Source organism: Streptomyces sp. NPDC006879 (assembly GCF_042869595.1).
Classification (GTDB): Bacteria; Actinomycetota; Actinomycetes; order Streptomycetales; family Streptomycetaceae; genus Streptomyces.
On the sequence record NZ_JBIAGC010000046.1, the window covers coordinates 1 to 44294 of the forward strand.

General features: G+C 69.6%; 43 protein-coding genes. 22 read left to right on the top strand and 21 right to left on the bottom strand.

All coding sequences use genetic code 11. The features are described from left to right. Nucleotides 1–622: 622 nt before the first annotated feature. The 9 genes from ACFYMC_RS25055 to ACFYMC_RS25095 form a co-directional block, all read right to left on the bottom strand. Nucleotides 623–1126 (bottom strand): Fur family transcriptional regulator, encoded by a 504-nt coding sequence (locus ACFYMC_RS25055; protein ID WP_388529092.1) that lies wholly within the window; start codon nucleotides 1124–1126, stop codon nucleotides 623–625. Nucleotides 1127–1233: 107 nt separating this feature from the next. After that, entirely contained in the window at nucleotides 1234–1806 is a 573-nt protein-coding gene (locus tag ACFYMC_RS25060) for an FABP family protein (RefSeq protein WP_388529094.1), read from the bottom strand. Between the two features lie 330 nt (nucleotides 1807–2136). Next, a complete protein-coding gene (locus tag ACFYMC_RS25065; RefSeq protein ID WP_388529096.1) occupies nucleotides 2137–2415 on the bottom strand; it encodes a DUF3099 domain-containing protein in 279 nt (92 codons plus the stop codon). A gap of 119 nt (nucleotides 2416–2534) precedes the next feature. Further along, on the bottom strand, nucleotides 2535–2828 hold the full coding sequence (locus ACFYMC_RS25070; protein WP_388529098.1) for a DUF1416 domain-containing protein: 294 nt from the start codon (nucleotides 2826–2828) through the stop codon (nucleotides 2535–2537). Between the two features lie 46 nt (nucleotides 2829–2874). Then, entirely contained in the window at nucleotides 2875–3717 is an 843-nt protein-coding gene (locus ACFYMC_RS25075; protein WP_388529100.1) for a sulfurtransferase, read from the bottom strand. A gap of 188 nt (nucleotides 3718–3905) precedes the next feature. After that, nucleotides 3906–3992 (bottom strand): putative leader peptide, encoded by an 87-nt coding sequence (locus ACFYMC_RS25080; RefSeq protein WP_388529157.1) that lies wholly within the window; start codon nucleotides 3990–3992, stop codon nucleotides 3906–3908. 197 nt (nucleotides 3993–4189) lie between these two features. Further along, on the bottom strand, nucleotides 4190–4885 hold the full coding sequence (locus tag ACFYMC_RS25085; protein ID WP_388529101.1) for a DUF2993 domain-containing protein: 696 nt from the start codon (nucleotides 4883–4885) through the stop codon (nucleotides 4190–4192). An 80-nt stretch (nucleotides 4886–4965) separates the two neighbouring features. Then, nucleotides 4966–6156: a hypothetical protein gene (locus tag ACFYMC_RS25090; protein ID WP_388529103.1), complete on the bottom strand. Its 1191-nt coding sequence runs from the start codon at nucleotides 6154–6156 to the stop codon at nucleotides 4966–4968. An 8-nt stretch (nucleotides 6157–6164) separates the two neighbouring features. Continuing rightward, the gene (locus ACFYMC_RS25095) at nucleotides 6165–6419 is read right to left on the bottom strand and encodes a MoaD/ThiS family protein (RefSeq protein ID WP_388529104.1); all 255 of its coding nucleotides are present in this window, start codon (nucleotides 6417–6419) and stop codon (nucleotides 6165–6167) included. A gap of 384 nt (nucleotides 6420–6803) precedes the next feature. Between ACFYMC_RS25095 and ACFYMC_RS25100 the strand changes: the two genes are divergently transcribed. The 5 genes from ACFYMC_RS25100 to ACFYMC_RS25120 all read left to right on the top strand — a co-directional run bounded on the left by ACFYMC_RS25100 (nucleotide 6804) and on the right by ACFYMC_RS25120 (nucleotide 12339). Then, nucleotides 6804–7595, top strand: a complete 792-nt coding sequence (locus ACFYMC_RS25100; RefSeq protein ID WP_388529106.1) for a winged-helix domain-containing protein — start codon at nucleotides 6804–6806, stop codon at nucleotides 7593–7595. A gap of 24 nt (nucleotides 7596–7619) precedes the next feature. After that, nucleotides 7620–8696, top strand: coding sequence for a LacI family DNA-binding transcriptional regulator (locus ACFYMC_RS25105; protein ID WP_388529107.1), 1077 nt, complete (start codon nucleotides 7620–7622; stop codon nucleotides 8694–8696). 134 nt (nucleotides 8697–8830) lie between these two features. After that, nucleotides 8831–10066 (top strand): S1C family serine protease, encoded by a 1236-nt coding sequence (locus ACFYMC_RS25110; protein WP_388529109.1) that lies wholly within the window; start codon nucleotides 8831–8833, stop codon nucleotides 10064–10066. Nucleotides 10067–10159: 93 nt separating this feature from the next. Further along, nucleotides 10160–10906 (top strand): response regulator transcription factor, encoded by a 747-nt coding sequence (locus tag ACFYMC_RS25115; protein ID WP_388529111.1) that lies wholly within the window; start codon nucleotides 10160–10162, stop codon nucleotides 10904–10906. Further along, entirely contained in the window at nucleotides 10903–12339 is a 1437-nt protein-coding gene (locus ACFYMC_RS25120) for a sensor histidine kinase (protein ID WP_388529113.1), read from the top strand. The genes ACFYMC_RS25115 and ACFYMC_RS25120 overlap by 4 nt, the downstream gene beginning before the upstream one ends. 52 nt (nucleotides 12340–12391) lie before the next feature. Here ACFYMC_RS25120 and ACFYMC_RS25125 read toward each other — a convergent pair whose 3' ends face one another. After that, nucleotides 12392–13261 (bottom strand): phosphatidylinositol-specific phospholipase C, encoded by an 870-nt coding sequence (locus ACFYMC_RS25125; RefSeq protein ID WP_388529115.1) that lies wholly within the window; start codon nucleotides 13259–13261, stop codon nucleotides 12392–12394. 183 nt (nucleotides 13262–13444) lie between these two features. Here ACFYMC_RS25125 and ACFYMC_RS25130 point away from each other — a divergent pair, with 183 nt between their 5' ends. Further along, nucleotides 13445–14251, top strand: coding sequence for an alpha/beta fold hydrolase (locus ACFYMC_RS25130; RefSeq protein WP_388529117.1), 807 nt, complete (start codon nucleotides 13445–13447; stop codon nucleotides 14249–14251). A gap of 60 nt (nucleotides 14252–14311) precedes the next feature. Here ACFYMC_RS25130 and ACFYMC_RS25135 read toward each other — a convergent pair whose 3' ends face one another. Beyond that, a complete protein-coding gene (locus ACFYMC_RS25135; RefSeq protein WP_388529119.1) occupies nucleotides 14312–16162 on the bottom strand; it encodes a bifunctional metallophosphatase/5'-nucleotidase in 1851 nt (616 codons plus the stop codon). 355 nt (nucleotides 16163–16517) lie between these two features. Here ACFYMC_RS25135 and mshD point away from each other — a divergent pair, with 355 nt between their 5' ends. From mshD to ACFYMC_RS25175, 8 genes are all read left to right on the top strand, one after another. Next, nucleotides 16518–17444, top strand: coding sequence for a mycothiol synthase (mshD, locus tag ACFYMC_RS25140; protein ID WP_388529121.1), 927 nt, complete (start codon nucleotides 16518–16520; stop codon nucleotides 17442–17444). A 248-nt stretch (nucleotides 17445–17692) separates the two neighbouring features. Beyond that, the gene (locus ACFYMC_RS25145; RefSeq protein WP_388529123.1) at nucleotides 17693–19936 is read left to right on the top strand and encodes an RNA degradosome polyphosphate kinase; all 2244 of its coding nucleotides are present in this window, start codon (nucleotides 17693–17695) and stop codon (nucleotides 19934–19936) included. Continuing rightward, on the top strand, nucleotides 19917–20864 hold the full coding sequence (locus ACFYMC_RS25150; RefSeq protein ID WP_388529124.1) for a CHAD domain-containing protein: 948 nt from the start codon (nucleotides 19917–19919) through the stop codon (nucleotides 20862–20864). The genes ACFYMC_RS25145 and ACFYMC_RS25150 overlap by 20 nt, the downstream gene beginning before the upstream one ends. A 341-nt stretch (nucleotides 20865–21205) precedes the next feature. Next, entirely contained in the window at nucleotides 21206–22342 is a 1137-nt protein-coding gene (gene pstS / locus ACFYMC_RS25155) for a phosphate ABC transporter substrate-binding protein PstS (RefSeq protein ID WP_388529125.1), read from the top strand. A 105-nt stretch (nucleotides 22343–22447) separates the two neighbouring features. After that, a complete protein-coding gene (gene pstC / locus ACFYMC_RS25160; protein WP_388529126.1) occupies nucleotides 22448–23437 on the top strand; it encodes a phosphate ABC transporter permease subunit PstC in 990 nt (329 codons plus the stop codon). Further along, entirely contained in the window at nucleotides 23437–24513 is a 1077-nt protein-coding gene (pstA, locus tag ACFYMC_RS25165; RefSeq protein ID WP_388529128.1) for a phosphate ABC transporter permease PstA, read from the top strand. The genes pstC and pstA overlap by 1 nt, the downstream gene beginning before the upstream one ends. Before the next feature lie 55 nt (nucleotides 24514–24568). After that, complete coding sequence (gene pstB / locus ACFYMC_RS25170) at nucleotides 24569–25345, top strand: phosphate ABC transporter ATP-binding protein PstB (protein WP_388529130.1); 777 nt, start codon at nucleotides 24569–24571, stop codon at nucleotides 25343–25345. 487 nt (nucleotides 25346–25832) lie between these two features. After that, nucleotides 25833–27269 (top strand): FG-GAP-like repeat-containing protein, encoded by a 1437-nt coding sequence (locus ACFYMC_RS25175; RefSeq protein ID WP_388529132.1) that lies wholly within the window; start codon nucleotides 25833–25835, stop codon nucleotides 27267–27269. A gap of 68 nt (nucleotides 27270–27337) precedes the next feature. On the opposite strand, the gene ACFYMC_RS25180 is transcribed toward ACFYMC_RS25175, so the two are convergent. Continuing rightward, nucleotides 27338–28336: an anion permease gene (locus ACFYMC_RS25180; protein ID WP_388529134.1), complete on the bottom strand. Its 999-nt coding sequence runs from the start codon at nucleotides 28334–28336 to the stop codon at nucleotides 27338–27340. Nucleotides 28337–28341: 5 nt separating this feature from the next. Beyond that, the gene (locus tag ACFYMC_RS25185) at nucleotides 28342–28962 is read right to left on the bottom strand and encodes a DUF47 domain-containing protein (RefSeq protein WP_388529136.1); all 621 of its coding nucleotides are present in this window, start codon (nucleotides 28960–28962) and stop codon (nucleotides 28342–28344) included. 194 nt (nucleotides 28963–29156) lie between these two features. On the opposite strand from ACFYMC_RS25185, the gene ACFYMC_RS25190 reads away from it, so the two are divergent. Then, nucleotides 29157–29564 (top strand): metal-sensitive transcriptional regulator, encoded by a 408-nt coding sequence (locus ACFYMC_RS25190; RefSeq protein WP_388529138.1) that lies wholly within the window; start codon nucleotides 29157–29159, stop codon nucleotides 29562–29564. 8 nt (nucleotides 29565–29572) lie between these two features. Here ACFYMC_RS25190 and ACFYMC_RS25195 read toward each other — a convergent pair whose 3' ends face one another. Beyond that, nucleotides 29573–29782 (bottom strand): hypothetical protein, encoded by a 210-nt coding sequence (locus ACFYMC_RS25195; protein WP_388529158.1) that lies wholly within the window; start codon nucleotides 29780–29782, stop codon nucleotides 29573–29575. Between the two features lie 139 nt (nucleotides 29783–29921). Continuing rightward, the gene (locus ACFYMC_RS25200; RefSeq protein ID WP_388529140.1) at nucleotides 29922–30728 is read right to left on the bottom strand and encodes a hypothetical protein; all 807 of its coding nucleotides are present in this window, start codon (nucleotides 30726–30728) and stop codon (nucleotides 29922–29924) included. Nucleotides 30729–30848: 120 nt separating this feature from the next. Between ACFYMC_RS25200 and ACFYMC_RS25205 the strand changes: the two genes are divergently transcribed. Continuing rightward, a complete protein-coding gene (locus ACFYMC_RS25205) occupies nucleotides 30849–31058 on the top strand; it encodes a hypothetical protein (protein ID WP_388529141.1) in 210 nt (69 codons plus the stop codon). A 145-nt stretch (nucleotides 31059–31203) separates the two neighbouring features. On the opposite strand, the gene ACFYMC_RS25210 is transcribed toward ACFYMC_RS25205, so the two are convergent. The 5 genes from ACFYMC_RS25210 to ACFYMC_RS25230 form a co-directional block, all read right to left on the bottom strand. After that, on the bottom strand, nucleotides 31204–31911 hold the full coding sequence (locus ACFYMC_RS25210) for a phosphatase PAP2 family protein (protein WP_388529160.1): 708 nt from the start codon (nucleotides 31909–31911) through the stop codon (nucleotides 31204–31206). 198 nt (nucleotides 31912–32109) lie between these two features. After that, nucleotides 32110–33123, bottom strand: coding sequence for an NlpC/P60 family protein (locus tag ACFYMC_RS25215; RefSeq protein WP_388529161.1), 1014 nt, complete (start codon nucleotides 33121–33123; stop codon nucleotides 32110–32112). A gap of 121 nt (nucleotides 33124–33244) precedes the next feature. Then, nucleotides 33245–34039, bottom strand: coding sequence for a thioesterase family protein (locus ACFYMC_RS25220; protein ID WP_388529143.1), 795 nt, complete (start codon nucleotides 34037–34039; stop codon nucleotides 33245–33247). A gap of 82 nt (nucleotides 34040–34121) precedes the next feature. Further along, nucleotides 34122–34565, bottom strand: a complete 444-nt coding sequence (locus ACFYMC_RS25225; RefSeq protein WP_388529163.1) for a VOC family protein — start codon at nucleotides 34563–34565, stop codon at nucleotides 34122–34124. Nucleotides 34566–34667: 102 nt separating this feature from the next. Further along, complete coding sequence (locus ACFYMC_RS25230) at nucleotides 34668–35831, bottom strand: alpha/beta fold hydrolase (RefSeq protein ID WP_388529144.1); 1164 nt, start codon at nucleotides 35829–35831, stop codon at nucleotides 34668–34670. Nucleotides 35832–36387: 556 nt separating this feature from the next. Between ACFYMC_RS25230 and ACFYMC_RS25235 the strand changes: the two genes are divergently transcribed. The 6 genes from ACFYMC_RS25235 to ACFYMC_RS25260 all read left to right on the top strand — a co-directional run bounded on the left by ACFYMC_RS25235 (nucleotide 36388) and on the right by ACFYMC_RS25260 (nucleotide 43554). Then, complete coding sequence (locus ACFYMC_RS25235; RefSeq protein WP_254373822.1) at nucleotides 36388–36696, top strand: hypothetical protein; 309 nt, start codon at nucleotides 36388–36390, stop codon at nucleotides 36694–36696. Nucleotides 36697–36858: 162 nt separating this feature from the next. Continuing rightward, nucleotides 36859–37689: a hypothetical protein gene (locus ACFYMC_RS25240; protein ID WP_388529146.1), complete on the top strand. Its 831-nt coding sequence runs from the start codon at nucleotides 36859–36861 to the stop codon at nucleotides 37687–37689. Then, nucleotides 37679–39010, top strand: coding sequence for a hypothetical protein (locus tag ACFYMC_RS25245; protein WP_388529148.1), 1332 nt, complete (start codon nucleotides 37679–37681; stop codon nucleotides 39008–39010). Before ACFYMC_RS25240 ends, ACFYMC_RS25245 begins: the two co-directional genes overlap by 11 nt. Then, nucleotides 39007–40569: an SCO6880 family protein gene (locus ACFYMC_RS25250; protein WP_388529150.1), complete on the top strand. Its 1563-nt coding sequence runs from the start codon at nucleotides 39007–39009 to the stop codon at nucleotides 40567–40569. Before ACFYMC_RS25245 ends, ACFYMC_RS25250 begins: the two co-directional genes overlap by 4 nt. 17 nt (nucleotides 40570–40586) lie before the next feature. Next, nucleotides 40587–42017 (top strand): ATP-binding protein, encoded by a 1431-nt coding sequence (locus ACFYMC_RS25255; RefSeq protein WP_388529152.1) that lies wholly within the window; start codon nucleotides 40587–40589, stop codon nucleotides 42015–42017. A 1-nt stretch (nucleotide 42018) separates the two neighbouring features. Next, the gene (locus tag ACFYMC_RS25260; RefSeq protein ID WP_388529154.1) at nucleotides 42019–43554 is read left to right on the top strand and encodes a type VI secretion protein; all 1536 of its coding nucleotides are present in this window, start codon (nucleotides 42019–42021) and stop codon (nucleotides 43552–43554) included. A 41-nt stretch (nucleotides 43555–43595) separates the two neighbouring features. Here the strand turns inward: ACFYMC_RS25260 and ACFYMC_RS25265 are convergent, their stop codons facing one another. Beyond that, nucleotides 43596–44159: a GNAT family N-acetyltransferase gene (locus ACFYMC_RS25265; protein ID WP_388529155.1), complete on the bottom strand. Its 564-nt coding sequence runs from the start codon at nucleotides 44157–44159 to the stop codon at nucleotides 43596–43598. Between the last annotated feature and the right edge of the window lie 135 nt (nucleotides 44160–44294).

A 44294-nucleotide genomic window follows, 5' to 3' on the forward strand; every position in this document is an offset into this window, starting at 1 on the left:
CCGAAAGACGTCGAACTCGCCGCATAACCCCAGCAACCCCGAACCACCCCAAACCCCACACAGGCGCCTTGACGAAAGACATAGAGGCACCCCCCCCCGGGCCTCCAGGACCCACGGGACCCCCGGGACCCACAGGACCGACTGGCCCCACAGGATCTCCAGGACCCACAGGGCCGACTGGCCCCACAGGATCTCCAGGACCCACAGGACCCACAGGACCCACAGGACCGGCTGGCCCCACGGGACCCGCAGGACCCACGAACACTCGATACGTAACCGGACAGTCGGTCACGGTTGAGCCGGATGATTTGGGAATCGCGCAAGCCAGTTGCGGAGCAGACGCCGTGACCGGTGGCGGGTACACCCTCATTGGCCCATGGCCTGGAAGTCTCACCGCCCGCGCGGAAGGAACTGCACCTCACGTCTGGAATGTCACTGTCGTGAACACGACCGACGAGAATGTCCGTGTCGTCGCCCACGCGGTGTGTGCTGATTCCTCGGCATGACTCGATCCGACCCAGCCCGGGTGCGGGTGCTCCTCGACGAGCACCCGCACCCGGGGGGCGAGTCCGTGTCTGGCACCTGATTGGGCTCGCCGGCAGACGGAGGAGCCCCCGGCGCCTCAGGGCTCCACGCCTCCGCCGGCCGCCTCACCGCTCTCCGGCGCCCCCGTGGCCGTGGAGCCGCTCGCCTTCGCCTCGGCCTTGGCCCCCCGCGCGCAGTTCCCGCACTGCCCGAAGATCGCGAAATGCTTCATGTCGGTGCCGAAGTCGAAGGTGTCGCGCAGCTTCGCCGTGAAGTCGGCCGCGATCTCCACATCGGCCTCAATGACTTCCGTGCAGTCCCGACAGACCAGGTGGAGGTGGTGGTGCCGGTCCGCCAGGTGGTAGGTCGGCGCTCCGTGCCCCAGGTGGGCGTGGGACACCAGCCCCAGCTCCTCCAGCAGCTCCAGCGTCCGGTAGACGGTGGAGATGTTGACCCCGGAGGCGGTCTTGCGCACCTCGGAGAGGATCTCGTCCGGGGTGGCGTGCTCAAGGGTGTCGACGGCTTCGAGCACGAGCTGCCGTTGCGGGGTCAGCCGGTAACCGCGCTGCCGCAGGTCGCTCTTCCAGTCGGTGCTCACCACGGGGCCAGTGTAAGCGCGAGTAGGGGACCACGGGGTGTGTCCGTGATCCCCTTCGTCCGGCCGTCCCCGATCCGCCCGCCAGTCGGCCGCGCGGTCCGGGAGGGGGCTCAGCGGAAGAACGCGATGCCGTCGTCCGGGAGCTCCGGGAGATTGCGGGCCATGTTGGCCACGTCCTCCGGGGTGACGACCTTCTTGAGCTGGGCGGACATGTACGGACGCAGCTCGACCTGAGGAGTGGCCTTCTCCCCGACCCACATCAGATCGCTCTTGACGTAGCCGTAGAGCCGCTTGCCACCGCTGTACGGGCCGGAAGCGGCGGTACGCGCCACGGCGTCCGTCGCCAGGTCGATCTGCGGCTTCTGGTCGGCGAGCTCGCCGTACCAGACCTCGACCACGCCCTGGTCGCGGGTCATGACGACCTCGACCTTCCGGTCCTGGTCGATCCGCCAGAAGCCGGTCTCGGTCTCCAGCGGGCGCAGCTTGTTGCCCTCGGCGTCGAGGACCCAGGAGTGCGAGGCGTACTCCAGGAAGTCCCGGCCGTCGTGGCTGAAGACGACCTCCTGGCCGAAGTTGCACTTCTCCTCGCCCGGGAAGTCGAAGACGCCCGCGCCTTCCCAGGTGCCGAGGAGGAAGGCGAGGGGCACCAGGCCCGGATTCAGGTCGGACGGGATCTCGATCATGGGTTGCTCAGGCGATCTGTAGTGACGAGCTGGGGAAGTGATCCACGCTTCGGCGGGCGGCCGGTCAGCGCTGGCCCTGGTAGAGCTTCATCACGGCGAGACCGGTGAAGGCGAGAACGCCGACGCAGACCAGGACCAGCAGGGAGGTGAAGAGTGCCTCAAGCACGGGGTGCTCCTCGGACGATTCGGTATCGGTCGGCTCCGGGAAGGGCCGGGCCCCCAGCCTATCGGCCCGCGGCCGGACGCTCTCAGCGAGGTGTACGGCACTCGGCCGAGCGGGGCGTCACGGCGGCTGCCCGACGGGGCCGAGCGGCGGCGAAGGAGCGGGGATCACCACTCGTTGTCGCTGTCGTCGCGGCGACGCTTGCCGTCGAGCTCCTCCCACCACTCGTCGGACTTCGGATCTCCCGAGGGATCGTCCCACCAACGGTCCTCCGGGCCGCGCCGGTTGGCGATCACCGCGGCAACGGGCGGGATCACCATCGCGACGAAGCACATGGCGACGGCCGCGGGCACCGACCACAGGCGCACGAAGGACCAGGCGGAGACGAAAAGGACGATGCACCCGCCCATCATCAGGAGATAGTTGCGCCGGCGCCGGGCGTACATATCTCCAGGGTAGGTGCGAACGGCGCGGAGGGCCGCACCCCGTCCAGTGGCGTCCAACCCCTGGGGTGCGGCCCTCCGGCCGGTCTATCGGCGGTGTACCGCTCGGCTGGTCCAGCCGGTCAGACCGCGATCGCCACGTCCGTGACGCCTCCGGTCTCGGCGACGACCACGGTGCGGTCCGCCTTACGGCCGCCGGGCACCAGCGCCCGCAGGGTCCACTGGCCCTCGGCCGCGTAGAAGCGGAACTGGCCGGTCGCCGAGGTGGGCACCTCCGCGGTGAATTCGCCGGTCGAGTCCAGCAGGCGCACGTAACCACTGACGGGCGTGCCGTCCGCGGTCACCTGGCCCTGGATGGTGGTCTCACCGGGCTTGATCGTCGAGGCGTCGGGGCCGCCGACCTGTGCTCCACACATGTCTGTCCGTCCTGTCCTTGGAGTCGTGGTGCCGTCGTCGCGGCGGTTACTTGTTGGCGCCGAGCTCGATCGGCACGCCGACCAGCGAGCCGTACTCGGTCCACGAGCCGTCGTAGTTCTTGACGTTCTCGACGCCGAGCAGCTCGTGCAGCACGAACCAGGTCAGCGCGGAGCGCTCACCGATGCGGCAGTAAGCGATGGTGTCCTTCGCCAGGTCGACCTGCTCGTCGGCGTAGAGCTGCTTGAGCTCGTCGTCCGACTTGAAGGTGCCGTCGTCGTTGGCGTTCTTCGACCACGGGATGTTGCGGGCGCTCGGCACGTGGCCGGGGCGCTGGGACTGCTCCTGCGGCAGGTGCGCCGGGGCGAGCAGCTTGCCGCTGAACTCGTCGGGGGAGCGCACGTCGACCAGGTTCTGCGCACCGATCGCGGCCACGACGTCGTCACGGAACGCGCGGATGGAGGTGTTCTGCGGCTGCGCCCGGTAGGCGGTGGCGGCGCGTTCGGGTACCTCGGCGACCAGGTCGCGGGAGTCCAGCTCCCACTTCTTGCGGCCACCGTCGAGGAGGCGGACGTCCTGGTGGCCGTAGAGCTTGAAGTACCAGTAGGCGTAGGAGGCGAACCAGTTGTTGTTGCCGCCGTAGAGGACGACCGTGTCCTCGTTGCCGATGCCCTTGGCCGACAGGAGCTTCTCGAAGCCCTCCTGGTCGACGAAGTCGCGGCGGATCGGGTCCTGGAGGTCGCTCTTCCAGTCGATCCGGACGGCATTGCGGATGTGGTTCTTGTCGTAGGCGGACGTGTCCTCGTCCACCTCTACGACGACGACCTTGGGGTCGTCGAGGTGGGCCTCGACCCAGTCGGCGTCTACGAGGACGTCGCTGCGGCGGCTCATGGTGTTCTCCTCCGGGGCAGTGTGCGGCGGGGCGGTGCGGATGCTGCGGGGTTGCGTGCGCGGTGGGCGTCGGGTGCGCTCGGGAGCCTTCGCCGGACGGCGGCAGGTGCGGGGAGTGCAAGAGGCTGGTGCGGTCACGCGGGAGAGGCCGTTCGGCCTGCGGACGGGGCTGCGCGGCTGCGCGCGGCTCACATCGGGCGACAGAGCATGGCGGCGACGCGGCACAGGTCTACTGCCCGCCGCTTCGTGAGGTCCGCCTGTCGCTTCATAGCCATGGATCGTAGGGACGATCCGGGCCCGCTGTCACCGGCGTATCGGATTTTGAGACAGGATCATCCACATTACGAGATAGTGGATCTCCCCACCCCTTACGGGAGTGACCCCGGTCACCGTCGGAACGGAGGACCATCTGCCGTACGGACGGACGTGTCTCACGATGTGGGTACCGGTGAGCCGCCTCCGCCCTCCCCGGTCAGGTGCCCAGGGGGACGTCCGTACCGGCCAGCGCGGCCCGGATACCGGACGCGTCGGTGGTGAGACCCGTCAGCTTCACGCCCTCGGGCAGCCCGTGCACCGGACGGTCGAAGTCGGTGCGGGTGCGGATCAACTCCTCCAGTCCCGGTAGCCCCATCCCGGGCAGCTCCTCGGCCCGCACCCGGAAGGTGTCCGCACCGACGAGGGAGACGTCGGAGACGATGTCCTGAGAGAACTCCCGCCCCAGCAGATCGGCCGTGACCGTCAGCCGGAGCTTGCCCGGCGCACCGCCGTACCCGACGCGAACACCCTCGGGAGCCGCCTCGGTGAGGTCCTGGTAGGAGATGAGCGCGCTGCCCTCCACCTGCGCCACCTCGGCGGCCGACCAGTCCCCGCGCAACCTCACCTGGTGCCCGGTCGCCTTCAGTTCGGTGATCCGCAGGCTCCTCCCCTCAGAGGTGGTCACCGGGACCCCGCGCAGCGACAGGTCCACGGCATCCAGTCGCTTGCCGGGCAGTTGGGTCACGAAGGGGAAACCATGGATGGCCACCTCGGTGGAATCCGGCGAGCCGGTACCGAACTCGACCTGCTCGGCGGCCCGGTTCTCCGCCACCACCACCGCGAGCCGGTCCGCACCCACCAGCAGCGCGGCAAGAGCCGCCACGGCGATCAGCGGTTTGCGTACTCCGCGCATGGCTGGCCTTCCCCGACCCGTGCGGGTCTTCCTCCGGTGGTGTCCACCCCGACCCTACTGCCCGGTAGATACGAATCGGATCAGGCGACGACCCGGCCGATCAGGTACACCGCGGGCGCGGCGGCAGCCAACGGCAGCGCCACCCCGGCCGTCATGTGGACGAAGCGCGACGGGTAGTCGTACGCCGCCACGCGAAGCCCGACCAGGGCGCACACCCCGCACACCAGGCCCAGCAGCGCCCCGCCGGACCCCAGCCCCGCCAGTCCTGCGACGGCGATGCCCGCCCCGACCGCGCCGAGCAGCGAGACCACCACCGAGGCGGCCTGCGGGAGCGGCAGCGCGCGCACCACCACGGCCACGGCCACGGCGGCAGCGCCCACGGTCGCGGCCTGCGGATCGGCCGCCAGATAGCCGGTGCACAGCACCGCCAGGGCGGCCGAGGCCACCGATGCCATCAGGCCGTACACCCGCTCGTCCGGGGAGGCGTGGCTGCGCAGCTGGAGTACGAGCGTCAACAGCACCCACACGCCAAGCGTCCCCAGGATCGCGGCGGGGGCGTGCACCTGCGCGACGGCCAGCAGGGCCGCGTCCGCTACGAGCGCCCCGGCGAAAGCCAGCGCGATGCCCTGGCGGGCGGGCCACATGCCGTTGAGACGGAACCAACCCGCCGCGGTCAGCGCCTGCAGGAGCACCACCGGCACCAGCAGGGCGAACTGCCCCAGGGCAGCGGCCGAGGCCAGTAGCACGCCCAGCACGGCCGTGAGCAGGGCAGGCTGCATTCCGGGGTCGATGATCGGCGACCGACCTTCGGCCCGTGCCCGCTGGGCGTCGGTGATCCGGGTGTTGCCGAGGGTGGTGGGCGCCGAGTAGGCGGGCCCGCTCCCGCCACCCGCCGCAGGTCCGGTCCCCGGCTCGGAGTCGACGAGGTGCCGGGGCGCTTGCGCAGGCGCGTACGGCAGCGGCTGCTGGGGCAGGTGGGCCGCATCGTCGGCGGCCGGCCACGGGGCCTGCTGCTCATGACCGTTCTGCGGCTGCTGCGGGTGCTGTTGGTCGGGCCACTGGCCGTACGGTCCGGGCTGCCCCGCCACGCGCGGATCCTGGTAGACGGGCTGGTACGTGGTGTCCCAGGTCTCCGCCTGCCAGGTCTGCGTGGCGTACGGGTCCTGCGGTACGGGCCCGGGCTCCGGGGCCGAGGGGTGAGATCGCTGTGCGAACGGGTCGTACGAGGGGTCCAGCGGATCGAAACCCGGCTGCTGCGGCTCGTTGCTCATCCGGCTGCTCATCCTCCCGCGAACGGCGGCAAGACCTCGACCGTGCCGCCCTCGCTCAACCGCACGCTGTCGTGACTGCGGGTGCCCACCGGTGTCTCGTCCACCAGGAAGGAGCAGCGCATCAGCACCCGGGTCAGCTCCCCGGGGTGCCGCTCACGTACCGCGTCCAGCGCCTGCGCCAAGGTGGCGGCCCGGTACGGCTCCTCCCCGGTGCCGGCCGCGGCTTTGGCCGCGGCCCAGTAGCGGATGGTTCCCGCTGCCACAGCAGCTCCTTTCGTCGGCGCCCGTCGTTACGGATACCGTCTCCCATCATGGCGGAGGCACCCGGCCGGGCGGTGATCGTGGTGGGAACCACAGGCCGAGTCCTGCGACGACCCTCGGCGGAAGGGGCCCGGTGGGCTATTCTGCTGGGCATGAGGATCCGGGCAACGTGGCCCCCGGGTCCTTTTGTGCTTTCTGAGCGTTGAACACACTGGAAACAGTGGTGCGGAGCGGGCTCCAGGGCGCGGGGCCCGCTACGGACCACCCAGCACCGCAACTCCCCCGGGCCACGGTCCGGGGGTGCCCCCGGGACGGGACCGAGGAGGAACCGACGTGATGGGCCAGCGAACCGAGCACCACCATACGACCCCGGCAGGGGGGCGGCGATGAGCTCACTCCTGCTGCTGACCAACGCCCTGCAGCCCTCGACGGAGGTGCTCCCCGCCCTGGGCCTGCTGCTGCACAGCGTGCGGGTCGCCCCTGCCGAGGGGCCCGCCCTCGTGGACACCCCGGGGGCCGACGTCATCCTCATCGACGGCCGGCGCGACCTACCGCAGGTGCGCTCCCTGTGCCAGCTGCTGCGCTCCACCGGACCCGGCTGCCCGCTGGTCCTGGTCGTGACGGAGGGCGGCCTCGCGGCCGTCACCGCGGACTGGGGCATTGACGACGTCCTCCTGGACACCGCGGGTCCCGCCGAGGTCGAGGCCCGTCTGCGACTGGCGATGGGCCGCCAGCAGATCGGCTCCGACGACTCCCCGATGGAGATCCGCAACGGCGACCTCTCGGTGGACGAGGCGACCTACAGCGCCAAGCTCAAGGGCCGGGTGCTGGACCTCACCTTCAAGGAGTTCGAGCTCCTGAAGTACCTGGCGCAGCACCCGGGCCGGGTGTTCACCCGCGCCCAGCTGCTCCAGGAGGTCTGGGGCTACGACTACTTCGGCGGTACGCGTACGGTGGACGTGCACGTACGGCGCCTGCGCGCGAAGCTCGGCCCGGAGCACGAGTCGCTGATCGGGACGGTCCGCAACGTGGGCTACCGCTTCGTGACGCCGGAGAAGGTCGAGCGGGCCGCCGAGGAGGCGCGCTCCAAGGCCACGACGAGCGCCAAGGCGGACGTCCCCCGTTCGGAGGAAGCCCCGCGGGACGCCCAGCCTGCGGGACGCCCTGCCCAGAGGTAGCTCTCCCCGCGTAGACTGCCGGGCGTGGCCAAGGTGACGCGGGACGATGTGGCGCGACTGGCGGGTACTTCGACCGCGGTCGTGAGCTACGTCATTAACAACGGACCCCGGCCGGTCGCCCCGGCCACGCGCGAGCGTGTCCTCGCAGCGATCAAGCAGCTGGGTTACCGGCCGGACCGGGTCGCCCAGGCGATGGCGTCCCGCCGGACCGACCTCATAGGCATGATCGTCCCGGATGCGCGGCAGCCCTTCTTCGCGGAGATGGCCCATGCGGTCGAGCAGGCTGCCGCCGAGCGCGGGAAGATGGTGCTCGTCGGCAACTCCGACTACCGGGACGAACGTGAGGTGCACTACCTGCGGGCGTTCCTAGGGATGAGGGTGTCCGGGCTGATCCTGGTCAGCCAGGGCCCCAGCGAGCGGGCCGCGGCCGAGATCGAAGCCTGGGACGCCCGGGTGGTGCTGCTGCACGAGCGGCCCGAGGCGATCGATGACGTCGCGGTCGTGACGGACGACATCGGTGGTGCGCAGCTGGCCACCCGGCATCTGCTGGAGCACGGGCACGCGTACGTGGCCTGCCTCGGCGGAGTGGAGAGCACTCCGGTGGTCGGCGACCCGGTGGCCGACCACGTCGAAGGCTGGCGCCGGGCGATGCGGGAATCCGGGCGTTCGACCGAAGGGCGGCTGTTCAAGGCTCCCTACAACCGCTACGACGCCTACCAGGTCGCGCTGGAGGTACTGTCCGGCCCCGAGCGACCGCCGGCCATCTTCTGCGCCACCGACGACCAGGCGATCGGCGTGCTGCGCGCGGCCCGCGAGCTACGGATCGACGTGCCCTCACAGCTCGCGGTCGCCGGCTTCGACGACGTGAAGGAAGCCGCGCTCACCGATCCGCCGCTGACCACGGTGGCCTCCGACCGGCCGGCGATGGCGCGCGCCGCGGTGGATCTGGTGTTGGACGACGCCCTGCGGGTGACCGGGTCCCGTCGGGAGCGCCTGAAGCAGTTCCCCTCGGCGCTGGTGATCCGTCGGTCCTGTGGCTGCGAACCCCGCAACGGGGCCCTGACCGCCAGCGGTTCGCTGTCCGCGATCGCCGCTCTCTGACCGCTTCCGCCCGGGGGCGGGCCGCCTCTCGCCCCACCCCCAAGCCGTGCCTTTACATGGGGCATACAGGGTTCTGTCGGGCTTCTCAGCGAGCACTCAGGAAGCTCTCAGAATCGGTCGCGAGAGTTCGATCCATGACCGACAGCCACCGCCGCGAGGGCGGGTACCAGCAGCCGTACCAGCAGCCGTACCAGCAGCCTCAGCCGCCCTACTCGGGCGAGGGCTGGCAGCAGGCCCCGTATCCCGGCGGACCCGGCGAAGCGGGCAACTCCGGCGTCCCGGAAGGCACATATCCTCCGTCGCCGCACTATCCCCCGGCCTATCCGGAGGCGTATGCTCCGGCTACGGCCGAGGGCGAAGCAGCCCCCGGTGACGCATACGCGGGCTTCGGTTCCGCTCCCCCGAACGGCGGGCGCGGGGGCGCCAGCGGCGCCGGATGGGGCGCGAGTGAACTCGCGCCCGCCGGCGGCCCGGCCCCCGCTGCCCGCGCCAAACGCCCCGTCGCCCTGATCGCCGCCGTGGCCATCGTCGCGGCGATGATAGGCGGCGGCACCGCGACCGCCGTCCAGCAGCTCCTCGGCAACGGCAGCACGGGCACCGGAGCGAACGGCGTCACCGGGGCGAACATCTCACGGAGCAACATCGGTACCGTGGCAGGTGTCGCCCAGCAGGTGGCCCCCTCCATCGTGGAGATCAACGCCGCCACCGGCAACGGCCAGGCCACCGGCTCCGGAGTGATCATCACCAGCGGCGGCGAGATCGTCACCAACAACCACGTGGTGGCGGGGGCCTCCGAGATCCAGGTACGCACCTCGGACGGCAAGACCTACCGGGCCCAGATCGTCGGAACGGACCCCGACAAGGACCTCGCCCTGATCAAAGTGGCCGGCGCCAGCGGCTTGAAGGCCGCCGCGCTGGGCGACTCCGACAGCGTCCGGGTCGGCGAGGAAGTCGTCGCCATCGGCTCCCCCGAGGGCCTGACCGGCACCGTCACCAGCGGCATCGTCTCCGCCCTGAACCGAGACGTCACCGTCGCCAAGTCCCAGGGCCGCCAGGACGACCCCCGGCTGCAACAGTGGCAACAGGGTGGCGGCTGGCCCTTCGAGTTCGGCGGCCAGCAGTTCAACGGCGACACCGGCTCCTCGAAGACCACATACAAGGCGATCCAGACGGACGCCTCACTCAACCCCGGCAACTCGGGCGGTGCCCTCATCAACATGAACGGCGAGATCATCGGCATCAACTCGGCCATCTACTCGCCGAGCAGCGCCAGCGGATCCAGCTCCGGCGCCGGCAGCGTCGGCCTGGGCTTCGCCATCCCGGTCAACACCCTCAAGGCCGACCTCGACACCCTGCGCAACGGCGGCTGAGGGCGGCACCCACCCGACGGGGCGGCGGCCGTGCGAGGCTGGATGACCAGCCCCACAGGCCAAGCCGTTCCCCAGCGAGGAAGACCCGAGCCGATGACTCCGCCCGCCGAAGGTGACCAGCAGCGCGTCCTCATCGTCGACGACGAGCCCGCCGTCCGCGAGGCGCTCCAACGCAGCCTCGCCTTTGAGGGCTACGACACCAGGGTCGCCGTCGACGGATTCGACGCGCTGGAGCAGGCCGCCGCGTACCAGCCCGACCTGATCGTCCTGGACATCCAGATGCCCCGGATGGACGGCCTCACCGCGGCCCGGCGGCTACGCGCCGCCGGGTCCCGCACGCCCGTGCTGATGCTCACCGCCCGCGACACGGTGGGCGACCGGGTCACCGGTCTCGACGCCGGGGCGGACGACTACCTGGTCAAGCCCTTCGAGCTGGACGAACTCTTCGCCCGGATCAGGGCACTGCTGCGCCGCAGCTCCTACACCGCACCGGACCCGGCGGCGGAGGCCGGTGCCGACCCGCACACACTGGCCTTCGCCGACCTGCGGATGGACCTCGCCACCCGGGAAGTGACCCGCGGCAGGCGCCACGTGGAGCTGACCCGCACCGAGTTCACCTTGCTGGAGATGTTCCTCGCCCACCCCCGCCAGGTCCTGACGCGGGAGCAGATCCTGAAGCACGTGTGGGGCTTCGACTTCGAGCCGAGCTCCAACTCCCTCGACGTGTACGTGATGTACCTGCGCCGCAAGACCGAGGCGGGCGGGGAACCACGCCTGGTGCACACCGTGCGCGGAGTCGGCTACGTCCTGCGCGCGGGTGAGAACGGCGGCGCCGAGTGAACTCGACCGCGGCTGCGGGCGCCCCGCTGCGGCGCTTCCGGGCCCTACCGCTGCGTTCCCGGCTGGCCCTGCTGGTGGCGGTGGCCGTGGCCGTGGCCGTGGCGGCGGTGGCCACCGCGAGTTGGTTCATGGTGCGCAACCAGCTGCGCTCACAGCTCGATGCGTCCCTGCGCAACAGCACGGTCGACAACCGCTACGTCCGGATGCTGCTGAACGCCTGCGCGGACCCGAGCACGGGAGTCCCGCCGGCGCCCGGTTCGTACACCGTCCAGATCGTCACGGCCGCCGGCACCACCTGCACCTCGCCCAACGCCTCCCCGATCGAGGTCAAGCAGGAGGACCTCGACGTCGCCGCCGGCCGCCGCCTGGAGGTGCTGCACACCACCAAGGCCCGCAACGGCGCCGACATGCGGGTGCTGACCACCTTCAAGCGGGGCGTTCCGGGAATCACCCCGGACTCGGTCGCCGTCTCCCTCACCCGTCCGATGAGCGAGGTGGACGAACCCCTGTCGTCCCTCGCCTGGATCCTGCTGGTGTTCAGCGGACTGGGCGTTCTCGGCGCCGGGGCCGCCGGCCTGTGGGTTGCGCGCACCGGGCTCCGCCCCGTGGACCAACTGACCGAAGCGGTCGAGCACATCGCCCGGACCGAGGACCTGACCGTGCAGATCCCACACGAGGGGGACGACGAGATCGCCCGGCTGTCTCGGTCCTTCAACTCCATGACGGTGGCCCTCGCCTCCTCCCGGGAACGCCAGGCCCAGCTGATCGCGGACGCGGGGCACGAGCTGCGCACTCCGTTGACCTCGCTGCGCACCAACATCGAGTTGCTGGCGCGCAGCGAGGAGACCGGACGGCCCATCCCGGCCGAGGACCGCAGGGCGCTGATGGCCTCGGTCAAGGCGCAGATGACCGAACTGGCGTCGCTCATCGGCGACCTCCAGGAACTGGCCCGACCGGACGCCGCCGCCCGGGGGCCGCTGAAGGTGGTGGCGCTGCACGAGATCACCGAGAGCGCCCTGGCCAGGGCCCGGCTACGCGGCCCCGAGCTGACCATCAGTGCCGCCCTGGAACCCTGGTACGTACGGGGGGAAGCCGCCTCGCTGGAGCGGGCCGTGGTCAACGTCCTGGACAACGCGGTGAAGTTCTCCCCGCCCGGCGGCACCATCGAGGTGGCTCTACGGGCCGGCGAACTGACGGTGCGCGACCACGGCCCCGGCATCCCCGCCGAGGAACTCCCCCACGTCTTCGAACGCTTCTGGCGCTCGCCTTCGGCACGCGCCCTGCCCGGCAGCGGGCTGGGCCTTTCCATCGTGGCCCGCACGGTCCAACAGGCAGGCGGCACGGCACAGCTGTGGCCGGCCGATCCGGGACCCGGCACGGTCGCCGTACTGCGACTGCCGGGTGCGCCCACCCCGCCTCCGGACCAGCCCTGACACCCGCGCCCCGTCCCGGTGGCCGGGGCCCGAACTCCTCGTGCGCCCGCCTTCAGCCCCGGGGGTTGTGGCGCAGGAGGGAGTCGACGAGGCCGGACCGGGTGTCGGGGAAGTCCATCGGCACGATGCCCAGCCCGATGCGGCCCGCGAGTTCGGCGCCGTCGACGAAGGAGTGGACTTGGGGGTTGAGGCGGTCCGAGTTCCATCGGGGCGGGAGGTAGGCGGAGGTGCTGGTGTAGTTCACGTACAGCTTGCCGGGCTGCTGGACGGCCTTGCGGAACTGGCTCTCGATCCTGCCGCGTTTGGCGAACGGCTCGGCCATGTAGTCGTCCTGGATGTCGAAGACCGCGGGGTCGCCGTACCGCAGCCCGGGCAGCCCGCCGTTGTCGGCGAGCAGGACGACGCGGCCCCTGGCACGACCGAGCCGGGGCAGCGTGGAGTCGATGTGGAAGAGGGGGCGCCAGCCGCGGTGGTCGAGGTAGTCATCGAAGATCGCCCGGAACTCGGCGTCGCTGTTGGTGGAGTACTCCTGTCTCACCCTCATCAGCACGGTCTCGGCCGGGTGTGCGGAAAGGAAGTCCCAGCAGGCCAGGAGCACGTCCCCGAACATCTGGCGCTGGTAGAAGGAGCCGTGGTGGATGGCGAGGGAGCCGCCGGTGACCCGACAGCGAATGTCGAGGAAGCGGATGCCTCCGTTGAGCTGTTCGGTGATCGACTGGTTCTGGCAGGCCACGTAGAGCCCGTCGTACCGCGCCCCGGAGTCGTGCGTGCCCGGGATGGTCAGTTGCTGGAGGGGTGTGCCATCAGGGAGGGCGGCCATCCATTCCCGCGCCGCCGTGGCTCTGGCGGGCGCCGCGCCGAGTCCCAGGGCGCCAGCCGCCGCCACCGCTCCCACCAGAAGGCCGCGCCGGTCCAGTGCCATGGTTGTCCCCCGGTCTCACCTCGGATTGATTCGTGTCGTGAGCATGCCATGAGCCCGAGGGAGCTGCGCCGACGTTCACCACACCCCCACAACCGACCGCCCCATGCCCGACACTGTCACCGACCAGCACGCGCAGAACCAGAGCGCAGAGCCCTGCCCCACCTCACCCGAGGGAGCGGATCCATGACCCAAAGCCAGCCCATACGCTCGGAGTTGACCCTCCAACACGGCCGCCGCCTGTCCTACCTGCAATTCGGCGCACCGGGCAGCGGGCGCCCGTTACTCGCCCTCCACGGCCACCTCTCGGAGGGAGCCTCCTTCACCCATCTCGCTACCGCCCTCGGCCCGGACTGGCAGGTCATCGCACCCGACCAGCGAGGCCACGGAGACTCCGACCGGGCCGCCGACTACAGCCGGGCCGGATACGTCAGCGATCTCGTCGCGCTCCTCGAACACCTCGCCCTCGACGTTCCCCCGCCCGTACTCGGGCACTCCCTGGGCGGCATCAACGCCTACTACCTCGCCGCCGAACACCCCGGCCTGGTCAGCGCACTGATCAACGTGGACGCCCCGGTGGACATTCCGCACAGCGAGCCCAGCCCGATGGCCTTCCTCGCCGACTTCCCCTACACCGCGCCCACCCGAGCCGAACTGCTCGCCGCCTGCGCCCCGATCGCCCCGATGGTCGAGCACACCCTGCGCCCGCTGCCGGACGGCTCCGGCTGGCGGCTGCCCTCCCACCCGAAGGACATGCTCGACTCCGAACGCCAGGTCCCGGGCGACCACTGGAAACAATGGTCGGGCAGCGACTGCCCGGCCCTGCTGATCCACGGCGCCCACAGCCAGGTGCTCTCCGAGGAACAGGCCCGGGCCATGGTCCAGCGCCGGCCGGTCACCTCGGCACGCCGCCTGGAGACGGACCACTTCGTACAGATGCAGGACCCGCGGGGCTTCGAGCGGGCCGTGCGGGAGTTCCTGACAGCGCTGTAAACGCCGAGGGGGCGGCGGGCCCCGCCGGGCCCGCCGCCCCCTCGTTGCACCGGGGTGCGCTTACTGGACGACCGTGATCCGGCCGGTGGCCGGCGGCGCGATCGGGTTCTGCGCGGAGGAGTTCTTCGTCAGGTAGGCGTTGAAGACGTCCAGGTCGGAGGCGCCCACCAGCTTGTTCCTGTGCTCCTTCAGGACGGTGAAGCCGTCACCGCCGCCAGCGAGGAACTCGTTCATGGCGACACGGTAGGTGCGCGCCGGGTCCAGCGCCTGGCCGTTCAGCTTCACCGAGTCCACGACGATCCGGTCGGCACCCGACTTGGTCAGGTCCAGCGTGTAGGTGAAGCCCTTGGAGACCTGGAGGATCTTCGGGTTGGCCTCGTTGACGGAGCCGGTCACTTGCTGCTGAAGCGCGGTGATCAGCTGCGCACCGGTCAGGTCCACGATGTTCATCATGTTGGTGAACGGCTGGACGGTGAAGGCCTCCCCGTAGGTCACCACACCGTCACCCTCGGCGCCACTGGCCTCGAAGGCCAGGTCGGAACGGATCCCGCCCGGGTTCATCAGGGCCAGCTGCGCGCCGCCCTTGTCCGCCGGGGACAGCGCCTCAAGCTGCGCGTCCGCGATCAGGTTGCCGAGCGGCTTCTCCGGCGCGGAGGAACCACGACCGTTGATGTCGGCGGAGATGTAGCCCTGCGGGCGGTTGGCGACCGGTGCGGCCAGCGAGTTCCAGCGGTCGATCAGCGACGTCATGTCGGCGGCCTTCGGCTGGTCACGGTCGACCACGTGGTTGGCGGCCTTGACCCGGCTGCGGACGATGTCCCCGCTCCAACGGTCGTACTTGAGCGTGGTGTCGGTGTAGAGCCGGCCGAGGGAGGCGGCCGAGGTCACCGTACGCGGGTTACCGGCGGGGTCCGGGATGGTGCACGCGTACGCCTTGTGGGTGTGGCCGGTGACCAGCGCATCCACCTTCGGCGTGATGTTCTTCGCGATGTCGACGATCGCACCGGAGATGCCGGCCCCGGCACCCGGGGTGTCGCAGTCGTAGTTGTACGCGCCGGAGGCGGGCAGACCGCCCTCGTGGATCAGCGCGACGATGGACTTCACGCCCTGGCGGTTGAGCTCCCGGGCGTACTTGTTGATCGTCTCGACCTCGTCGTGGAACTTCAGACCCTTGACGCCCTCGGCCGTGACCACGTCCGGAGTGCCCTCCAGGGTCACGCCGATGAAGCCGATCTTGATGCCGTTCTTCTTCCACACGGTGTACGGCTTGAGGATCGGACGCTTGGTCCGCTCGTCCGTCACATTGGCCGCGAGGTAGGGGAAGTCCGCGCCGCCGAACCGCTTGGGCCAGCCCCAGCGGGTCTTCTCGTAGCAGCCTTCCTTCGGGTGGCAGCCGCCGTACTGCATGCGCAGCAACTCGGCTCGACCCTCGTCGAACTCGTGGTTGCCCACCGAGGTGACGTCGAGGTCCATCTTGTTCATGGCCTCGATGGACGGCTCGTCGTGGAAGAGCCCCGACAGCATCGGGCTGCCGCCGATCATGTCACCGGCCGCCGCGGTGATGGAGTAGCGGTGGCCCTCGCGTGCCTTGCGCAGGCTGGAGGCCAGGTACTCGACGCCACCGGCCGGTATGGACTTGGTGGTCCCGTCGGCCTGCTCCTCGACGATGGTGCCCGAAGAGCCCTGCGGCGGCTCCAGGGTGCCGTGCAGGTCGTTGAAGGACAGCAGCTGGACGTCGACGGTCCGGTTCCACCATCCGTACCCGTGGGAGCCGGTGGACGAGCGGTGCGCACCGCTGTCGGCTCCGGCCGGGAGGGCGGCGGCGACCAGCGCGCCAGCGGTGGCCGTCACGGCCACCGCGGTGAGGGTCAACCGGTGGGCTCTGCGGAGCCGTTGCGGTGTCGCTGACATGTGTTCCCCTTCGCAGACAGCGATACGTGAGTGAGACGTGTCCGTGGTTTCAGATCCGAACCCGCGGGTAATCGCGAGCGCAGCCTACGGTCAACGCGCGTAGCACGACAGGGGGTATCGGGTTACGACCCGGTTGCGGCCAGGTGAGCGCCCTTGTCCGCACCACCACAGCCGTCCGCCCAACGCCCCTCCCACGACACCCAGTGGACGTACCGACAGCCACCAGATCGGGCCAAGCAGGAAGAACCAGCCACATACCGCCTGTACAGGGCGTTTCGGAGCCCTGGGGCGCACCGCGTCTGACGCAGCGTGCTGACCCGCCGGAGAGGGTGGGACAGCCTTTAGGCTCGTTCCCATGACTGACGCAGCAGCGGCTCTGGAACCCGGACGCCAGATTCAGATCCTCGACGAGCTGTCACAGGATCAGGTGGCGGCGGTTCAGGGGCTGATCGAAGAGGCCGCACGTACCGACGGCACCCCGTCGGTCTCCGAACAGGGCCGGCTGCAATTGCGCGGCGGACGCCGCCCCGGCATCCGGCACCTGCTCCTCACCGACCACGGGCGCCTCGCCGGATACGCACAACTGGAGGACACCGATCCGGTAGAGGCGCCGGCCGCCGAGCTGGTCGTGCACCCGGCGCTCCGTGGACGTGGACACGGACGCGCCCTCGGCAGCGCCCTCCTCGCCACCTCCGGCAAGCGGCTGCGGGTATGGGCACACGGCGGGAAGTCCGCCGCCAGGCACCTGGCCCAAGTGCTGGGCCTCACTCTCTTCCGCGAACTGCGCCAGCTCCGGCGCCCCTTGACTGATGGTGAGCCGCTCCCCGAGGGGGCCTACCCGGCCGGAGTCACCGTGCGCACCTTCGTGCCGGGCCAGGACGACGCCTCCTGGCTCGCCGTGAACGCCGCGGCCTTCGCCCACCACCCGGAACAGGGCGCCCTGACCCAGCGCGACCTCGACGACCGGAAGGCCGAACCCTGGTTCGACCCCAAGGGCTTCTTCCTCGCCGAGCGCGAGGGACGCCTCGTCGGCTTCCACTGGACCAAGGTCCACGCCGAGCAGCAACTGGGCGAGGTGTACGTGGTCGGCGTCCTCCCCGGGGAGCAGGGCGGCGGTCTCGGCAAGGCCCTCACCGCCACCGGCCTGCTCCACCTGCGTTCCCTGGGCCTGCCCACGGCGATGCTGTACGTGGACACCGACAACACGGCCGCCCTCGCCGTGTACGAGCGCATGGGCTTCGTCACCCACGAGGTCGACCTGATGTACCGCACCGAGTCCTGAAGCCCGGCCCGGGGGCGGGCACCCTCCCCCGGGCTCGGCCAGCAGGGCGGACCAGCCGGTTCCGGACCGGCCCTGAGGTACCTGGCTCGGCTTCCTCTCGGCCACGTCGTATTCACCCCGCATTCAACGATGCTTGCCACGCTCGCGGAATGCAGCCCGTCGCAGAACCGTCGCCGCGCAACGGACTCCGTCTGACCTCGGCGCCCTCCGACGCGCCTGTACTGCCCCGTGCGCGGAACAATGGGAGTATGAGCCAGCAGCCCAGCGCAGAGGTCCCGGTCCAGCACATGCAGCCCTCCTTGGGCTCCATAGCCGCCCACCGCCCGCATACCGTCTCCGCCGCGGTGTCCGACCTGGAGCCGGACATCGACGCGGACCTCGACGGGTACGAGGAGGGCTACGACGCGGACGGCACGGCCGGCGAACTGCCCTCGGGCCGTTTCCTCGACCGGGAGCGGAGCTGGCTCGCCTTCAACGAGCGCGTCCTGGAGCTCGCCGAGGACCCGACGACCCCGCTACTCGAACGGGCCAACTTCCTGGCGATCTTCGCCAGCAACCTCGACGAGTTCTTCATGGTCCGGGTGGCCGGCCTCAAGCGGCGCATCGCCACCGGTGTGGCCACCCGCTCCGCCTCCGGGCTCCAGCCCCGCGAAGTGCTCGACCTGATCTGGACCCGCTCCCGCGAGCTCATGGCCCGGCACGCCGCCTGCTTCCAACAGGACGTCTCCCCCGCCCTCGCGGAGGAGGGCATCCACCTCATCCGCTGGCCGGACCTCACCGAGAAGGAGCAGGCCCGCCTGTTCACGCTGTTCCGGCAGCAGATCTTCCCGGTGCTCACGCCGCTGGCCGTGGACCCCGCGCACCCCTTCCCCTACATCTCGGGGCTCTCACTCAACCTCGCCGTGGTCGTCCGCAACCCGGTGAGCGGCCACCGCCACTTCGCCCGGGTCAAGGTGCCGCCGCTGCTCTCCCGTTTCCTGGAGGCCTCCCCGCAGCGCTACGTCCCCCTGGAGGACGTCATCGCCGCCCACCTGGAGGAACTCTTCCCCGGGATGGAGATCCTCGCCCACCACATGTTCCGGGTGACCCGCAACGAGGACCTGGAGGTCGAGGAGGACGACGCCGAGAACCTGCTCCAGGCACTGGAGAAGGAACTCATGCGGCGCCGTTTCGGCCCGCCGGTGCGGCTGGAGGTCGAGGAGTCCATCGACCCTGGCATCCTCGACCTGCTCGTACAGGAGCTGAAGGTCTCAGCCGCAGAGGTCTACCCGCTGCCCGGCCCGCTGGACCTCACCGGCCTCTTCGGCATCTCCTCACTGGACCGGCCCGAGCTGAAGTACCCCAAGTTCATCGCCGGCACCCACCGCGACCTGGCCGAGGTCGAGTCGGCCTCGGCCCCGGACGTGTTCGCGGCGCTACGGGAACGGGACGTGCTGCTGCACCACCCGTACGACTCCTTCTCCACTTCCGTACAGGCCTTCCTGGAGCAGGCCGCGGCAGACCCCGACGTGTTGGCGATCAAGCAGACCCTGTACCGGACCTCGGGCGACTCCCCGATCGTGGACGCCCTGATAGACGCCGCGGAGTCGGGCAAGCAGGTACTGGTCCTCGTCGAGATCAAGGCGCGCTTCGACGAACAGGCCAACATCAAGTGGGCGCGCAAGCTGGAGGAGTCCGGCTGTCACGTCGTGTACGGGCTGGTGGGCCTGAAGACCCACTGCAAGCTCTCGCTGGTGGTCCGCCAGGAAGGCGAGACCCTGCGGCGCTACTCGCACGTGGGCACCGGCAACTACCACCCGAAGACGGCCCGTCTCTACGAGGACCTGGGGCTGCTCACCGCGGACCAGCAGGTCGGCGCTGACCTGTCCGACCTGTTCAACCGGCTCTCCGGCTACTCCCGCCGGGAAACCTACCGGCGGCTGCTGGTCGCTCCGAAGTCACTCCGGGACGGGCTGATAGCCCGGATCAACAAGGAGGCCCAGCACCACCGCGCCGGCCGCCCGGCCTACGTCCGGATCAAGGTCAACTCGATCGTCGACGAAGCGATCATCGACTCCCTCTACCGGGCCTCCCAGGCGGGCGTGCCGGTGGACATCTGGGTGCGGGGCATCTGCGCGGTGCGGCCCGGAGTGACCGGCCTCTCGGAGAACATCCGGGTACGTTCCGTGTTGGGGCGCTTCCTCGAACACTCCCGGGTGTTCGCCTTCGGCAACGGAGGCGAGCCGGAGGTGTGGATCGGCAGCGCCGACATGATGCACCGCAACCTCGACCGACGGATCGAGGCACTGGTCAGGGTCTCGGACCCGGCTCACCGCACGGCGATCGACCGCATGCTGGAGACCGGCATGTCCGACTCCAGCTCCTCCTGGCACCTGGGCCCGGACGGGGAATGGACACGGCACAGCACGGACGCGGACGGAGAGCCGCTGCGGCACGTACAGGAGATGCTCATTGACGCCCGGAGGCGCCGGCGTGGCTCAGCGAAACCATGAGGGGGAAACCGCTGGGGACCTCCTCGGCGACTACCTGCGGAACCAGGCGATGCGCTTCCTGCGCGGACTGCGCCTGCACGAGTGCAGCGGCGCTGACGCGGCGGAGGCATCGGACGCGTCGGAGGTCATGCGCGGGGCCTCGCGCAGGATCAGCGGCGCCCTCCTGACCTTCCGCCCGGTGACCGACCCGCCCTGGGCCGACGGCCTGCGCACCGAGCTGATCTGGGTGTCCGGCGTCCTGGCCGACGAACACGCCTACGCCTCCCGGCTGGCCCGCCTCCTGGAGGCCCTCCACCGGCTCTCCGGCTCCGCCGCGCCGCAGATCCCGGCGGCCCGTGGGGCAGCCGGCCCCCGGGGCGGCCTCGCGCTGGGCGCCGCCCGGGCCGCCGCCCTCCTGGACCGTCAGCTGACCCTCGCCAGGACCAGGGCGCATTCGGCCACCCTCCAGGCGTTCGGATCCGCCCGCTTCCACGCGGTGGCCGACGCCGTGGCCGTACTGGCCTCCGAGGTACAGGTGGACCCCGTCGCCGCGCGCGGCGACGTGCACCAGGTACTGGTGCCACTCGCCTCCGTCGCCGAATCGCGCCTGGCGGAGGCCGTCTGCCGGCTGCCGGAGCCCTCCCGGATCCACGACGAGGCCCAGGACGCGTTCTGGCACACGGTCCGTCGGCTCCTGCGCACCCACCGCTACGCCCTTGAGGTCCTGGGCGAGGACGTCACCCGGCTGGCCACGGCCGGCGAAGCCCTGGACCGGCACCGCGATGCCGCGGAGGCGGCTTCCGCTTCGGCGCTCGCGGCGCGTACGCCCCGGATCGCGCCGGCGACGGCCTACGCCCTGGGCGTGCTCCACGCTGACCAGCGCCACGAGGTGGAGGCTGCCCGGCTGGCCTTCCAGCACGTGTGGCAGCGGTCCGCGGTTCGTACGTAACGTTGCCGGTGGGTCCGGTGCACTCCGGACCCACCGGCCGGTAGTGGCTGAAATTCGACTCTTGGCATCTCGGGTCCCGCCAGCCGGCCATCCCAAGGGAAACCTCCCCGCAGGCCCGCGCGACCAGGGGCGCGCAACAGATCGTTCGCACCGGACCGACCGCCGCGGTTCACCATCCGTTCACTCACCCCCGTTGGCCGCTTCACCTGATCTGCCTAATTTCGACAGTGCCCGGAGCGAGTCGGCCACAGGTCGCTTCCCCTCCGTGCCATCCGACGTACGAATACTTCGCACGCCGCCCACGACGCAGACCCGGCGGCTCCTGGAAGGAACACCCGAAAGTGAAGCTTCAGAGCAAGAACCGGCTTCGCGCCTCCGCTCTCGGCGCCCTCGTCGTGTCCGGCGCCCTGGTCCTCACGGCGTGCGGCTCGGACGACAACAGCACCCCGAGCAAGGACGGCAGCACGAAGGCGGCTGCTCCGGTGGACAACGCGATGTGCGAGGGCGCCAAGGGCCAGCTCCTGGCCTCCGGCTCCTCGGCGCAGAAGAACGCCGTCGACGAGTGGATCAAGGCCTACATGGCCTCCTGCCCCGGCGTCGAGGTCAACTACAAGTCCTCCTCCTCGGGCGAGGGCATCGTGGCCTTCAACCAGGGCACCGTCGGCTTCGCCGGCTCCGACTCCGCCCTGAAGCCCGCCGAGGTCGAGGACTCCAAGAAGGTCTGCAAGGACGGCCAGGGCATCAACCTGCCGATGGTCGGTGGCCCGATCGCCATCGGCTACAACCTGAACGGCGTGGACAACCTGGTCCTCGACGCCCCCACCCTCGCCAAGATCTTCAACTCGAAGATCAAGAAGTGGGACGACGAGGCGATCAAGAAGCTGAACCCGGGCGTCACGCTCCCCTCCACAGCCATCCAGGCCTTCCACCGCTCCGAGGACTCGGGCACCACACAGAACCTGGGCAAGTACCTGAGCAAGACGGCCACCGCCGACTGGCCGTACGAGCCCGAGAAGAAGTGGCCGGCCCCGGGTGGCCAGGCCGCCTCCGGCTCCGCCGGTGTCGCCGCCCAGGTCAAGCAGACCGACGGCGCGATCGGCTACTTCGAGCTCTCCTACGCCACCTCCCAGGACATCAAGACCGTCGCCCTCAACACGGGCGCCGCGGCTGCGGTCCCGGCCACCTCGGAGAACGCCTCCAAGGCCATCGCCGCAGCCAAGATCGAGGGCACCGGCAAGGACCTCGCCCTCAAGCTCGACTACACCACCAAGGCCGACGGTGCCTACCCGATCGTCCTGGTGACGTACGAGATCGTCTGCGACAAGGGCAACAAGGCCGAGACGCTCGACACCGTCAAGTCCTTCCTGAACTACACCTCCAGCGAAGCCGGCCAGAAGCTCCTCACGGACAAGGGCTACGCCCCCATCCCGGCCGAGATCAACGCCAAGGTCCGCGAGACCGTCGCCTCGCTCTCCTAAAGCAACAAACCCCCGGCGGCCGAGCCGGTGACACACCAGCTCGGCCGCCGGACTCCGGTGCACCGCCGCCAGGGGGCCCGTCCCCCACCACAGACCGGAAAGATCATGGCTTCCACCACATCCACGCACATACCGCCGGCTCCGCCGGTCACCGGTAAGAGCAAGTCGACCGGCCGCGCCGGCGACAAGATCTTCCTGGGCCTCTCCCGCGGCTCGGGAATCCTGCTCCTGGTGATCATGGCGTCGATCGCCGCCTTCCTGACCTACCGCGCCGCCCTCGCCCTGTCCAAGAACGAGGGCAACTTCTTCACCACCTTCGACTGGAACGCCGCGGGCGACCCTCCGGTCTTCGGCATCGCGGTCCTCCTCTTCGGCACGGTCGTCAGCTCGATCATCGCGATGGCCATCGCGGTACCGATCGCTGTCGGCATCGCCCTGTTCATCTCCCACTACGCGCCGCGCAAGCTGGCCGCCCCCCTCGCCTACGTCGTGGACCTGCTCGCCGCGGTCCCCTCGATCGTCTACGGCATCTGGGGCGCCCTCTTCCTGGTGCCGTACCTGGGTGGCCTCAACCTCTGGCTGGACCAGTTCTTCGGCTGGACGTACGTCTTCGAGAAAACCGAGGTAGGCGTCGCCCGCTCGCTGTTCACGGTCGGCATCCTGCTCGCGATCATGATCCTGCCGATCGTCACCAGCGTCAGCCGCGAGGTCTTCCTCCAGGTCCCCCGGATGAACGAGGAAGCCGCCCTCGCCCTCGGCGCCACCCGCTGGGAGGTCATCCGGATGTCCGTACTGCCGTTCGGCCGCTCCGGCGTCATCTCGGCCTCGATGCTCGGCCTCGGCCGCGCCCTCGGCGAGACGATGGCCGTGGCCACCGTGCTCTCGCCGAGCTTCCTGATCTCCTTCCACCTGCTGAACCCCGGCGGTGGCACCTTCGCGCAGAACATCGCCGCGAAGTTCGACGAGGCCAACGAGTACGGACGTGACGCACTGATCGCCTCCGGCCTCGTCCTCTTCGTCCTCACCCTGCTGGTCAACGGCGCGGCCCGCCTGATCATCGCGCGCCGCAAGGAGTACTCGGGGGCGAACGCCTGATGAGCCACGCGATCCAGGACAAGCGCCCCGCCACGCCGCGCAACTCCGCCTCCACTCTCACCCGCGGCGGTCTGCCCCGCTGGGCCCCGGCCGGCATCGCCGCCCTCTCCGTCGCCCTCGGCATCGGCATCGGCATCGCCGCCGACCTGCACAGCCGTGTGCAGTGGGGGCTGCTCGCGGCCCTGCTGTTCGTCGCGATCACCTACGGTGCCAGCGCCGTGATAGAGAACCGCCGACAGGCCAAGGACCGCATCGCCACCAGCGTCGTCTGGGTGTGCTTCGTCCTTGCCGTCATCCCGCTGCTCTCACTGATCTGGACCACGGTCAGCCGCGGTGTGAAAGCCCTCGACGGCGACTTCCTGACGCACTCGATGGGCGGGGTCACGACCACCGACACCGGTGGTGGCGTCTACCACGCACTGCTCGGCACCCTGGAGCAGGTGGGCCTCGCCACCCTGATCGCGGCCCCCATCGGGCTGCTGACCGCCGTCTACCTCGTCGAGTACGGCAAGGGCGCCCTCGCCAAGGCCGTGACCTTCTTCGTGGACGTCATGACCGGCATCCCCTCCATCGTCGCGGGTCTGTTCATCCTCACGACCTGGAACCTGATGCTCGGCTTCGGGCCCTCCGGCTTCGCCGGCGCACTGGCCCTGTCGATCCTGATGATGCCCGTGGTGGTCCGCTCCACCGAGGAGATGCTCAAGCTGGTCCCGAACGAGCTGCGCGAGGCCTCCCTCGCCCTCGGCGTGCCGAAGTGGCGCACGATCTTGAAGGTCGTACTGCCCACGGCTATCGGTGGCATCTCCACCGGTGTCATGCTGGCCGTCGCCCGTATCGCCGGCGAGACCGCACCGATCATGCTGCTGGTCTTCGGCTCCCAGCTGATCAACAACAACCCCTTCGAAGGTGCCCAGTCCTCGCTCCCCTACTACATCTGGGAGCAGTACAAGGCCGGAACCACGCAGTCCTACGACCGCGCCTGGGCCGGTGCCCTGGTCCTGATCGCCTTCGTCATGATCCTCAACCTGGTGGCCCGCGGCATCGCCCGCTGGAAAGCCCCGAAGACCGGCCGCTAAAGCCACGACTTCGTGGCTCCGCCACCCGGCGGCCACAGAAAGAGCAGTGATTCCCATGGCCAAGCGAATCGACGTCAGCGGCCTCTCCGCCTTCTACGGAACCCACAAGGCCATCGACGACATCTCAATGACCGTCGAGCCTCGCTCCGTGACCGCCTTCATCGGGCCGTCCGGCTGCGGCAAGTCCACCTTCCTGCGCACCCTGAACCGGATGCACGAGGTCACCCCCGGTGGGCGCGTCGAGGGCAAGGTCCTCCTGGACGACGAGAACCTCTACGCCTCCAACGTCGACCCGGTGGCGGTCCGCCGCACCGTCGGCATGGTCTTCCAGCGCCCCAACCCCTTCCCCACCATGTCGATCTTCGACAACGTGGCGGCGGGCCTGCGCCTGAACGGCTCCTACAAGAAGAACGAGCTCGCCGAGATCGTCGAGCGCTCCCTTCAGGGCGCCAACCTGTGGAACGAGGTCAAGGACCGCCTCAACAAGCCCGGCTCCGGCCTGTCCGGCGGCCAGCAGCAGCGACTGTGCATCGCCCGCGCCATCGCGGTCGAACCCCAGGTGCTGCTGATGGACGAGCCCTGCTCGGCGCTCGACCCGATCTCCACCCTGGCCATCGAGGACCTCATCGGTGAGCTCAAGGAGCGCTTCACCATCGTCATCGTGACGCACAACATGCAGCAGGCCGCCCGCGTCTCCGACCGCACGGCCTTCTTCAACCTCGCCGCGGTCGGTCAGCCCGGCAAGCTCATCGAGATCGACGACACGGACCGGATCTTCTCCAATCCGTCCGTCCAGGCCACCGAGGACTACATCTCGGGCCGCTTCGGATAGGACCGAAGCCACACAGACGTCCTGCGGTGCTGCATGGCGGTGCCACCGCAAGGCGAAGGGCCCGCCCCCTGGGAAGGGGGCGGGCCCGCTTCTTTGCACCCCCGCACAAGCGGTGTGACCCAGGTCACTACAACCATGCGACCCGCTGACGGGTCCCCTGTATGTCAAGACCATGACCCACGGGGGGGATTGCCTTGCACGGGAGCGCCTGCGCCCCGACCACGCCGACCAGCGCGGTCGCACCGTGCATGCCCACCGGTCCCCTTCCCCGCCACGGAACCGATCCGGTCGCACACCGCCCGCGAAGGCGCCTGGCCATGCACGGGCCGACGCCCCTTCGCGTGGGCGGCGCCCCCTGCAGAGGCCACCCGTCGCCCCCTGCTCACGCCGGCTCGGCCGTCACATCGGGCCCGACCGACGCCACCGACCTCGGCCACCCCACGGCGGGACGAGTCCTCACCCGCCCCCGGCTTGGAGAAACGCACCCATGCACCAGCGCAACCTGCTCGTGGCCGCCACCTGTGCGGCCACCGTCCTCGCCCTCACCGGCGCGACGACGGCCACCGGAGCGAACATCACCTCCGCGGCCCCCTCCAGCGGCTCCGCCGACTTCAACGGCGACGGCTACCCCGACCTCGTGATCAGCGCCCACACCGCCACCGTCGCCGGCATCGACTCAGCCGGCATGCTCACCGTCCAGTACGGATCGCCCACCGGCTTCGGCAAGGCCACCTTCATCACCCGTGACACCCCGGGGATTCCGGGCGCGCCTGAAAAGGGAGACGATTTCGGACGGGTGATCGGCCACGGCGACGTGGACGGCGACGGCTACGACGACCTCGTGGTGAACGCCAGTCCCATGGCCAGCAGCGGCAACACCCAGAACCACAGCGGCAGCCTGGTGCTGCGCGGCAGCAAGGAGGGCCTGACCGGTCGCTTCACCAGCTTCCTGTCGGGCGGACCGCTCTCGACCCGGATACCTCACCGCTTCTCCGCGGACGCCATCGCCGACGTGACCGGCGACGGGATCGCCGACGTCCTCAGCCGCGGCGTCAAGGACGGCAAGGCAGGACTGCTGGTCTTCAAGGGTCCGCTCGACCGGGCGACCAACGAACCGGCCTCAGTGAGCTTCCAGCCGTTCGAAGAAATGGGCAGCTACGGCAGCGCCTTCCTCTACACCGAGGACATGACCGGCGACGGCATCACCGACGTGGTGGCCCTGTCCTACGGCAAGGGGGTCCTCCTCAAGGGCTCCGCTTCGGGACTCAGCCCGGCCGGCCCGGTAAGGGGCTGGGAGAGCGGAGCCTTCGGCGATCTGAACAAGGACGGTTACAAGGACTTCGTGAGCGGTGACGCCGGAGCCTTCAACACCGCCGACGGCGGCCGGATCCACGTCACGTACGGCGGCCCGAAGGGCGTCAGCACCACGATCGCCCCCGCCACGTACACCCAGGACAGCCCCGGCGTACCGGGGCTGTCCGAGACCGGCGACCGCTGGGGCCGAGCCGTCGCGGTCGGGGACACCAACGGCGACGGTTACGCCGACATCGTCATCGGCGCGCCCTTCGAGACGGGGTCGGACGAGGAGGCACCCAACTCTGGTGCCATCACCATCCTGCGCGGCAGCGCGAAGGGAGTCACCAGCACCGGAGCACAGAGCTTCAGCCAGAACTCCAAGGGAGTACCCAGCACTTCCGAGCGCAAGGACCTCTTCGGCTCGCAGCTGAGCGTGATCGACAGCGACAGGGACGGCAAGCCCGAGGTCTATGTCGGCGGCTACGGCGAGGACGGCCTCCGGGGCCGGGTGTGGAAGTTCTTGACCACCACCTCCGGAGTCACCGGGACCGGATCCACCAGCTTCAACCTGACCACCCTCGGTGGCCCGGCCGGCAAGTCGCGGTTCGGGCAGTACTTCGGGGGGTGATACTCCGCCCACGACGGCGCCCCCACCGACCAGTGGGGGCGCCGTCGTGGACGGAGACGGGGGCGGGCTCAGCCGAAGGCGAGGTTGATCGCCCAGAAGCTGAGCGCGGCGACCAGGGCCGCCGCCGGCATGGTGATGAACCAGCCGAGGATGATGTTCTTGGCGACGCCCCAACGCACGGCGTTGACCCGCTTGGTCGCTCCCACGCCCATGATCGCCGAGGTGATCACATGGGTGGTGGAGATCGGCGCTTGGAAGAGGAAGGCCGAGCCGAACATGATCGAGGCTCCGGTGGTCTCGGCGGCGAACCCCTGCGGGGGGTCCAACTCGATGATCTTCCGTCCCAGGGTGCGCATGATGCGCCACCCACCGGCGTAGGTACCCAGTGACAGCATCACGGCGCAGGCGATCTTGACCCACACCGGAATCGGATCCCCAGGCCCCTCGACATCGGCGATGACCAGCGCCATCACCACCACGCCCATGGTCTTCTGCGCGTCCTGGAGGCCGTGCCCGAGCGCCATGGCCGCGGCGGACACCGTCTGCGCGATCCGGAAGCCGCGCTTGGCCCGGTGCGGGTTGGTCCTCCGGAACATCCACAGGATCGCGACCATCACCAGATAGCCGACGATCAGGCCGACCACCGGTGAGACGAACATCGGGATGACGACCTTGTCCAGCACCCCCGACCAGATGACCTCCGTACCACCGGCCAGGGCCGCGCCGACCATGCCACCGAACAGGGCGTGCGAGGAGGAGGAGGGAAGACCGAAGTACCAGGTGATCAGGTTCCAGACGATGGCGCCGGTCAACGCGGCGAAGAGGATCCCCATGCCGCGGGCCCCCTCGGGGGTGGCGATCAGCCCTTCACTCACGGTCTTGGCGACGCTGCTGCCCAGGAAGGCGCCCGCGAGGTTCATGACCGCGGCCATCGCCAGTGCGGCCCTCGGGGTCAGCGCCCGCGTGGAGACCGAGGTGGCGATGGCGTTCGCCGAGTCGTGGAAGCCGTTGGTGTACGTGAAGCCGAGCGCGACACCAATGGTCACGATCAGCGCGAAGGTCTCCACAGCGGTCAGGACTCCTTGACCGCGATGGTCTCCACCGTGTTGGCGACGTGCTCGAACGCGTCGGCAGCCTCTTCCAGCACGTCGACGATCTGCTTGAGCTTGAGGACCTCGATGGCGTCGTACTTGCCGTTGAAGAGGTGGGCGAGCAGCTTGCGGTGGATCTGGTCCGCCTGGTTCTCCAGTCGGTTGACCTCGATCCAGTACTCGGTCAAGCTCTCCATGGTGCGCAGGTGGGGCATGGCCTCCGCGGTGAGTTCGGCCGCCCGGGCCAGCACCTCGATCTGCTGCTCCACCCCCTTGGGGAGTTCCTCCACGTTGTAGAGGACGACCAGGTCGACGGCTTCCTCCATGAAGTCCATGATGTCGTCGAGGGAGGAGGCCAGAGCGTAGATGTCCTCCCGGTCGAAGGGAGTGATGAAAGAGGAGTTCAACTGGTGGAAGATCGCGTGGGTCGCGTCGTCTCCCGCGTGCTCCGCCGCCCGCATCCGTTCCGCGATCTCGGCCCGGGCAGAGGTGTCCGCCCCGAGCAGTTCCATCAGGAGCTTGGAGCCCGTGACGATGTTGTCCGCGGAAGCGGCAAACATGTCGTAGAAGCTCGTCTCCCTGGGGGTTAGACGAAATCGCACGTGAGGTCCTCGGGGTGCATTGGATTCGGTCAGGCTGATGCTAGGCGCATCATCCGGCCACGGCTAACCGGCAAGTCCCCAGTGTCGCCCATCGGGCACAGTGGGGAGCACAGGCCCCTGCCCGAGCTGGCAGAGCCCGGTACCCTATACCCATGAGGGGTATCTTCCCCCTTCTCTGACAACGGGAGAACGCGATGTCGACCACCGAGGCGGCCGGCCCCACGGCCACCGGCCGGGCTCCCGGCAACCCCACCGGGACGACCGACCGTGAGGGGATCGAGGACACGTCCGGCACGCACACCGGACCCACCCCGCCCGCGACGCACGGTTACCACGGCCAGAAGGACGAGCACCTCAAGCGGCTGCGCCGGATCGAAGGGCAGATCCGCGGCCTCCAACGACTCGTCGACGAAGACGTCTACTGCATCGACATACTCACTCAGGTGTCCGCCAGCACCAAGGCCCTCCAGTCCTTCGCCCTCCAGCTGCTGGAGGAGCACCTACGGCACTGCGTCGCCGACGCCGCGGTCAAGGGCGGCACGGAGATCGACGCGAAGGTCGAGGAAGCGACCAAGGCGATCGCCCGACTGCTGCGCACCTGAGCGCCGACTCAACCGCTCCCGGCCCGGCATTCCACGCGGGGCCGGGGTACCGGATGCGTCGGTGCCGGAACACCTTTGAGAACCTCGTCGATCAGCTCCCAACTGAGCCGTTCCCCGTGAACGGCGGACGCGGCAATGATCAGCTCTCCGCACAGTTCGATCTCGGCGAGAGCCACGTGGTCCTGAACCGCTGCACCAGCCGCCGGAGTCACACGCACCCCCTCCTCCTCACCGGGTTCGGTCAGCGCCGTCGGCCCGAAGTCGGATTCCAGCGTAGGGAGCGAGGCCTGCGATACGCATGACACGGATGGACCATTTCCAGATACCCCCCGGTAGCCCACCCGACCGCCCGGCCCGCTAGTCGGCGATCTTGCCGGCGAAGATGTCCCGGGATGCAGGCAGTTGCACCCTCACCGGCGTGCCGAACCCGTACAGCAGGGTCGTCGACGCCACATCGATCACGCCATTGTTGACGAAGCTGAAGCGGTGCCGGACCTTCCGCAAACGTCCGACCTCGTCGAGATAGGCGTCGAAGGGGACCGTGTCCTTGTGGAACCCCTTCGCTGCCGCTTGGAGCGCGCCCCTCGCATCCGGCGAGGCCTTGCGTGCCGCCCGCGTGATGTCCGTGGTCCCCCGGTAGTGCCGCACCCGGGCGCCATCCACCTCGGTCTCGCCCACGTACGTCACCTGTTGCGCTCCCCGCAACAGCTCGGCCGCCGCAACGGGGTCGGTCGCGCCACCCGTGACCAGGTTCCCGTCCTCCAGCGCCGTCGTGTCCACCTTCACCCACTTGTCGGCGGGCACCCCGGCCCCCCGGTTCTTCATGTAGAGCGCGCCCGGCACCAACAGCTCCGTGATCGGGCGGTGCGCGGTCTTCCCGGCGGCGTCCGCGGGCAGCATCACCAGCAACTGGCCCATCCGACTGCGGAAGTCCACACCCCCTTCGCCCCGGATCGTCACCAGGGTGCCCCCCGTGGCCATCTCCATGGAGGTACGAGTGCGGGCGCTACCCGCCTTGACCAGCACGTCCGCGGCCGACCGCACCGCCGCGCCCCCGTCGTCGTTCGCCTCGTGCGGACCGGCGCCGCAGCCGGCGACCAGCCCGATCACGGCAACGGCGACGAGCGACGCCCTACCTCTGAGCCTCTGTCGCTGTGCCACCATCGCCCGCCAACCCCCAACGCCCTACCGCTGCTTGCCCGAGGCCCCACCCGCACCGCATAACGAGACCCGAAGGCCCCCGTCACGGGATGTTCGGACGACACGCGGGGTACGGTGAAATACGTGGACTCGCACCGCGCAACCACCGTTGCCCCCGTCCCCGTCCGGCCCGAGCCAGCGGTTGCCGACCGCCCCCCTCACCACGAAGCCACCACCACCGAGCAGGGTTCCTTCTGCCTCGCCCGCTGCACCTGTGGGTGGCGAGGACCAGCCAGGCGTTCCCGCGACCGCGCCCGGCAGGACGCCGTCGCGCACACCTCGCCCGTCAGCTGACGCGGTCACGACCTTTCACCGTGCGCGCCGCCCAGGTGACTGCGGCGACGGCCCGGCGAGCGCCCCGGAGCACGACGAAGCCGGCGGCCCTTCCCGGGCCGCCGGCTCGTTGGCGCGTGGCGGAACTCCCGCGGTGCGTCGACGCTCAGGCCGCGAGTCCGCTGTCCTCGTTCTTCGCCGGGGGCTGGGCCGGCGGTTGGGGCAGCCCGAGCGGTCGGGAGCCGGCTCCAGGAGAGGACCGCACCAACCACCCCACCCGCGGGGACCGTCCGACGGACCGGACCAGCGGGGTCAACAGGGCCATCGCCAGCGGCGCGAGCAACAGAACCACGGCGGTGCCCAGTGCGAAGCCGCCGATGACGTCGGTCGGGTAGTGGACTCCCATGTAGACCCGGCAGAAGCCCTCCAGCAGGGCCAGGCCGATCCCGACCAGGCCGAACTTGCGGTTCGCCACGAAGAGTCCGACGCCCAGTGCCATGGCGAGCGTGGCGTGGTCACTGACGAACGAGTAGTCGGTCTTGCCGGTGACCAGCACTTCCAGTCCGGCGTGTTCCTCGAACGGCCGCGGGCGTTGCACGAATCCCCGGATCGGGACGTTCACCACGACGGCGATCGCCGCGGCAAGTGGAGCCCACAGCAAGGCGGCAACCGGTTCTGGGCCCAGACTGTCGTGGCCTCGGCGGACACCGGTCCAACACCACAACACCAGCAGGACGAGGGCGAGCATGATGCCGTACTCCCCGACGAAGCCCATCAGTCGGTCCAGCCAACGCGGCGCCGCCTCTGCAAGCCCGTTGATGCCGTAGAGCAGACTGACATCGGGGTTCGGCCCGCCCGTTGCGAGTCCCGCCATGTGCGCCATGTGCAGCGGCCCCTTGTCTTACTTGTGTTCCAGCAGGCGCACCCGTACGTGCGTCCCGCTTCGTAGCTCCGCGATCAAACCCCGATGCTCATGGAACGTCCGCTCTCGGACGGGCGTTCCACTCTCCATCAAACGATCACTCCAACGTTACCCAAAGGCGACTCATCGTCGCAGCTCAGGGCCCTTGCCTCACGGAGCGTCGCCGGCCCGGGCCACAGCCGCTGCCGCCCGACGGGGCAACGCCGCGGCGCCGTCCCTCGTTACGCGCGTGGCGCCGAAGTAGTCCGGCGTATCGATCTTGTCAAAGCGGATCACCGCCCCGGTGTACGGGGCGTTGATCATGTATCCGCCGCCCACATACAGTCCGACGTGCCGAATTTCCCGAGAGTTCGTCAGATCATCGGAGAAGAAGACCAGATCCCCGGGCAGGAGCTCCTCCCTCGAAGGATGCGGACCCGCGTTGTACTGGTCGTTCGCCACCCGCGGCAGCTCGATCCCCACCGTCCGGTACGCGGCCTGCGTCAGACCCGAACAGTCGAAGCGGCCCTGCTGCTCCGGAGTCCCGTTGCCTCCCCACAGGTACGGGGTTCCCAACTTCTGCTGAGCGAAGTAGATGGCCCCCGCCGCCTGCCTCGACGGCGCGACCCGCCCCACCGGCGCGGCGAAGCTCTTGGCCAACGTGGTGATCACCTTCACGTAGTTCTGCGTCTCACGGTACGGCGGAACCCCGCCGTACTTGATCACCGCGTAGGCGCCTGCGTTGTACGAGGCCAGCATGTTCGCCACCGGATCCCCGGGAACCTTGCGCACATAGGTGGCGAGTGTGCAGTCATAACTGGCCGCCGACGGAATGGCGTCCGCCGGGTCCCAGATGTCGCGGTCCCCGTCCCCGTCCCCGTCGATACCGTGCGCCGCCCAGGTCCCCGGGATGAACTGGGCAATCCCCCGCGCGTCCGCAGGGCTTCGGGCCTGCGGGTTCCAGCCGCTCTCCTGGTACAACTGCGCCGCCAGCAGCGCGGGACTGACCGCGGGGCACAGCGTGCCCCACTTCTGTACGAGCGACTGGTACTGCGCGGGAACGGCCCCCTTCGCCAGACCCAGCGCCCTTCCACCGCCCACCAGGTTCGCCGCCGCCGAGAACGTACCGACGACGAGCAGGAGGACGAAGACCAGACCCAGACCAATACCGATGCCACCCGCCACCAAGAATCTGCGCACCCGTCAACCCTCCCCCATCGGTGCCCGGTTCACGAGGGTTCCGCCCCGTGCGTCAGTATGACTATTCCATGCGGTGGCGCGCGGGGGAGGGCGCGGAGACCGGCGGTCAGCGGGCAGCGATGAACAGGCTCTGCGCCCCGCGCCCGATCGGTCCCTTCTCGTCGTGCAGCATCGAGTCGGCCAACCCGATCCCCGCCGGATCCACACTGGTACTGGCCTGGACACACACCCACTCACCCACCGGATGCCGGTGGAGGTGGACGGTCAGATCCGGGTTGATGAAGACGTGGCGGGAGAAATCGAGGACGTTGCTGATCCCGTTGCCGGAATCGGCGGCGATCAGCACCCGGTCCAGCGCCCGCGTCTCCTCCCCGGCGATCAGCGGGACCCGCATCCAGCAGGCCCCGGGGCCCCGCCCCCGGAACTCGCCCTCGGCGAACCGGGTCTCCATGGCCGTGTGGTACCCCACCTCCCACGGAACGTCGAAGAAGGGCGTCTCCCGGGTCTGCCCCGGAGGAGGCAACGACGGTCCGGGCAGGACCGAGGGCCCCGGCTCCCCGGCGATCCTGATCCGCAGCCCGCGGGCGAGCATCACCGGCGCCCCACCGACCGGTGCCAGCGCCGCCTCCACCACCTCCACACTCCGCCCGGACCGCACGACGGAGGCCGTCACCTCCAACGGCCGGATCGGGACCGGCCGCAGGATCTCGAAGGTGACCCGCGCCAGCCGCATGTCGGTACGGGCCCCGGGCCGCTCTTGAAGTGCCCGCCCCAAGAGGGCGGCTGGCGGCCCGGCGTGCTGGGACGCCTCGTCCCAGGGGCCTCGTGTGCAGGGCGTCGGCGCGAACCGGCCCTCGGGCAGGCGCTCGAAGAACGCCTCGGCTCCACCCGTCTTCGACATCCCTCCAGGCTACCGACGGGTAACAGCAGAGGCCAGGGCCGATCACGAAACAACACAACCAACCCACCCGTCACGCAGCCGCTCATGCGACGCAGAACTCATTGCCCTCCGGGTCCGCGAAGACCACCGCATAGACCCCCATCTCCGGCTCATCCATGACCCTCAACACCTTCGCACCCGCCGCCAACAGCCGCTGAGCCTTGGCCTCCACCCGCTCGGTGCGCACCGCCAAAGGGACCGAGCGACCGCCGCCCACCTTCAGATCCAGATGCACCCGGTTCTTCACCGTCTTGGGCTCGGGCACCTTCTGGAACCAGACCCTCGGACCCCGCCCCTGCGGATCCACGATCGACTCCGCGACGTTCTCCCGTGCACCCTCCAACTCCTCGGCCGGAACACCCATCTCCTCCCAGTAGGCACCCCAGCTGGCATGCCCACCAGGCGGCGGCTCCGGCACGTACCCGAGCGCCTCGGCCCAGAAGGCCACCATCCGCCCCGGGTCCGCGCAATCGATGGTCACCTGCAGATCAAGCACCGAGCCCACTCCTCATCTCCAGCCCCGCACACCAGGCCTACCCCGTACCCGCACCGAGGGAGCCCATCCAGGTCAGGCACCTACCACCGGCCCTCACCCCAGCTCCGCAAGGAACCCCGCGACCTCCCGCGCGAAACCGGCCGGCGCACCGGCATGCACCCGGTGCCCCGTCGGCAACTCGACCGACCGGGCCCCGGGACGCCGCCGCACCATCTCCGCCGCGTGCTCGCCCGTCAACTCGTCGCTGCGCCGCCCCCGCACCAAGAGCACCGGGCACACCGGCGCGGTCGGCGCCAGCCAGTCGCCCCAGTGGTCCCCGGCCAACGACCGCTGCGAGTCCACCATGTCCTGCGGCACGAAGGCGGTGCCCCAACCATCCTCGTACTCCTGCAAGGAACCCTCCAGATACACCGCCGCAGCACCGAGCGCGGAAACCAGCTCGGCCCGCCTGGGCGCCCGGTACGGCCAGTCCAGACAGAACGCCAGGTCGCTGGCGGGCTCCGCACCGATGTCCTCGACGACCAGCGCCGACACCAGATCGGGCCGCCACGCCGCCAACTGGTAGGCGTTCACCCCGCCCAGGCCGTGACCCAGCACCGGTATCGGCCCCAGGCCCAAGTGGTCGAGGAGCGCGGCGGCGTCCGCCACATAGCCCTCCCGCGAGAACTCCGCCGGGCGGTCGGAACGACCGTGACCACGCTGGTCCAGGGCGATCAGCCGCCAGTCGGGCGCGAGGTCCCGGGCCAACCGGTCGAAGGTCGCCCCGGCCTCGAAGTGACCGTGCAGGGCCAACAGCGCTCGGCCCGGGCCGCCGTGGTCCACATACGCCAGCCGCCGACCACCCTCACGGGCCAACACCCCCGGCAACGACCCCAACCGGTCACTGACACGGCGGCGAAGTTCCTGGTACTCCTCCCAGCGACGCCGCAGCCTCCCCGGCGGACGGACCACGGGCCGACCGGGGGTGACCCGCTCCCCCAAGACGAACTGCTCACGGGTGAGGTCGACCTCCAACCCTCCCGGCAGCCGGTTCCACCAGTGGTAGCCCTCCGGACGCCCCGCCTGCGAGGTCACCTCACCGAGCATCAGCTCCCCGCCGCACAGGTCGTGCAGCACGAGGGCGGTGATGTCACAGTGGCCCCAGGACGGGTTGTCCGCGCTCCAACCCCGCTTGGTGATGTCCTCAGGACTGGACAGGTCCGCGCTCCAACTGGCACGCAGAGCCGACTCGATCTTCGAAAGGGTCCATGCGCTCATGCCGTCGAGTGTGCGGCGACCCACTGACATCGACGCCCGCACCCGCAGCCCGGCCGCGTCGACTCCACCGGCCGCCACGCCCGCTCGTGCCCGGACGCGGCGGCCGGCTGGTCACAGAAACCCCGGCACCGGTCCACCGGGAACAGGGCGAGCCTCCCCCGGGAACCCGTCCGCCGAAGACACGACTGACGGAATGTCGGACGAATGTCATCAGTCCGGCCGAACGCCACGCGGTGGACCTGGGCCGAACGGCCTCCCGCCTCCCGTCCCCGACGCCCGACCAACCCCCGTACAACGGAATCCAACCGCTTCGGGACACGCATCATTGCCCGAGGTCACCCCCCGTGATACACAGAGTGACGATACGTGCTTTCACGCCCAATCAACCGCTCCTCGCCCAGGTCAGGCCATACGCGACAGACCCCACGCGCAGGATCGGCGGACAGAAAGCCGTCAAGTCGACATCCGGATGCGATTTCATCAGCGAAGATAGTGCCTGACCCCTGCCAACCCGGCAGGACGGTCACGGAACTACCCGGCAGGGGCGGTGAGTTACATGATCCTGGCAGCCGAAAAGGGCGACATCACCACCATCATCGGCGGAATCGCCCCGAACTGGGGGCCGTTCGGCAGTCTCGGAGCAGAAGCGAAGGTCATGATCGAGGTGGTCATGGCCGTAGCGATCCTGCTGTGCCTCGGCATCGCGATCTGGGGCGCCGCCAAACAGCGGATCGGCGCGACCGCACTGCGCGACACCTTCAGCGCAGAACAAGGCAAGGGCCTCATCGTGGCCGGCCTGACCGGAGTCTTCATCATCGGGTCGCTGGGCACGCTCTTCACCATCGTCTACGGAATGGCCGTCTGACCTCTCGTCAGCGCCCACCCCTCCCCTATCCCCCACCCATGCCGACCGGCTGAGGTTGCGTGTCCTGATGACGACTCACCACACCGCGCTCTCGCGGGAACCGGCACGGCCACCGTCGTACTCGTACCACGTGGGAGCAGCGGCTGAGGGGGTGCGCGCGGCATGAGCCACGACGACCAGTACGGATACGGGGACGACGGACGCATCGGCGGTTCGGGCCAGACCCGCACCCGCCTACCCGAGCCGCCCGGCGACGCCTACGGAGGCAACCGCCGCCCGACCCGCCCCTCCCGGGGGCTGGTCACCGTCGTCGGCGTGGTGGTCCTCCTGATCGCGGCGATCGCCTTCGCCAACCAGAAGGGCGGCGGCCCCGACGCCACCGAACGCCCCGGCACCCCCCACGCCGCCCCCACAGCCCCCACCGGCACCCGCCCCGTCACCGGCAAGAACGCCCAGATCCCGACGGGCTTCCCCCGCAACGAACAGGGAGCCCAATCGGCCGCGGCGAACTACGCGGTGGCGCTGGTGTCGGCGGACATGCTGCGGCCCGCTCTCAGGGCAGAGATCGTCAGCCAGGCCTTCGTGGCTAACAAAACAGCCGAGCTTGGCCGCAAGTTCGACCAGGCATACGGAAAGAATTTTCTGGAAAAGGCGGGACTCGACGCGAATGGCAATGCGCCTGCAGGTCTGACCTACATCTCGCGCACGGTGCCTGTTGGTACCAAGGTGATCGCTCGCTCGGATGGTCAGGCAACTGTGGACGTGTGGTGCACCGGTATGTACGGAACTGCGGGCGTGACCTCCACGAATCCGGTGAGCAGCGACTGGTTCACCCTCACCCTTGGACTCCGCTGGGAGAACCAGAACTGGAAGGTCGAGACCTTCGCCCAGAAGGAGGGACCTGCGCCGGTCTACACAGACCGGACGGCATCCAACGCCGAGGAGATCGCCAAGGCAGTAGAGGAATACGGAGGCTTCACGTATGCGCGCTAGTCATCGCCGCCTCCCCGAAGCCCTTGGGTCCATGGCTGTTGCACAGGTAACCGTCGTCATGCTGGCCAGCCGCGCCGTGGCCGCGCCGAGCCCGAGCCCGACACCCCCACTAGACCGTGGCGATGACCGTTGTGACCTGATCATCGGCCCAGCCAAGGACTTCTGCGAGAGCGGGGACAGCCCTGCCCGTGAGGCCGGGCGGCTGCCGTCGGATCCGTCCTCGCCGCTGGATCCGCTCTCCTCCCTCGCGAAGGGGTGTGCGGACGCCGGCGCCTGGGTCGTGGACAAGCTGTCGGAGGCGGTCAGCAGCACAGCGAACGTGGACTTCACCAACGCCGCCTTCCTGCGCCAGTACGCCGTGGTCTTCGCCGCCTCGACCGTGCTGACGCTGGTGCTCTGGCTGTTGGCCGTCGCCAAGCGGGCCATCCGCGGGGTACCTCTGGGCACCGCGCTGTCGGAGGCCATCGGCTTTCTCTGGCTGACGGTGCTGGCCTCCGCCTTCACCCCCTTGATCCTCTACACGGTGGTTTCCGCCACGGACAGCGTCACCCAGGTCATCGCGTCGGGTACGGGTGGCCAGACCGACTCGTTCTTCGGTTCCTTCGCGGAGGCCCTGAAGAAGGGGGAGGGCATCGGCGGCGGTCCGATCATGTTGATCGTGGTCGCGCTGGTGTCGGTCCTGGCCGCCGGGGTGCTCTGGCTCGAACTGGTCATCCGTGCAGCCCTGCTCTATGTGGGTGCCCTCCTCGGCACTGTGGTCTACGCGGGCCTGGTGGACCGGAACATGTGGGGGCACGTTCGGCGCTGGGCCGGCATCATGATCGCGGTCATCCTCGTCAAGCCGGTGATCGTCATCGTCCTGGGTCTGGCCGGCGCGCTCTCCGGGGACGACGGTCCCGATGCGTTCTCCGCGGTCGTCTCCGGACTCGCCATCATCCTCTTGGCGATCTTCGCGTCCGCGATGATCTACCGTTTCGTACCCGGCTTCGGCGACGAGATCGCCTCCGCACGCAGCAACCGGAAGCAGGCGACCGACGGCGCGCAGGCAGCCGCAGTCATCAGTTCGCCGGCCTCGCTGGTGTCCCAGGGCATCAAGACGCACAGCAGTCGGGGCGCCCACCGCGCGGGCGGAGGCGGCGGTGAGACCGCACCCCGCCCCGTCAACCCACTCTCCGGTGGCGTGGCGGCCCACAGCTCCCGTCCCGCCTCCGGCGGCGGGGTCGGCGGCGGAACTGTCCCCTCCGCCGCACCCCCGCCCCGCCTGCCGGGGCCGGGAAGCAGCAGCACCAGCACGAGGAACACAGGAGGTGACGGGCGTTGACGACCCAGTCCCACCAGATCCACCCGGTCGCGCCCCGCCGTACGTATCTGATCGGCCGGGCCCGGCCGAACGCGATCGTCGGCAAGAACCGCGAGACCGGTGAGATCGCTTTGATCATCGCCGGAGCCTTCCTCGGCATGATGAGCGGGCTGCTCGTCCCCGGAATCGCCCCGCGCATCGCCCTGCTCGTCGGCTTTCCCGTACTGGCGCTGGCCGCGGTGTACGTCCCGTACAAGGGCCGTACCTTCTACAAGTGGTTCGAGATCAACCGCAGCTACAAGCGCACCCTGCGCCGCGGGACCGCCTACCGCTCGGGCGCCATGGAGGCCGGCATCCGAGCAGCCGACGGGCGGGAGGTCGAGGTGGGTCCCCCGCCGGGCATCGGCCGGATCAGCTGGTTGGCGGCGCCCTTCGGCCCGGACGAGATCGCCGTACTGCTCCACGCGGACCGCAGGACCGTTACGGCGGCCATCGAGATCGAGGGCCCCGGCGTTGGCCTCCGGGACAGCGAGGACCAGGAAGCCCTCGTGGACCGCTTCGGCACGCTGCTCAAGCACGTCGCCAATGGCGACGGCTTCGTCAGCCGGCTCCAGATGCTCGCCCGTACCCTGCCCGCCGACCCGGACGCCCACGCCAAGGACGTCGCCCAGCGCGGGGACACCCGAGCCCCGGGCTGGCTACAGGAGTCCTACGACCAGCTCCAGTCGATGGTGTCGACCTCCAGCGAGCAGCACCGCGCCTATCTGGTGGCCTGTATGCACTACACGCGGGAGCTGGCAGCCGAGGCGCATGCCATGGCCCGGGCGAGTCGGCCCCAGGCCGGCCGGCGCATCGACAAGGACTCGGGGATCGCGGTCGTCATGGCCCGCGAGCTGACCGACATCTGCGCGCGCCTGGCCGAGGCCGACATCCGGGTTCGACAGCCCTTGGGTCAGGGCCGGCTGGCTTCGCTGGTCCACTCCATGTACGACCCCGACCACCCCATCGACCACATCCAGGCGATGACCAGACGCAACGCCTGGCCCGCCGAGCTGGACGCGATGGAGCCCACCTACCTTCAGGCGAAGACCCGCGAGTCTTCCACCCGCGCCCCCTGGTGTCACGCCACCGCCTGGGTGAAGGAGTGGCCGATGACCCCGGTCGGTGTCAACTTCCTCGCGCCGCTGCTGGTGCACACTCCGGACGTGATCCGCACGGTCGCGGTCTGCATGGACCTCGAACCGACCGAAATCGCCATCGAGCGGATGCTCACGGAGAAGACGAACGACGAGGCGGACGCGAGTCGTGCCGCCAAGATGAACCGCACCATCGACCCGCGCGATATCGCAGCTCACGGCCGGCTCGACCAGAGGGGTGAAGATCTGGCCAGTGGTGCGGCGGGAGTCAACCTTGTCGGGTACATCACAGTGTCCTCGCGTTCGCCCGAAGCCCTCGCCCGCGACAAGCGGACGATCCGGGCCTCGGCCGGCAAGTCGTACCTGAAGTTGGAGTGGTGCGACCGCGAGCACCACCGTGCCTTCGTCAACACCTTGCCGTTCGCAACCGGCATCCGACGCTAGCTGGAGGGCAGACCGCCATGCGAGATCCGCTGTCCGCACTGACGGACGCCTTCACCAGCTTCGTCCTCGGCAAGGTCGAAACGACCCGACCGCCCGTGCGTACCTCCACCGGTCAAGCCCAAGCCGTCTACCTACCCACGGCCGCCCCCGGCCTCGGGGACTCCGGGGTCATCATCGGCCGGGAGGTCTACAGCGGCAAGGGCTACATCTACGACCCCTTCCAGCTCTACGGCCAACAACTCCCGGCCCCGCACTGGCTGGTGCTCGGAGAGTCCGGCAACGGCAAGTCCGCGCTGGAGAAGACGTACGTCCTGCGGCAGTTGCGCTTCAAGGACCGCCAGGTCGTCGTGCTCGACGCACAGGGCGAGGACGGGGTGGGTGAGTGGAACCTCATCGCCCAGAAGCTGGGAATAACTCCCATCCGCCTCGATCCCATTGCCGCCAACGACGACGGGATCCGCCTCAACCCCCTGGACCCGGCGATCACCACCACGGGCCAACTCGCCCTGCTCCGAACGATCATCGAGGTCGCCCTCGGGCACGGCTTGGACGAACGCTCGGGCTTCGCCCTGAAGGTCGCGCACGCCTATGTCTCCGAGACCATCACCGACCGCCAGCCCGTCCTGACCGACATCGTCGAGCAACTGCGCCACCCGGCAGCCGACTCCGCGGTGGCCATGAACGTGGACATAGACGATGTCCGGGACTGGGGCCTCGACGTCGCGCTGGTCCTTGACCGTTTGGTCGACGGTGACCTGCGCGGCATGTTCGACGGCCCGACGACGGTGGGCATCGACCTCGATGCCCCACTGATCGTCTTCGACCTGTCCCACATCGACCGCAACTCGATCGCCATGCCCATCCTCATGGCCATCGTCGGCGTCTGGCTGGAGCACACCTGGATCCGCCCCGACCGCAAGAAGCGCATCTTCCTGGTCGAGGAGGCCTGGCACATCATCAACAGCCCTTTCGTGGCACAGCTGTTCCAGAGGCTCCTCAAGTTCGGCCGCCGCCTCGGCCTGTCCTTCGTGGCCGTGGTCCATCACCTCTCCGACGTGGTCGACGGGGCCGCGGCCCGGGAAGCAGCGGCCATCTTGAAGATGGCCTCGACCAGAACCATCTACGCCCAGAAGGCGGACGAGGCACGGGCCACCGGGCGGGTCCTCGGCCTACCCCGTTGGGCCGTCGAGATCATCCCGACACTCACCCCGGGCATCGCCGTCTGGGACGTCAACGGCAACGTCCAAGTGGTCAAACACCTGATCACGGAAGCGGAACGCCCCCTCGTCTACACCGACCGCGCGATGACGGAGTCCTCGGATCCGGTAGGGGTCTCGGAGGACCTCCTGGCAGCGGAACTGGAGGCCGAGGAACGGGCCCTGCTCCTGGAACGCCAGATGCACGGCGGACCAGGTACCGGTCCGGCTCCACGGTCCACGGTGGCGTGAAATGACCCGGCAGCCCGTGGAGCGCAGCGAACGCGGAATCCCTGATTCCCTACTCGTGGGGCTACTGGCGTTCCTGCTGGGGCTGACCGTGCTGGTGTGGACGGCCACCGGGCTGGCAGCCTGGTCCGCACACGGCACCTGGCCCGAGACCGTCACTTTCGGACGCACGCCGAGCGCGGTACGCAGCCTGCTGGCTCAGCCCCACGACATCGCCGCCGCCTGGCCGGACACCGCACCCACCGCACTGGCCGGGTACGGCCTGGTCTGGGGCATCTTCATCGGCCAACTGATGGTGCTGTTCGTCCTCACCGTCTTCGGCATGGGGGTTCTGGCCCGCGTCAAGGCGCGGCGCGCCCGGATCCGACACAAGACTGCCTCCGCGGCGCAGAAGGCCACCGAGGTCTCCGGCGACGACACCCTCCCGCCACATACGACCCTGACGGGAGCACCCACCGGCCCGCAACCGCCCTGGCCCGTGGCACAGGGCGACGTCGAGGACCGGCAACTCGACTCGGTACCCGCCCAAAGACCTTCGCATGCACCCGTCGTGACGCCCCCTCACCCAGTCCCGCAGGCCCAACCGGACCCGCAAGGCTCCCCGTACGTCACGACGACACGCTCACCCCTCCAGTACGGAGGTCCGTCTCAGCGCCGAGCCGCCGCCCTGCGCCGCATCGCGGAAGCCGAAGGGGCGGCGCTCATCGTCACCTCCTCGCCGGCGCTGTGGGCAGACACCAAGGACGCACGGGCAAAGCTCGGCCCCGTACTCGTCTACGACCCCTCCCACCTGTGCGACACCCCGGACCGGTTGCGCTGGTCCCCGACCCGCGGATGCGCCGACCAGGTCACCGCGGGCGCCCGGGCGGGCGCGCTCCTCGCACCCGTCCGACCCCAGTCCCGCCTCGATTCGGCCGTCGCGGACACGGCACACACGCTGCTCCGTTGTTGGCTGCACGCCGCTGACCTGGACGAGCGGCCCTTCAAGCACGTCCATCGCTGGGCACAGGGCACCAACGCCCACGACCCGGTCCGCATCCTGCGCACCCACTCCCTCGCCGCGCCCGGTCTCGCCGGGGAGTTGGAGAGCGCCCTCAGTGGACACCCCGAACGCCGCGACATCGCGCAGCAGTTGATCGGGCGAGTGCTGGCCTGTCTGTCCTCGGTGCACATCCGCGACTCCTGCACACCCCAGCGATCCGATGCGCTCAGACTCGAATCATTCATCGCTGAAGGGGGCAGCCTCTACGTGGTGGGTGAGTCCCTGGAGGATCCCCGGAGCAATCCCGGGGCCATGCCCCTGCTCACCGCCATCGCCGCAAACGTGGTCGAGCACGGCCGCCGCATGGCCGTACGGTCATCCCACGGTCGGCTCGACCCACCACTGTCCTTGATCTTGGAGGACGTCGCGGCGGTGGCTCCCGTGCCCCAGCTCCCCCGGTTGCTCGAAACCCGGGACGCAGAACTGCCCGTCCTCGCCCTGTGCCGCAGCCAGGAGCAGTTCAGGGCCCGTTGGCCACAGGCCGACCTGCACGTCTGATCGGCCGGCCAGCACCGAAGGGCCCCTCGGGACGGCCCCGGCTACCGCAGCGCTTCAGGACGCTCGATCACGTACTCCACCTCGATCGCACCCGGGTCACCGGGTCCGGCCGCACACTCCCCGGAGGGGACGAAACCGAAGCGCCGGTAAGAGGCCCGAGCCGGCGTGTTGTCGGTGTGGACATACAGTCGCACGCGTTGGAGGAGGGGGGCCCGCAGTGCCCAGGCCCAATCGAGTGCCCGCGCGTAGAGCGCCGCTGTCACCCCGGTACCCCGCACTTCCGGGCGGGTGTAGACGCCCACCAGGTGCCCCTGGTCGACCGGTACGGTGTGGTCGAGGAAATCCTTCGAGCCCGCTTCCTCAACGAGGACGGCCACGCTGGCCTCCCAGCGCCCGTCCGGTGCTTCGGCGACGAACTGCCTGGCTCCTGGTCCCTGGGAAAAGCGGATCGCACGCTGCTGCCAGAACGAGTCGGGGTGGCCCCCCGCCCGCTCCAAGGTTTCCAGGAAGGCGATGGGCGCGACCGGATCCGACAGGGCCTGGAGCCGGAGCTCCCTTACCTTCGACCACTCCTCGGGCCGGATCGGGCGTATCAAGTGTTCCATGGCCAGAGCGTAGCGAAGACATCGATCATCTTCCTGTTCCTGGCCCGGAACGCAGAGAAGCCCTGTGCCGGATACCCGGCACAGGGCTTCTCAAAAAAATTGTTCGGCGGCGTCCTACTCTCCCACAGGGTCCCC

Excerpts from the sequence above, each read along its gene's own strand:
- ACFYMC_RS25060 (WP_388529094.1), bottom strand. The coding sequence starts at position 1,806 with ATGATCGAGATCCCGTCCGACCTGAATCCGGGCCTGGTGCCCCTCGCC.
- ACFYMC_RS25065 (WP_388529096.1), bottom strand. The coding sequence starts at position 2,415 with ATGTACGCCCGGCGCCGGCGCAACTATCTCCTGATGATGGGCGGGTGC.
- ACFYMC_RS25070 (WP_388529098.1), bottom strand. The coding sequence starts at position 2,828 with ATGTGTGGAGCACAGGTCGGCGGCCCCGACGCCTCGACGATCAAGCCC.
- ACFYMC_RS25075 (WP_388529100.1), bottom strand. The coding sequence starts at position 3,717 with ATGAGCCGCCGCAGCGACGTCCTCGTAGACGCCGACTGGGTCGAGGCC.
- ACFYMC_RS25080 (WP_388529157.1), bottom strand. The coding sequence starts at position 3,992 with ATGGCTATGAAGCGACAGGCGGACCTCACGAAGCGGCGGGCAGTAGAC.
- ACFYMC_RS25085 (WP_388529101.1), bottom strand. The coding sequence starts at position 4,885 with ATGCGCGGAGTACGCAAACCGCTGATCGCCGTGGCGGCTCTTGCCGCG.
- ACFYMC_RS25090 (WP_388529103.1), bottom strand. The coding sequence starts at position 6,156 with ATGAGCAACGAGCCGCAGCAGCCGGGTTTCGATCCGCTGGACCCCTCG.
- ACFYMC_RS25100 (WP_388529106.1), top strand. The coding sequence starts at position 6,804 with ATGAGCTCACTCCTGCTGCTGACCAACGCCCTGCAGCCCTCGACGGAG.
- ACFYMC_RS25110 (WP_388529109.1), top strand. The coding sequence starts at position 8,831 with ATGACCGACAGCCACCGCCGCGAGGGCGGGTACCAGCAGCCGTACCAG.
- ACFYMC_RS25115 (WP_388529111.1), top strand. The coding sequence starts at position 10,160 with ATGACTCCGCCCGCCGAAGGTGACCAGCAGCGCGTCCTCATCGTCGAC.
- ACFYMC_RS25125 (WP_388529115.1), bottom strand. The coding sequence starts at position 13,261 with ATGGCACTGGACCGGCGCGGCCTTCTGGTGGGAGCGGTGGCGGCGGCT.
- ACFYMC_RS25130 (WP_388529117.1), top strand. The coding sequence starts at position 13,445 with ATGACCCAAAGCCAGCCCATACGCTCGGAGTTGACCCTCCAACACGGC.
- ACFYMC_RS25135 (WP_388529119.1), bottom strand. The coding sequence starts at position 16,162 with ATGTCAGCGACACCGCAACGGCTCCGCAGAGCCCACCGGTTGACCCTC.
- mshD (WP_388529121.1), top strand. The coding sequence starts at position 16,518 with ATGACTGACGCAGCAGCGGCTCTGGAACCCGGACGCCAGATTCAGATC.
- ACFYMC_RS25145 (WP_388529123.1), top strand. The coding sequence starts at position 17,693 with ATGAGCCAGCAGCCCAGCGCAGAGGTCCCGGTCCAGCACATGCAGCCC.
- pstC (WP_388529126.1), top strand. The coding sequence starts at position 22,448 with ATGGCTTCCACCACATCCACGCACATACCGCCGGCTCCGCCGGTCACC.
- pstA (WP_388529128.1), top strand. The coding sequence starts at position 23,437 with ATGAGCCACGCGATCCAGGACAAGCGCCCCGCCACGCCGCGCAACTCC.
- pstB (WP_388529130.1), top strand. The coding sequence starts at position 24,569 with ATGGCCAAGCGAATCGACGTCAGCGGCCTCTCCGCCTTCTACGGAACC.
- ACFYMC_RS25175 (WP_388529132.1), top strand. The coding sequence starts at position 25,833 with ATGCACCAGCGCAACCTGCTCGTGGCCGCCACCTGTGCGGCCACCGTC.
- ACFYMC_RS25190 (WP_388529138.1), top strand. The coding sequence starts at position 29,157 with ATGTCGACCACCGAGGCGGCCGGCCCCACGGCCACCGGCCGGGCTCCC.
- ACFYMC_RS25200 (WP_388529140.1), bottom strand. The coding sequence starts at position 30,728 with ATGGTGGCACAGCGACAGAGGCTCAGAGGTAGGGCGTCGCTCGTCGCC.
- ACFYMC_RS25210 (WP_388529160.1), bottom strand. The coding sequence starts at position 31,911 with ATGGCGGGACTCGCAACGGGCGGGCCGAACCCCGATGTCAGTCTGCTC.
- ACFYMC_RS25220 (WP_388529143.1), bottom strand. The coding sequence starts at position 34,039 with ATGTCGAAGACGGGTGGAGCCGAGGCGTTCTTCGAGCGCCTGCCCGAG.
- ACFYMC_RS25230 (WP_388529144.1), bottom strand. The coding sequence starts at position 35,831 with ATGAGCGCATGGACCCTTTCGAAGATCGAGTCGGCTCTGCGTGCCAGT.
- ACFYMC_RS25235 (WP_254373822.1), top strand. The coding sequence starts at position 36,388 with ATGATCCTGGCAGCCGAAAAGGGCGACATCACCACCATCATCGGCGGA.
- ACFYMC_RS25240 (WP_388529146.1), top strand. The coding sequence starts at position 36,859 with ATGAGCCACGACGACCAGTACGGATACGGGGACGACGGACGCATCGGC.
- ACFYMC_RS25245 (WP_388529148.1), top strand. The coding sequence starts at position 37,679 with ATGCGCGCTAGTCATCGCCGCCTCCCCGAAGCCCTTGGGTCCATGGCT.
- ACFYMC_RS25255 (WP_388529152.1), top strand. The coding sequence starts at position 40,587 with ATGCGAGATCCGCTGTCCGCACTGACGGACGCCTTCACCAGCTTCGTC.
- ACFYMC_RS25260 (WP_388529154.1), top strand. The coding sequence starts at position 42,019 with ATGACCCGGCAGCCCGTGGAGCGCAGCGAACGCGGAATCCCTGATTCC.
- ACFYMC_RS25265 (WP_388529155.1), bottom strand. The coding sequence starts at position 44,159 with ATGGAACACTTGATACGCCCGATCCGGCCCGAGGAGTGGTCGAAGGTA.